Annotated in this window: 54 protein-coding genes (2 of these 54 running past the window's edge); 23 read left to right on the top strand and 31 right to left on the bottom strand. The window is 69.8% G+C overall.

Going from position 1 to position 55,445, the window contains the following annotated elements; translation table 11 throughout:
* The 10 genes in view from AC3A57_RS10270 to AC3A57_RS10225 are tightly spaced (at most 26 nt apart) and all read left to right on the top strand, a layout consistent with a single transcriptional unit that may run on beyond the window.
* Window positions 1-1,106: the final stretch of a lantibiotic dehydratase family protein gene (locus AC3A57_RS10270; protein WP_487578823.1), read on the top strand. 1,333 nt of this gene lie to the left of the window's left edge; 1,106 of the gene's 2,439 nt are visible here — the last part of the coding sequence; its start codon lies beyond the left edge, outside the window; it ends in the stop codon at window positions 1,104-1,106.
* Window positions 1,103-3,241 (top strand): tetratricopeptide repeat protein, encoded by a 2,139-nt coding sequence (locus AC3A57_RS10265; RefSeq protein ID WP_487578822.1) that lies wholly within the window; start codon window positions 1,103-1,105, stop codon window positions 3,239-3,241. Before AC3A57_RS10270 ends, AC3A57_RS10265 begins: the two co-directional genes overlap by 4 nt.
* Before the next feature lie 5 nt (window positions 3,242-3,246).
* Entirely contained in the window at window positions 3,247-3,735 is a 489-nt protein-coding gene (locus AC3A57_RS10260) for a VOC family protein (RefSeq protein WP_487578821.1), read from the top strand.
* Window positions 3,732-4,826 carry a 50S ribosomal protein L11 methyltransferase gene (locus AC3A57_RS10255; protein WP_487578820.1) on the top strand — a complete coding sequence of 365 codons (1,095 nt, stop codon included), beginning with the start codon at window positions 3,732-3,734 and terminating at the stop codon, window positions 4,824-4,826. The genes AC3A57_RS10260 and AC3A57_RS10255 overlap by 4 nt, the downstream gene beginning before the upstream one ends.
* Before the next feature lie 11 nt (window positions 4,827-4,837).
* On the top strand, window positions 4,838-5,806 hold the full coding sequence (locus tag AC3A57_RS10250) for an aldo/keto reductase (protein ID WP_487578819.1): 969 nt from the start codon (window positions 4,838-4,840) through the stop codon (window positions 5,804-5,806).
* A gap of 9 nt (window positions 5,807-5,815) precedes the next feature.
* Window positions 5,816-6,136, top strand: a complete 321-nt coding sequence (locus AC3A57_RS10245) for a hypothetical protein (protein ID WP_487578818.1) — start codon at window positions 5,816-5,818, stop codon at window positions 6,134-6,136.
* Window positions 6,133-7,290, top strand: coding sequence for an amidohydrolase family protein (locus tag AC3A57_RS10240; protein WP_487578817.1), 1,158 nt, complete (start codon window positions 6,133-6,135; stop codon window positions 7,288-7,290). Before AC3A57_RS10245 ends, AC3A57_RS10240 begins: the two co-directional genes overlap by 4 nt.
* Window positions 7,287-7,988, top strand: a complete 702-nt coding sequence (locus AC3A57_RS10235; protein WP_487578816.1) for an SDR family NAD(P)-dependent oxidoreductase — start codon at window positions 7,287-7,289, stop codon at window positions 7,986-7,988. Before AC3A57_RS10240 ends, AC3A57_RS10235 begins: the two co-directional genes overlap by 4 nt.
* Before the next feature lie 26 nt (window positions 7,989-8,014).
* Entirely contained in the window at window positions 8,015-8,701 is a 687-nt protein-coding gene (locus AC3A57_RS10230) for an SDR family NAD(P)-dependent oxidoreductase (protein ID WP_487578815.1), read from the top strand.
* The gene (locus AC3A57_RS10225) at window positions 8,698-9,495 is read left to right on the top strand and encodes a 7-cyano-7-deazaguanine synthase (RefSeq protein WP_487578814.1); all 798 of its coding nucleotides are present in this window, start codon (window positions 8,698-8,700) and stop codon (window positions 9,493-9,495) included. The genes AC3A57_RS10230 and AC3A57_RS10225 overlap by 4 nt, the downstream gene beginning before the upstream one ends.
* On the opposite strand, the gene AC3A57_RS10220 is transcribed toward AC3A57_RS10225, so the two are convergent.
* Window positions 9,445-10,686 (bottom strand): MFS transporter, encoded by a 1,242-nt coding sequence (locus AC3A57_RS10220; RefSeq protein ID WP_487578813.1) that lies wholly within the window; start codon window positions 10,684-10,686, stop codon window positions 9,445-9,447. The two genes, AC3A57_RS10225 and AC3A57_RS10220, sit on opposite strands and share 51 nt — an antisense overlap.
* A 78-nt stretch (window positions 10,687-10,764) precedes the next feature.
* Window positions 10,765-11,148 carry a hypothetical protein gene (locus AC3A57_RS10215; RefSeq protein ID WP_487578812.1) on the bottom strand — a complete coding sequence of 128 codons (384 nt, stop codon included), beginning with the start codon at window positions 11,146-11,148 and terminating at the stop codon, window positions 10,765-10,767.
* Between the two features lie 856 nt (window positions 11,149-12,004).
* Here AC3A57_RS10215 and trxC point away from each other — a divergent pair.
* The 3 genes from trxC to AC3A57_RS10200 all read left to right on the top strand — a co-directional run bounded on the left by trxC (window position 12,005) and on the right by AC3A57_RS10200 (window position 13,502).
* On the top strand, window positions 12,005-12,457 hold the full coding sequence (gene trxC, locus AC3A57_RS10210) for a thioredoxin TrxC (RefSeq protein WP_487578811.1): 453 nt from the start codon (window positions 12,005-12,007) through the stop codon (window positions 12,455-12,457).
* A 158-nt stretch (window positions 12,458-12,615) separates the two neighbouring features.
* The gene (locus tag AC3A57_RS10205; RefSeq protein ID WP_487578810.1) at window positions 12,616-12,867 is read left to right on the top strand and encodes a DUF6868 family protein; all 252 of its coding nucleotides are present in this window, start codon (window positions 12,616-12,618) and stop codon (window positions 12,865-12,867) included.
* Between the two features lie 125 nt (window positions 12,868-12,992).
* Entirely contained in the window at window positions 12,993-13,502 is a 510-nt protein-coding gene (locus AC3A57_RS10200) for a CDP-archaeol synthase (protein WP_487578809.1), read from the top strand.
* Window positions 13,503-13,599: 97 nt separating this feature from the next.
* Here the strand turns inward: AC3A57_RS10200 and AC3A57_RS10195 are convergent, their stop codons facing one another.
* Window positions 13,600-14,154 (bottom strand): N-acetyltransferase family protein, encoded by a 555-nt coding sequence (locus AC3A57_RS10195; protein ID WP_487578808.1) that lies wholly within the window; start codon window positions 14,152-14,154, stop codon window positions 13,600-13,602.
* A gap of 193 nt (window positions 14,155-14,347) precedes the next feature.
* Here AC3A57_RS10195 and AC3A57_RS10190 point away from each other — a divergent pair, with 193 nt between their 5' ends.
* Window positions 14,348-14,788 carry an Hsp20/alpha crystallin family protein gene (locus tag AC3A57_RS10190; RefSeq protein WP_487578807.1) on the top strand — a complete coding sequence of 147 codons (441 nt, stop codon included), beginning with the start codon at window positions 14,348-14,350 and terminating at the stop codon, window positions 14,786-14,788.
* Between the two features lie 120 nt (window positions 14,789-14,908).
* Here AC3A57_RS10190 and AC3A57_RS10185 read toward each other — a convergent pair whose 3' ends face one another.
* Together AC3A57_RS10185 and AC3A57_RS10180 are read right to left on the bottom strand one after the other, a co-directional pair.
* Window positions 14,909-15,307, bottom strand: coding sequence for a hypothetical protein (locus tag AC3A57_RS10185; protein ID WP_487578806.1), 399 nt, complete (start codon window positions 15,305-15,307; stop codon window positions 14,909-14,911).
* Between the two features lie 102 nt (window positions 15,308-15,409).
* Window positions 15,410-15,721: a hypothetical protein gene (locus AC3A57_RS10180; RefSeq protein ID WP_487578805.1), complete on the bottom strand. Its 312-nt coding sequence runs from the start codon at window positions 15,719-15,721 to the stop codon at window positions 15,410-15,412.
* A gap of 190 nt (window positions 15,722-15,911) precedes the next feature.
* Between AC3A57_RS10180 and AC3A57_RS10175 the strand changes: the two genes are divergently transcribed.
* On the top strand, window positions 15,912-17,498 hold the full coding sequence (locus AC3A57_RS10175) for an alkaline phosphatase D family protein (RefSeq protein ID WP_487578804.1): 1,587 nt from the start codon (window positions 15,912-15,914) through the stop codon (window positions 17,496-17,498).
* 49 nt (window positions 17,499-17,547) lie between these two features.
* On the opposite strand, the gene AC3A57_RS10170 is transcribed toward AC3A57_RS10175, so the two are convergent.
* Window positions 17,548-18,048, bottom strand: a complete 501-nt coding sequence (locus tag AC3A57_RS10170) for a pyridoxamine 5'-phosphate oxidase family protein (protein ID WP_487578803.1) — start codon at window positions 18,046-18,048, stop codon at window positions 17,548-17,550.
* Window positions 18,049-18,097: 49 nt separating this feature from the next.
* Window positions 18,098-18,439 (bottom strand): cupin domain-containing protein, encoded by a 342-nt coding sequence (locus AC3A57_RS10165; RefSeq protein WP_487578802.1) that lies wholly within the window; start codon window positions 18,437-18,439, stop codon window positions 18,098-18,100.
* Window positions 18,440-18,587: 148 nt separating this feature from the next.
* On the opposite strand from AC3A57_RS10165, the gene AC3A57_RS10160 reads away from it, so the two are divergent.
* Entirely contained in the window at window positions 18,588-19,343 is a 756-nt protein-coding gene (locus AC3A57_RS10160; RefSeq protein WP_487578801.1) for a DUF72 domain-containing protein, read from the top strand.
* Between the two features lie 12 nt (window positions 19,344-19,355).
* Here the strand turns inward: AC3A57_RS10160 and AC3A57_RS10155 are convergent, their stop codons facing one another.
* The 9 genes from AC3A57_RS10155 to AC3A57_RS10115 all read right to left on the bottom strand — a co-directional run bounded on the left by AC3A57_RS10155 (window position 19,356) and on the right by AC3A57_RS10115 (window position 30,559).
* Entirely contained in the window at window positions 19,356-20,948 is a 1,593-nt protein-coding gene (locus tag AC3A57_RS10155; protein ID WP_487578800.1) for an ATP-dependent DNA ligase, read from the bottom strand.
* Complete coding sequence (locus tag AC3A57_RS10150) at window positions 20,945-21,958, bottom strand: ligase-associated DNA damage response exonuclease (RefSeq protein WP_487578799.1); 1,014 nt, start codon at window positions 21,956-21,958, stop codon at window positions 20,945-20,947. Before AC3A57_RS10150 ends, AC3A57_RS10155 begins: the two co-directional genes overlap by 4 nt.
* Window positions 21,959-22,040: 82 nt before the next feature.
* Entirely contained in the window at window positions 22,041-22,847 is an 807-nt protein-coding gene (locus tag AC3A57_RS10145; protein ID WP_487578798.1) for a 2,3-dihydro-2,3-dihydroxybenzoate dehydrogenase, read from the bottom strand.
* Complete coding sequence (locus AC3A57_RS10140) at window positions 22,844-23,671, bottom strand: siderophore-interacting protein (protein WP_487578797.1); 828 nt, start codon at window positions 23,669-23,671, stop codon at window positions 22,844-22,846. Before AC3A57_RS10140 ends, AC3A57_RS10145 begins: the two co-directional genes overlap by 4 nt.
* Window positions 23,668-24,981 (bottom strand): condensation domain-containing protein, encoded by a 1,314-nt coding sequence (locus AC3A57_RS10135; protein ID WP_487578796.1) that lies wholly within the window; start codon window positions 24,979-24,981, stop codon window positions 23,668-23,670. The genes AC3A57_RS10140 and AC3A57_RS10135 overlap by 4 nt, the downstream gene beginning before the upstream one ends.
* Window positions 24,981-25,859 (bottom strand): isochorismatase, encoded by an 879-nt coding sequence (locus AC3A57_RS10130; protein WP_487578795.1) that lies wholly within the window; start codon window positions 25,857-25,859, stop codon window positions 24,981-24,983. Before AC3A57_RS10130 ends, AC3A57_RS10135 begins: the two co-directional genes overlap by 1 nt.
* Entirely contained in the window at window positions 25,856-27,622 is a 1,767-nt protein-coding gene (locus tag AC3A57_RS10125) for a (2,3-dihydroxybenzoyl)adenylate synthase (protein ID WP_487578794.1), read from the bottom strand. The genes AC3A57_RS10130 and AC3A57_RS10125 overlap by 4 nt, the downstream gene beginning before the upstream one ends.
* Window positions 27,619-28,914 (bottom strand): isochorismate synthase, encoded by a 1,296-nt coding sequence (locus tag AC3A57_RS10120; RefSeq protein WP_487578793.1) that lies wholly within the window; start codon window positions 28,912-28,914, stop codon window positions 27,619-27,621. The genes AC3A57_RS10125 and AC3A57_RS10120 overlap by 4 nt, the downstream gene beginning before the upstream one ends.
* 298 nt (window positions 28,915-29,212) lie before the next feature.
* Window positions 29,213-30,559: a glycoside hydrolase family 16 protein gene (locus tag AC3A57_RS10115; RefSeq protein WP_487578792.1), complete on the bottom strand. Its 1,347-nt coding sequence runs from the start codon at window positions 30,557-30,559 to the stop codon at window positions 29,213-29,215.
* A 263-nt stretch (window positions 30,560-30,822) separates the two neighbouring features.
* Here AC3A57_RS10115 and AC3A57_RS10110 point away from each other — a divergent pair, with 263 nt between their 5' ends.
* The 7 genes from AC3A57_RS10110 to AC3A57_RS10080 all read left to right on the top strand — a co-directional run bounded on the left by AC3A57_RS10110 (window position 30,823) and on the right by AC3A57_RS10080 (window position 38,734).
* The gene (locus AC3A57_RS10110; RefSeq protein WP_487578791.1) at window positions 30,823-32,322 is read left to right on the top strand and encodes an MBL fold metallo-hydrolase; all 1,500 of its coding nucleotides are present in this window, start codon (window positions 30,823-30,825) and stop codon (window positions 32,320-32,322) included.
* 154 nt (window positions 32,323-32,476) lie between these two features.
* Window positions 32,477-32,893 carry a CopL family metal-binding regulatory protein gene (locus AC3A57_RS10105; RefSeq protein ID WP_487578790.1) on the top strand — a complete coding sequence of 139 codons (417 nt, stop codon included), beginning with the start codon at window positions 32,477-32,479 and terminating at the stop codon, window positions 32,891-32,893.
* 161 nt (window positions 32,894-33,054) lie between these two features.
* Window positions 33,055-34,878 carry a copper resistance system multicopper oxidase gene (locus tag AC3A57_RS10100; RefSeq protein WP_487578789.1) on the top strand — a complete coding sequence of 608 codons (1,824 nt, stop codon included), beginning with the start codon at window positions 33,055-33,057 and terminating at the stop codon, window positions 34,876-34,878.
* The gene (locus AC3A57_RS10095) at window positions 34,875-35,999 is read left to right on the top strand and encodes a copper resistance protein B (RefSeq protein ID WP_487578788.1); all 1,125 of its coding nucleotides are present in this window, start codon (window positions 34,875-34,877) and stop codon (window positions 35,997-35,999) included. The genes AC3A57_RS10100 and AC3A57_RS10095 overlap by 4 nt, the downstream gene beginning before the upstream one ends.
* A 10-nt stretch (window positions 36,000-36,009) precedes the next feature.
* Window positions 36,010-36,882: a c-type cytochrome gene (locus AC3A57_RS10090; RefSeq protein ID WP_487578787.1), complete on the top strand. Its 873-nt coding sequence runs from the start codon at window positions 36,010-36,012 to the stop codon at window positions 36,880-36,882.
* 140 nt (window positions 36,883-37,022) lie between these two features.
* Window positions 37,023-37,448, top strand: a complete 426-nt coding sequence (locus AC3A57_RS10085) for a hypothetical protein (protein WP_487578786.1) — start codon at window positions 37,023-37,025, stop codon at window positions 37,446-37,448.
* Window positions 37,449-37,528: 80 nt separating this feature from the next.
* Entirely contained in the window at window positions 37,529-38,734 is a 1,206-nt protein-coding gene (locus AC3A57_RS10080) for an NAD(P)/FAD-dependent oxidoreductase (RefSeq protein WP_487578846.1), read from the top strand.
* A 24-nt stretch (window positions 38,735-38,758) separates the two neighbouring features.
* Here the strand turns inward: AC3A57_RS10080 and AC3A57_RS10075 are convergent, their stop codons facing one another.
* The 15 genes from AC3A57_RS10075 to AC3A57_RS10005 all read right to left on the bottom strand — a co-directional run.
* Window positions 38,759-39,400, bottom strand: a complete 642-nt coding sequence (locus AC3A57_RS10075; protein ID WP_487578785.1) for a PQQ-binding-like beta-propeller repeat protein — start codon at window positions 39,398-39,400, stop codon at window positions 38,759-38,761.
* Between the two features lie 99 nt (window positions 39,401-39,499).
* The gene (locus AC3A57_RS10070) at window positions 39,500-40,384 is read right to left on the bottom strand and encodes a C2 family cysteine protease (protein ID WP_487578784.1); all 885 of its coding nucleotides are present in this window, start codon (window positions 40,382-40,384) and stop codon (window positions 39,500-39,502) included.
* A gap of 261 nt (window positions 40,385-40,645) precedes the next feature.
* Window positions 40,646-41,392 (bottom strand): YiaD family glycine zipper/OmpA-like lipoprotein, encoded by a 747-nt coding sequence (locus tag AC3A57_RS10065; RefSeq protein ID WP_487578783.1) that lies wholly within the window; start codon window positions 41,390-41,392, stop codon window positions 40,646-40,648.
* Window positions 41,393-41,517: 125 nt separating this feature from the next.
* Entirely contained in the window at window positions 41,518-42,999 is a 1,482-nt protein-coding gene (locus tag AC3A57_RS10060) for a WS/DGAT/MGAT family O-acyltransferase (protein WP_487578782.1), read from the bottom strand.
* Window positions 43,000-43,194: 195 nt separating this feature from the next.
* Window positions 43,195-44,649: a cryptochrome/photolyase family protein gene (locus AC3A57_RS10055; protein WP_487578781.1), complete on the bottom strand. Its 1,455-nt coding sequence runs from the start codon at window positions 44,647-44,649 to the stop codon at window positions 43,195-43,197.
* Window positions 44,650-44,888: 239 nt separating this feature from the next.
* Complete coding sequence (locus tag AC3A57_RS10050) at window positions 44,889-46,454, bottom strand: S8 family serine peptidase (protein ID WP_487578780.1); 1,566 nt, start codon at window positions 46,452-46,454, stop codon at window positions 44,889-44,891.
* Window positions 46,455-47,024: 570 nt separating this feature from the next.
* Entirely contained in the window at window positions 47,025-48,116 is a 1,092-nt protein-coding gene (gene alr, locus AC3A57_RS10045) for an alanine racemase (RefSeq protein WP_487578779.1), read from the bottom strand.
* Between the two features lie 594 nt (window positions 48,117-48,710).
* On the bottom strand, window positions 48,711-49,043 hold the full coding sequence (locus tag AC3A57_RS10040; protein WP_487578778.1) for a glycine zipper 2TM domain-containing protein: 333 nt from the start codon (window positions 49,041-49,043) through the stop codon (window positions 48,711-48,713).
* A 339-nt stretch (window positions 49,044-49,382) separates the two neighbouring features.
* The gene (locus tag AC3A57_RS10035) at window positions 49,383-49,823 is read right to left on the bottom strand and encodes a nuclear transport factor 2 family protein (RefSeq protein WP_487578777.1); all 441 of its coding nucleotides are present in this window, start codon (window positions 49,821-49,823) and stop codon (window positions 49,383-49,385) included.
* Window positions 49,824-49,964: 141 nt separating this feature from the next.
* Entirely contained in the window at window positions 49,965-51,377 is a 1,413-nt protein-coding gene (locus tag AC3A57_RS10030) for a replicative DNA helicase (RefSeq protein WP_064748255.1), read from the bottom strand.
* A gap of 364 nt (window positions 51,378-51,741) precedes the next feature.
* A complete protein-coding gene (rplI, locus tag AC3A57_RS10025; RefSeq protein ID WP_487578776.1) occupies window positions 51,742-52,194 on the bottom strand; it encodes a 50S ribosomal protein L9 in 453 nt (150 codons plus the stop codon).
* Window positions 52,195-52,360: 166 nt separating this feature from the next.
* A complete protein-coding gene (gene rpsR / locus AC3A57_RS10020) occupies window positions 52,361-52,591 on the bottom strand; it encodes a 30S ribosomal protein S18 (protein WP_031372470.1) in 231 nt (76 codons plus the stop codon).
* Window positions 52,592-52,602: 11 nt separating this feature from the next.
* Window positions 52,603-53,031, bottom strand: coding sequence for a 30S ribosomal protein S6 (gene rpsF / locus AC3A57_RS10015; RefSeq protein ID WP_064748257.1), 429 nt, complete (start codon window positions 53,029-53,031; stop codon window positions 52,603-52,605).
* Window positions 53,032-53,290: 259 nt separating this feature from the next.
* A complete protein-coding gene (locus AC3A57_RS10010) occupies window positions 53,291-55,093 on the bottom strand; it encodes a DUF885 domain-containing protein (protein ID WP_487578775.1) in 1,803 nt (600 codons plus the stop codon).
* A gap of 188 nt (window positions 55,094-55,281) precedes the next feature.
* Window positions 55,282-55,445: the final stretch of a HesB/IscA family protein gene (locus AC3A57_RS10005; protein ID WP_221672757.1), read on the bottom strand. Its footprint extends 175 nt past the window's final position; only the last 164 of its 339 coding nucleotides appear in the window; its start codon lies off the right edge, out of view — the gene reads right to left on this strand; it ends in the stop codon at window positions 55,282-55,284.

Here is a 55,445-nt window from a genome sequence, read left to right as displayed (position 1 = left end):
GCCGACAGTATCGGCGCCTGGCCGCGGTCGCATTCGCACGGATCGCCCAGAACGGGGCGGCACCGTTCTGCGACTTCGTCCGCCAACTGCAATACATGGCGCATCACCGCCAGATCGACCTGGGCGACCCGGTACGGGCCGAGTTCGAACGGGCCTGGTCGCAACGGGTGCACGACTGCGCCGCGCGCTCGGACGACGGGGTGGCCCGCCTGAGTCCCGAGGATCTGCGGCCGTTATGGTCGCTGGTTCCGCAATGCGAAGTGTCCGGCGCCCATGCCACGGTGGATCTGTTCATCGCCGCGCCGTCGGCGACCGACATCCTCGGCCCCGATTCGAGCGTGGTGATCGGCGAAGTCGGCGAAAACGTCATGCCGTGGGGGTCGCAGTACTACTTCGCCGACGACCGCGGCGAGATCGAACGGCGCGTCGCGGAGCGCATGCGCTCGATCGACGGCTACAAGAAGCTGGCGATGATCGTCCCGCCGCGCACTCACAAGGGATTTTTCAACGAAAGCTTCGGCCAGGCCGGCGTCCTGATCGGCGGCGCTGCGGCCAGCACCCAGCGTGCGTCCGAACTGCCGTTGCGCGAGCTGGTCGTGCGCGATATCGACGGCGACCTGGCCGTTTGCGGAGCCGATGGCGTTCCGCTCCAGTTGTTCCACCACCACGACGAGCTGGTGCACCTGTGGAGTTTCGCCGCGCCGCGCGTGCTTATCCCGCCGGTGGCTCCGGTCGCCGGCCGGGTGCCTCGGATCGAGATCGGGCGCGCCTGCCTGCAGCGCGCACAGTGGCATCTGTGCGCGGACGACCTGTTCCGCGGCGGCGAAACGCCCGCGCAGACGCTTAAGCGCTTGCACCTCCTGCGCTCGGCGCTGCGCGTGCCCGAACGCGTGTTCGCTCATGTGGCGACCGAGCCCAAGCCGTTCTACATCGATTTCGGCTCGGCCTCGGCGCTATCGACGGTGCGTTACCTGGCGCAGCGCGCCCCGAATATCCGCCTGGTCGAAATGCTGCCGCAAGCGGAGCGGATGTGGTCGCGGCGCGACGACGGCCCCCGCGCGATCGAGATGCGCGTGCTGATGACGAGAAAAGGAGGAGGGCTGTGACCCAGCTCAGTCAGTTTCCGCCCGCCGGCCCGCACGCGGCGAGCGCATCGCGGTTCGGCCTGGGCCGGCAATCGCAGGCTCGCGCGCAGTGGCTGACGCAGGCGGCCGTCGAGTTGGAAGGCCCCGGGACGCGGGTCTTGCGCGCCGACCTGGAGCACCTGTTCGGCACCGCGTACTCGGCTCTGTCGAAACTGTTCGCGCCGCTGATGCCGATAGCGCTGGCCGAAGCGCCGCAGTGGGTGCAGCGGTACGGACCGGAGTTGCTGCAACTGTGGCCTGCGCTTCGCGACCACGAACTGCTCGCCGCGGCGCCGACCCTGGACGCGATTTCGCTCGGCGGCACGAAGCGGCGCTTGCATCAGGATTCGGAGCAACTGTTCCGCATCAGCCACGGATTCGCCTCGTTCCTGCGCAAGCTTCTGGCCGAAGCGCCGAGCCTCAAGGGGCAACGGCTGGCGCTGGTCTGCGAGAATCTCGACGCGGCCGACCGGCTCAGTCTGGCGGCGCTGACGCACCTGCTGCATCGCTTGCCGACACGGATTTCCCTGTTGGCCAGCGCCGAGAGCGACTGGCTGCAGAACTGCGCGGATCCGGGCCGGCCTTGGGTGTGGAACCTGTCCGGCCAGGACGATTCCGAGCACGTCGGCGCCGCCTACCGCGAGCACGCCTCGATTCTGCAGCGCTTGTTCGCCCTGGGAACGACCGAGGCGGTCGCTTGCCCGCCCGGAGACGAAATGCCGGACGACGCGGGCGACGCACTGTTCGGCCGCGGCCCCGATGGCGTTCCTACGGAGGCCGACCGGCGTCGGCGCCGGCGTCGCTACGCGGCCCTGCCGGCCGAGGCTCGGGGCGCACTGCACGCCGCGGCATTGGCCGCAGAGCCGGCCGAGGCGGGCGCTGCCGAGGTGATGCTGGCGCCCTTGGCCTACCATGCGCTCAACGCCGGCGAGCATGCGCGCGGATTGGCCGACAGCTTGCGCCTGATCGACGCGGGCTTCGGCTTCTCGATGAACTTCGAGCTGATGCTGTTGTGCGGCGAGGAGGCCTTGCGCGCCTGCCCGGAGCCGGGCGCCTACGATGTGGCCATTCGCCTGTCGCGTTCGCTTGCCTGCCAGTACCTGGGCGACGTGGAGGGCAGCGTGCAGCAGTTGATCGGTGCGCACGAGGACTGCCGCTCCAGCTTGCTCCGCGCGCAGATCTGCTTCTACGTCGGACTGACGCTGGCGAAGAAATGCGCAGATATCGAGTCCGGACTGGCCTGGCTCGGCCGCGGCGCCGGCGACATCGCGCCGCTGCGCGAGCAGGGCTGGCAGCCGGCCCTGGAATTCGGCTGGCTCTGCAACGCCACGGCCTTCTGCTTGTGGAAGAAAGGCCAGAGCGAGCAAGCGGCGGCCCTGGTGTCGCAGGCGCTGGACACGATCCGCCCGTACGCAGTTCCCCAGATCGTCAACCTGCGCATCAACCTGGTCAACAATTTCAGCGTGCTGTTCGAGAGCGGCGGCGATTTCGCCGCATCGCTGCGCACCTGGGAGAGCCTGGAGTCGCTCAATGCGCTGATCGACGGCGGACGCTTCTCCAAGTCCTACCACTACCGGCGCGGCTGGCTGCTGCTGCAGTCCGGCGACATCGCCGCAGCCGAGGCGGCCTACGCCGCGTCCTACGCCATCGCCGAGGAGGTGAACGACGCCTTCCACATGGACATCATCTCGCGCGCGCTGGGCTATGTCTGTGTCCTGCAGGACAAGCACGACGAAGCGATGGCCTGGTACGAGCTCAACGTACGCCTGCGCGAGGAGCTGGGCGACTACGCCAACGCCGCGCGCTCGATGGCGACCTGTTCGTTGCTGGCCGAATCGGCCGGCCAGCTCGAAAGCGCCCGCGCGCGGGGTAACGATGCGCTCGAGTTGACGCGCACCCACGGCCGCGATGCGCTGGCGCTGCAGATCGCCGCGCAGTTGGAGCTGATCGGCGCACGCAGCCCCGCGCAAGCCCGCGCGGCCGGGCTGGAGAACAAAGCGCTGGGTTTCGACCGGCCGAAGATGAAACTCACCACGCCGTTCGCGATCGGCCACATGGTCGGAGTCGCGGCGAACTCGACCATGCACCACAGCTTGTCGCCGAGCGGGGCGGCCTGAGAGCCATGCTGTTTTCCCACTTCGGCATTACCGTATCCGACCTTCAGGCGGCCGAGGACTTCTATTGCCGTCAGTTCGACATGCGCGCCTGCATCCGCGAAGTCTCCACCGCGAACGGCTGGCGCACGCTGGAAGCGGACTTGTCCCCGGCCGCTGCCGCGGCCCGGGGGCTGGACGTCGGCATGGTCGTGCTGAAGGGCGAAGGCTTCGCTCTGTCGCTGATGAAGGAAAGCGAGCATCGCTCGGTCCTGCTCGAGCATGCCGCCTTTGTCGTGGACGAGCCGCGTTTCAGCGTCCTGCGCCGGCGCGCCGGCGAAGGCGGCTGCCAGCTGCTGCAGAACACCCCGCGACGATTCGTATTCGTCGACCCTTTCGGCATGGTCTGGGAAATCATGGACCGCGACCTGCTCTATAGCGCCCGCCAGATGGGCCACGGATGGATCGACGCGGACGGCAACGAACACGCCAGCGTCAGCGAACTGGAGCTGCAATGACCAATCTGAGCTATCAACCGCACCACCTCTTGCTGCGCGATGCCGAGCGCACCCGACGCTTCAAGCAGGCGATCGAAGCCACGGTCCGGCCTGGCGACACGGTCGTCGATCTGGGCGCGGGCACCGGCGTGCTTTCGCTGTTCGCCGCCAAAGCCGGCGCGGCGCGCGTGATCTCGCTGGAGTTGGACGCCAACCTGTGCGAGATGATCCGCAACCTGGCCGCCGACAACGGCGTCGGCGACATCGTCCAGGTCGTGCAGGGCCGCTCGCAGGACTTCCATCTCGACGGCCAGGCGGATGTGATCATCTGCGATGCGATGGGCTTCTTCGGCGTGTCCGAGGAAATGGACGCTTTCTTCGACTTGCGCCAGCGACTGCTGGCGCCGCACGGCCTGACCGTGCCGGCGCAGGTCGAGCTCTACGCGGCGCCGGTGCACGCCCTGGCCGCTTACGAATGGCTGGACATCAACACCGCCGACAACTACGGCCTGGACCTGAAGGAGGCGCGTCGCGCTTCGTTGAGCGGGGTGTATGCGGTACATATCGAGCCGCAGGACTTGCTGGCGGTGCCGCAGCGCGTGGACATCCTGAACCCGGCCGAGCGCAGCGACAGCACCACGGCGTTCTCGGCAAGCTTCGTAGCCGCGCGGCCGGGCATCTTGCACGGCCTGGCCGGCTGGTATCGCGCCGAACTGGCGCAGGGCGTGGTGCTCAGCAGCGGCCCCTTTACACAGCGGGTCATGGGGCGTAGCCGGCTGTTCCTGTCGCCGGATCCGCAGCCGGTCGCGGCCGGCGACACGATCGCGATCGAAGTACGGTCCAGCCCGACGATTTCGTTCTGGAGCCAGCGCGTAGGCGACGGCGCCTCGCTGCGGCAGTCGTCGCTGGCCGGCCATCCGGCCTGGCGCCACCTGAGCTTCGCCGACAGCGATTGGCCTGCGGGGCTGGAGGACTACTGTTTCGCCAAGGCCGCCAGCGCCGCGAGCCACGCCGCCGACTGGCTCGGCGATATGGACGACCGCCGGCTCAGTGCGATCTTGTCCGCAACCGTTGCCGCCCAGAACGGCGGCGTGTTCACCGGGCTCAAGTAAGGGCGCCGACCGTGGAATACACACGCCTTGGCGAAAGCGGCCTGATCGTCTCCAGGTTCGGCCTGGGCACGATGACGTTCGGCTGGCAGGTGGCGGAGGAGCAAGCGCGCCGGATGGTGCATGCCGCACTGGACGCGGGCGTGACCTGGTTCGACACCGCCGACGTGTACGGCGGCGAGCACGGCAATAGCGAGGAAATACTCGCTGACGCCTTGTCCGGCCGCCGCGACGAAGTGGTGGTGGCGACCAAGCTCGGACGCCAGAGCCGCCCCCTGGTGCACGGCCGCGGCAGTTCGCGCTCGCACATCCGCTGGTCGCTGCAGCGCAGTCTCAAGCGCTTGCGCACCGATTACGTCGACCTGATGTGGATCCACGAGTTCGATCCGCTCACGCCGCTCGAAGAAACCCTTCGCACCCTCGACGACCTGGTCGGCGACGGCGCGATCCGCTATCTCGGCGTATCCAATTTCGCCGCCTTTCAGCTCGCCATGGCTTGCGCGGCCGGCGACCGCCGCGACTACGCGCGCCCGATCGCGTCGCAGTTCCGCTACAACCCATTGGCGCGCGAGGCGGAAACCGAGATGCTGCCGGCTTGCCGAGCGCTCGGCGTAGGCGGCATCGCCTACAACCCGCTCGCCGGCGGCTTGCTCGCCGACGCGCCGCCGGATCAACGCGGACCCGCCTCGCGCCTCAGCCACAACGAGCGCTATCGTTCCCTCTATCTCAACCCGCGAAATCTGCGCTTGCGCGCTGCGCTGGCGGCGGCCGCCGCCGACGCCGGCGCCGCGTTGCACGAGTGGGCTCTGCGCTGGCCGCTGGGCGGCAAGGGTTGCGATGCGGTCCTGCTCGGCGCCACTTCGCACGAACAACTGGCCGCGTCGCTGACCACGCCGGCCACCCCATTGCCGGCCGAAGCCAGAGCCAGGATCGACGACATCCTGCGCGACACGGCCGCGGACCCGCAGTCCCACGACCCGTAGGAGAACAGCATGCACAGCGAAACGACCGGGAACGCCAAGCGCTTGGCTCTGATCCGCATCCCTTTGTCCGAAGAGCAGATCGCGTTCATCAAGGAACGGACCGGCTCCGAGGTGAGCGAGGCGATCGTCGCCGGAATGGTCGAGGCGGCCGACCCGCTGCAGAACGAATTGGTCGGCGAAGAGGCCGATGCCTTGGCGGCCGAGATTTGGGAAAAGAACCAGCAGTTCGTAAGCAATATGGAGAAGGCGCCTCAGACCCTGGCGGCGTTTCAAGCCCGGATCGGGCATGTGCTGGAACGCTCCGTGCCCAATTTCGCGTATTTCCGATGAACGTCGAACTTGCGAGCGCGGCGGAGGCGCCCGTCGCACTTGCCGCCGACGTGCGTCTGATCGATCTCGACAGCCATGTGATCGAGCCGTGGGATCTGTGGAGCGAAGGCATCCGCGGGCCGTTCCGCGCCGCCGCGCCTCGAAGGGTGCTCGACAGCTGGGGCGCGCCCCGGCTGATGGTCGAATCGCGGCTGTTCCCGACTCCGGAAGGGGTAGGGCGGTCGCCACGGCGGGTGTTGTCGGCCGAGCAGCAAGCCAAGTACCAGCGCAGCATCGCGATCAGCCAGGATCCGCGCGCCCGCGTTGAAATGATGGACCAGCAAGGCATGGACCAGGCGGTGCTGATGCCGAGCCAAGGCTTGGTCATCGGCGCCGTGCGCGAGGCGGAACTCGCCGTGGCGATCGCCCGCGCCTACAACGATTGGCTCGCGCAGTACTGCAGCCAGGCGCCGGATCGCCTGCTCGGCTCGGTGCTGGTCCCGCTGCAGTCGCCGCGCGAGGCGGTCGCCGAAATCCGCCGCGCCCACGAGCGACTGGGCCTGCGCTCGATCGTGCTCAAGCCCAATCCGGTCAACGGCCGGAACCTCAACGACCCGGCCTACTATCCGATCTACGAGCTCTGCCAGGACCTGGACATCCCGGTATTCGTGCACGAGGGCTGCGGGTATGCGCCCGGCGCCACGCTCGGCATCGACCGTTTCGAGAACGGGCTGATCAGCCATTTGCTCAGCCATCCCTTCGAGCAGATGACGGCGATGGTGGCCTTCATCGTCGGCGGCGTGCTCGAGCGTTTCCCGCGCCTGCGCGTCGGCTTCCTGGAGGCCGGCTGCGGCTGGGTGCCGTACTGGCTGGAACGCATGGACGAGCACGTCGAGAAGCTGAGCTGGGAAGCACCGTGGCTGAGCATGCCGCCGCAGCGTTACTTCGCCCGCCAATGCGTGGTCGCCTGCGAACCCGACGAGCGCATCGCTCAGGAACTGCTCGCGCACGAGGCCTGCAATGTCGGCTTCGGCACGGACTTCCCCCATTCCGATCAGCTCGAGCTCGACTCTCCGCGCGAGGCGCACTGCTTCGCCGGACTGAACGAAGCGCAAAGCCGGAGAATCGGGCGCGGCGCGGCGGAATGGCTGCTCGGCGGGGCAGCACGCGCATGACCCAGCCCTTGGCCCTGGTCACGGGCGCCGGGCGCGGCATCGGCCGGGCCATCGCATTGGCGCTGGCCCAGCGCGGCCACCACGTCGTGCTGGCCGGCCGCTCGGAGCCGGCGCTGCAGGCCGTGGCCGAGGAAATCGCCGCGCTGGGCTCCGGTCGCGCCACCGCGCACCGCGTCGATCTCAGCATCGCCGCCGAGGCCGACGCCCTCATACCCGACATCGCCGCTCGCCACGGCGCCCTGCACGCGCTGATCAACAACGCCGGCGACCGCGGCCGCGCCGCCCACTTCGCCGACTACGAAGCCGCCGAATGGGATCGCGTTCTGGATGTGAATCTGCGCGCGCCCGCGGCCTTGTGTCTGCATGCCTCGCGGTTGATGCGCGCCCAGCGCCACGGCCATATCGTCAACGTGCTGACCTCAGCCTGCCTCGGCAGCTATGAGACGTATGCCGCCTACACCGCAGCCAAGAAAGGGCTGGAGGGGCTGACCCGGGTGCTGGCCAAGGAACTGCGCAGCGCCAACGTCCGCGTTACCGCCCTGTTCCCGGGCGGCACCGATTCCAAGAATGTCTACGGCCCCGACACGCCTTACCTCCGGCCGCAGGACGTGGCCGACGTCGTATGCGCCATCCTGGCCTCCGAACGCGCCGTGCTGCAGGAAGTGGTGGTGCGCACCCTGGACGATCCCCGCCAATGAAGCCAGCGACTCCCGCCGAAACCACGGTGCTCATCACCGGCGCCACCCGCGGCCTGGGCCTGGCCTGCGCCGAAGCGATGGCGCAACGCGGCTACCGCCTGGTGCTGTGCGGACGCGACCCGCAACGTTTGCAAGCCTGCGTGGACGCATTTCGGGCACGGGGCGCGGAGGTCGTCGGCCAGCGATTGGACGTCGCGTCCGACGCCGACGCCGAAGCGCTAGCCGAATCGATCGAGGGAGGCCGACTGCATGCGGACGTGCTCATCAACAACGCCGGCATCGTGCATCGACACGACGAGCAGATGACCCGCGCGTCGCTGTCGGCGTTCCAGGACACCTGCGCGGTGAACCTGTTCGGACCGGTGCGGATGATGCAACTGCTCGTGCCGGGCATGCGCGAACGCGGGTGGGGGAGGGTGGTGAACGTGTCCAGCGGCATGGGATCGATCACGGAGCTCAAGCCCAACCTCTCGGCCTATCGAACCGCCAAAGCCGCCCTCAATGTCGCCACCCGCCTGGCCGCGATGGAGTGCTTGGGCAGCGGCGTGCTGATCAATGCGGTTTGCCCGGGCTGGGTGCGCACCGATCTTGGCGGCGCCGATGCGCCGCGCTCCGCCCAGGAAGCCGCCCTCGGCCTGGTGTGGGCGGCCGAACTGCCGGACGGCGGTCCGACCGGCGGCTTCTTCCGCGACGGCGCGGCGGTGAGCTTTTGAACGGCGACGGCGGCTCATTGCTTTCGCCCGTATTGGATAGCGCCAGAAGCGGGACGCAGTCCGAAACGCGCCTGCTGGTGTGTCCATTCAGCGGCGGCGTCGAGTCGGCTGTGGCGGCAGTCCATTGTGCGAGCGACTCGCGCAATCGCGTGGTCCTGGCGACCATGCTCTACAACCAGGAGTCGGAACAGCAAGAGCGCGATCGGACCCGTCGTTTGGCGCAACTGCTGCGCGAACGCTACGACACCATCGTTGAGCACGCGATCCTGTCTTTGGGCGACGCCTTCGTCGAACGCCAAGGGCAAGGCCTGATCTGGCGGGGCGCCGCGGCGTGGTCCCCCGAACTGGAGGCGTGGTGCCCACGCTCGGCGTTGTTCCAGGACGAATGGATCGTGGGATCCCGCCTGGACGCGTTCGCGTTGCTGGCGATGGCCGGGGCGCGGGCCCGCATGCAGTCCGATCAAGCAGCCGGCGTGGTGCTCGGCATCAATCGCGAAGACCGGCTGCGCCTGCCGCAACTGGAGCAAGCACCATTGCGGCAGCGCCTGGCGCACTTGGCGGCCAGGCTCGAAGTAGGGGAGGTGGCCTTGGAAATGCCGTTCATCGACATGGACAAGAGCGAAATAATAGGCCTGGGCCTTCGCCTCGACGTGCCGTTGGAGCTGACCTGGTCGTGCTACTACGGCGGCGACCGGCCGTGCGACGCCTGCGAGCAATGCAGTTCGCGCACGCGGGCGTTCGCATCACTGGGCCTGGTCGACCCGCTGCGGAAGCTCCAGTCGCGAAGAGCATAGACAGGCCAGCAAGGCGAGCATGGCTAGCGCCGCCGCGCCGAAGAACGGCAACCCGATCGCTTCCGGCAATGCGGACCGCTGGGCGAAGCCGAACAAGTAGGCGAATATCGGCGGCCCCAACAGGCCGGCGGCGCTCGCGGGAATGCTCAAAGCGCCCTGCAGCGCACCCTGGCGGTCGGTGACATTGCTTAGCAGACTGCTCATCGATGGCATGAACAAACTGGTCGCGGCGACCAGCGAGGCAGACAGCAGCAGGCCGTGCAGCGATGTGGCCACGCCGTACATGGCGAATCCCAGGATGCCGACCGACAATCCCAACCAAGCGCAGCGGCGCTCGCCAAGACGCTCGACCAGAAGACGCGTGCCAAGCAGCTGGATCGCCATATAGATCAGGCCGGCGACGGCGATTACATAGCCGGCATCGGCAGCCTCCAGCCCCAGATTCAGGGTCATGTGCACGACCAACACGGTAGCCGGCGCGGCGCGAGTGATTTGGTACAGGAAGATGCACAGAAAGGCGTATGGATGCGCCCCGATCAGGGACGAAACCGTGCGAACGCCGCCACGCAGGCCATAGGCACGAGGCGCTATCGACGTCGGAGTCTTCGCACCCGCATCGTCGCGCAGCCGCAAGACGACGATTAGCGTAGCGAGCCCTGCGGCCAGGCCGGCAACGAGGAAAGCCAATGGCAGATGGTGCTGGCCGAGCCAGCCGCCGAGCAATGCGCCCAAGGCCAGCCCCAGGCCGGCCACGCCGCCGAGTCGCGCCAAGGCGGTCGCGCGCGCACTCGGATCGAGGTCGACGATCAAGTTGGCGCTGGCGATCGGCATGGTCGCCGACAGACCGGCGCCGAGCAGGCGCACGAGGACGATCGCGAACAGCTGGCCGCCCACGATCGCCAGCACCCAGTTGGTGACCGCAGCCAGGCCGAGCGAAAGCAACAGCAGCCGGCGCGAGCCGGACAGATCGCTCGTCCAGGCCAGCAAAGGCAGAGCCAGCAGCTGCAACAGGCCGGTAAGCGTGGACAGCAGGGCAATCGCCGCTACCGTGCGGCCGGGATCCTGATGAGAAGCCGCGGCGATCGCCAACGGCAGGGCCGGCGCCAGAATGCCGGCAGCAAAGGTGTCGAGAAAGATCAGGGAATAAACCGGGTGGGCGAACGCACTGCGTAGCTCGGTCGTTATCGGCATAACGTCTCAATAGGGTCGGTTCCCGACTCGAAAGCGGGGAGGGGACGGGACTCTTCGCAGAGCAGGCCCGCTCCTCGCTCAACAGGGGCCGTCGTTAGACCATTCGGCGCCCCGTTTGGTTAGGCGTTGCCCGTCGATGCACCGGGACGTGCCGCCATCGGAACGCTCCCGTCGCAGCTTTTCTAGCTCCGCATACAGTTCGGCCACATCGGACCGCAGGGCGTCGCGTTCGTCCCGCAAAGTATCGAACTGCTTTCGAATGCTTTCCCGCTCTTCCCGCACGCGGGAGGCCTGCAGGGCGCTTTGTTTTTCCTCTGCGGCCACCTGCTGCTTTGCGATGATGTAGGCGGTCGTCACTGCAGTTCCCACCAACCCGACCAGCATGAAGATGGTTAGGCCGGGGCTAAGCCAGCCCCACTTTGTGGCGTCATCGCTTCTGATGATGTTTCGTCTCTCTTCCATAAGAAGCCCCGGGCAATCCAAGGCTAGGATAAGAAAAAGCCCCCCGAATGGGGACCTCGTTAATTCGCGCCGATTCCAGCGCCTCCTTGACCCGTTGACGGCCTCGGGCGGCCTGCGCGGCTTCCCGACGCCGCCGGGCAGAGTTGACCCGGATCGCGGCCGCGCATCCGCCAGCCGGACCACGGGGCGGTGAGGTTAGCGCGGGGGCGCAGTCGTTCGGGCACTGCCGGCCTTCAGACCAGCGCCGGGACAAGTCGTCACGGTGGCCTCCTGTCGGTGTGAGTACCGTCAGGAGACCACGCAGGAGCCGCACCAGCCGCGACCACACGCCCGTCCACAATTTCGCATAATGCATATTATGTTATTACCTGGCGCATACGGGTCACCCAGGCCGGCACGATTCCCTCGCCGCGAACGCCGGGCCAAACCGGCTGATACGGTACGGTCTAGAACGGCCTTGGGATATGTGGATCGCCGGCACGCGCCCGCAATGAGATCCTGAGCGCTCAGGGCAGAAATCTCGAGCCGATCGCAGGATGTGGCCGGCGCCCCGTTCCGAATGGCCGGTCGCCGCCCGGCTGTGCCGGCCGATGGCCGCTGCCGCGGCGATATTTGCGTGACGCGTGACGAATCGTTGCCGCGATGCAGAATTGCGAGCGCTCGACCGAATTTCGCATAATGACGCCGAGCGCGCCGATGCCAGGGCACCCAAACCGCGCCCGCGGTCCATTCAGAGGCGCCGCGCTCGACGCTTCCTGTTGCTGCAGCCCCCTGCAAGGCGGCGTCAACGTCGACACACCCTGTACGATGCGCATAGCCACCGTCTGCTCGGCGACAAGAGCTTCAAGGCCTGCTCATGAGCGATATCGCAACGATCGCCTGTCCGCACTGCCATGCGCTGAATCGCGTGCCGCGAACGCGCCTGCACGACTCGCCCGGATGCGGACGCTGCCATCGCCGGCTGTTCGCCGGGCAGCCGCTGACGCTCGATGCAAGCAGTTTCGCCGTCCATGTCGGGCGCAGCGAGTTGCCTGTGCTGGTCGATTTTTGGGCCCCCTGGTGCGGTCCGTGCCGGACGATGGCGCCTCAGTTCGAGGCCGCTGCAGCGCAGCTCGAGCCCGTATTGCGTCTGGCCAAGGTCGACACCGAAGCGCAGCCGGGTCTTGGCGCGAGCCACTCGGTGCGTAGCATCCCTACCCTGGTCCTTTTCCGCCAAGGCAAGGAGCTCGCTCGCCGTTCGGGCGCCATGGCGGCCGGCGAAATCGTGCGCTGGGCCAGCGCGGAACTCGCCCGCGGCACGGCGCGATAGGGGGCGGCGGCGCTGGCCGCCCGCAGCACCCGCAAAACAGACCTCGTTCGTTGCCGCCGCATCGCGGCCGGCCAGCGCAGACCCCTGTCGGCGTTGACCCAGATCAACCGGACGCGTGAGCGAAACGGCATGATCGCCCCAGGACCGGAGGCGCATCGATGATGACACTCTCGCAATTGCAGTCCTTCCTGCTGCTTGGGGCCGCGATCAACTATGCGGTCTTGCTTCTCGGCTTTTTGACCTGGGTGCTGGCCGGCGATGCCCTGTGCCGCGTGCACGCGCGCTGGTTCGAACTGGATCGCCCGCAGATCCATCGAATGGCCTACCTGCTTTTCGGCGGATACAAGCTCGCCACGTGGTTGTTCTTCATTGTCCCCTGGCTTGCGTTGCGCCTGTTGTCCCAAGCTTGAGCGATCCGGCGGCCTGGCCGTCGGGATCGTCCCGCCCGGCCTGCCGCCGAGGCCGGCAGTGTTGCCGCGGATCGCCCCTGATCCGCGGCGGCGGCATGACCCTTCCGCCGCCGGAGGCCGTCGCCATGTCCGAACTCATCGATCGCTCACTCCAACTCCTGTACTTCATGGCTCCGGCCTACCTCGCCAACATGGCGCCGCCGTTCGTGCGCTACTGGCGTGGATGGAACCGGCCGATCCATGCGCACAGTCTGGGCGAGCACAAGACCGTCCTCGGCTTCGTCCTGGGCGTGCTGGTCGCAGTGTCCGCCGCGGCCGCGCAGAAAGCTCTCGACTTTCCCTCTTCGCTGGCGGACTACGCCCACTGGTTCTGGCTCGGCCTGGGCTTCGGCGTCGGCGCGATGACCGGGGACTGCGTGAAAAGCTACTTCAAGCGGCGTCGGAAAATCGCTCCAGGCGCGCCATGGATACCGTTCGACCAGTTGGACTTCGTGCTCGGGGCGCTGCTGCTGGTCGCTCCTTTCGCCGACCTGTCGATTTCCGACGCGGCCTTCATTCTGACGGTCTCGCTGCTCGGCGACGTTCTAGTCAACCGGATCGCCTATCGGCTGGGCATCAAAACCAGTCCGTGGTGAGCGGCCGCCGAGGCCGCGGCGCTCACGGATTGCGCGATGGCGCAGGATCTGCGCGGCGAATGCGACGAGTCGCCGACGATTCCGCGCCAGGCGCCCGCTACAGAGGCAGCTCGTAGATCACCTGACTGGCGTCATCGGGGTCGACCCGGATATCGAAGCCGAGATACCTGGCCAGATCCCGCATTTGCACGTTCTCGGCCGAATCGATCGAACTCATCCGCTCGATGCCGCGGGCGCGGGCAACCTCGATCAGATGACGCATCAGCAGTGTGCCCAAGCCCTTGTGCTGCCATGCGTCGGTTACCGTCACAGCGCACTCGCACTGCGTTGCGTCCCGATCGGTGCTGTATCGGCTGACGCCGACGATGCGATCGTGCCCGTCCTCTGCGACCACCGCGACGAAGGCGACTTCATGCACGTAATCGATCTCAGTGAAGCGTTCGAGCACAGCGTCGCTGGGGCGCTTTACCTGCCCGAGGAAGCGATAGCGCCTGGCCTGGTCGGACAGCCCTTCGATGAACGCGCGCTCTGCCTCCTTGTCCTGCGGCAGGATCGGCCGGATCAGTACATGGCTGCGATCGCGCAGCGTTTCCGACCAGCGCGGATACTCCGGCCCGGCGGAAGGAGTGAATACCAAAGGACCCTGACTCATGGCGGCTTTTCCCTGCGGTCGTGTCCGCCAAGCTAGATCGGACGCTTCGTCGGTCGCTTGATCCAGATCAAGCAACGGGCCGTACCCGGCCGCGGCGTTTGACCCGGATCAATCGCCGCTTGCCTCGCCGATACAGACTGACGCCGTCGCCGGCGACTCGCGTCGGCCGACAACGCCACTCAGGAGACGCGTCATGGCACTGCCTACTACTTGGAATCCGGTCGGCCCGCTCGCCCGGATCGATCCTTTTTTCGACGAATTGCTCAACGGCCTCGGCGTCCGTCCCGCGCTTGCGAAGGAATACGAGCGCGCGATGGAAATGCGCCTGGACGTGCGCGAAGACGAAGACCATTACAGCGCTTTTATCGATCTCCCCGGAGTCAAGAAGGCCGATATCGACGTGTCCGTCGAGGGCAGTCAGGTCACGGTACGGGCTGAGGTGAACCGGGACAAGTCGGACAAAAAGGGCAAGCAGATCCATAGCGAACGCTACACCGGCCAGGCCTGCCGTTCGTTCCGTCTGCCGCTCGAAATCGACGGCGAAAAAGCGACGGCCGCCTACGACGGCGGCGTGCTGAGCCTGTACTTGCCCAAGAAGAACGGCGCGTCCGGCAAGCGGATCTCGGTCGGCTGAGCGCGGCAGCGGCCGGTTGCGCAGCCGCAACGGCGCGCGCCCGGGTCGAGTCCGCGATCACCGCCGAGAACGCGACGGCATCGGGTCGGTCCCGGCGGCGGCACGAACGCATCCGCGCGGCTAAAGATCCCGGCAGCGCTGATAACGCCCCTCGCGATCGCGCAATTGCTCCCAGCCGTTGTCGAGCCGCTTCATGCCGAGCTGGCCGAGGCAGGCCAGGCCGTACTGGCGCGCTGTCGCGGAGCCGTGCGCCGGCAGGCCGATCACGCTCGGCGACGGGTGCGGCCGGCCGAGGCCGCGCGCCAGCACCATCGAGGCGTTGTAGTCGGTGCTCTCGCAGACCTGGCGCAGCCAGGGTTGCGCCGGGTGGCGTTCGGTCAGGCGCTTGCAGTCCACCGGCTGATAGCTGGCCGCGACGCTGCGCGCCGGCGCCGGCGGGCGCGGTTTCGGCTTAGAGACATGCAATTGCGCCACCGCCAGCGTCGGCCACAAGGCCACGATCAGGATCGAAGTCCGCATCCCTGCCCCCTCAGGCATCGCAATCGAACTATGGGTCCATTGCAGTTCTGACGCCGAGCCGCCGTTGCGGCGGCGAACCGGGTCAGCCTGTCGCCGCCGGCCTCATCGGCATTCGGCCTTGCCCGGCTGGATCCGGAATTTTTGCGGTCCCGGCATGGTCGACTTCTCGTAGATCACCTTGACCAGCACCGAGCAGGCCTGCGACGACACCCGATAGCCGCCCTGTGCGCGCTCGATGCGTTCGATCGGCGCCTGCTTCAATGCTTCGGCCACTTCCTTGCTGCCGGTTACGGCCTGGATTTCGCGGCTGCTTTGCCAGAACGGCGGCAGCGCGGCCCAGGCCGGTACGGCCGCGGCCGACAATGCGGTGGCGATCGCGATGCGATGGATGCGATGAACGGCCCTGCTGCGCATGCCCTACTCCGCCGGACGTCGTTGCGCGCCCTGTGCGCCGATCCTACCGCGCTTGCGCACTATCGCGTCGTCGTCGCGCGCTCCAAGATGAGCACCCGGTCGCATTCGGTCTCGCGCGGCGCAACGAGGCTGCCATATCGGACCGATACGGTGGCGCTTCCCCCCTGCTCTCGCGTGCCGAGCCGCCGCCATGCACGATCGCGACGATACCGCCCTGCCCCGCCGCCGCTTTCTCGGCCAAAGCGCCGCCGCCCTGAGCCTGGGCGCCGCCCGCCTGGCCCTGCCCGCGCTCGCCGCACCGGCGGCCATCGCCTCGGAGACGGCGCGCCCGCGCCTGGATTACGGCATCCAGTTCGGCGATGTCGGCGCTCACGGCACGACGGTCTGGGCGCGCAGCGACCGCACCTCGCGGATGTGGATCGAGGTCGATCGCGACGAGCGCTTCCGCCGCCCGCTGCGCCTGTGCGGGCCTTGGGCCACGCCCGCCAGCGACTTCACCGCGCGCCTGGATCTGCCGCTGCGGCCGGACGGCCAGCCGCGCCATGTCCGGGTCGCGTTCGAGGATGCCGACAGCGGCCTGCGCAGCGCCTGGAGCCAGGGCCGCCTGCGCGCGGCGCCGGACGGCTCGCGGCCGGTGCGCTTCGTCTGGGGCGGCGACGTCGCCGGCCAAGGCTGGGGCATCAACCCCGAGTTCGGCGGCATGCGCATCTTCGAAGCCATGCGCCTGCGCGACCCGGATTTCTTCCTGCATTCCGGCGACAGCGTTTACGCCGACGGCCCGATCGCCGCCGAGCAGGCCGCCGAGGGCGGCCGGATCTGGCGCAACCTGGTCGCCGAGGGGGTGCACAAGGTCGCCGAGACCCTGGACGAGTATCGCGGCCGCTATCGCTACAACCTGCGCGACGCGCACCTGCGCCGGTTCGCCGCGCAGGTGCCGCAGCTATGGCAATGGGACGACCATGAGGTGGTCAACAACTGGTCGCCGGGCAAGGACCTGCAGGCCGACCCGCGCTATGCGGTGAAGGACATCGGCCTGCTGGTGCGGCGGGCGCGCCAGGCCTTTCTCGAGTACTCGCCGCAGCGCCGGTTGCGCGACGCCGCGGCGACGCGGATCGACCGGGTCGTGCATTACGGCCCACTGCTGGACGTGTTCATGCTCGACATGCGCAGCTATCGCGGCGCCAACACCCATAACCTGCAGGCCGCGGCCGATGCCGATACCGCCTTCCTCGGCCGCCGCCAGCTGCGCGAGCTGATCCATAACCTGCGCCGTTCGCGCGCGACCTGGAAGATCGTCGCCGCCGACATGCCGCTGGGCCTGCAAGTGCCCGACGGCACCGACGCCGCCGGACGCAAGCGGTGGGAAGCGGTCGCCAACGCCGACCCGGGCCTGCCGCGCGGGCGCGAGCTGGAGTTCGCCGAACTGCTGCGGGCGATCCGCGACGTGCCCAACGTGGTCTGGCTGACCGCCGACGTGCACTACTGCGCCGCGCATTACTACGACCCGAATCGCGCAGCCTTCCAGGATTTCGCCCCGTTCTGGGAATTCGTCGCCGGGCCGCTCAATGCCGGCGCGTTCGGGCCCAATGCGCTGGATGCGACCTTCGGCCCGCAGGTCGTGTTCCAGAAGGCGCCGCCGCACGCCAACGCCTCGCCGCTGGCCGGCTATCAGTTCTTCGGCGAGGTCAACATCGATCCGCTGACGCGCGAGTTGCGGGTGGACTTGCGCGATCTCGACGGGCATAGCGTGTATGCCAAGAACTTGGCGGCGGTTTGATCGCCGCGGCGGCGAAAGGGGGCCAGCGCCCTGAAGCAACTTTCGGCGATCAGTGCTTGAGGTCGAGCTTGGCGGTCTTGTCGCGATAGCTGCGCTTGGGGTCGGCGCCGAGCAGCAGCTTGACCCCGGCCAGCAGGCTGTTCTCGTTGAGCCAGACTTCGGCCCGGTCCGGGTCCAGTCGCAGCAGGGCGAGCTTGGGGTCGTCCTTGCCGCCTTCGTACCAGGCGGCGATGAAGGGGTTCCACAGGCGTTCGATCACCGCCCGGTCGAGCTGGGAGCGCAACTGACCGGTCACAGTCGCGAACACTTCGTGGTCTTTCGAAGTCAAGGTCATCGTCGCGGCCGCCGTGCCGCCGCCCAAGGCCTGGACCAGGCCGTTGTCGGTCGCGGTGAAGAACCAGATCGGCCCGTGCTCGTGCTCGTAAAGCGCGGTCATCGGCCGCGGCAGACCCGGACCTTCGCCGCTGTCTTCCAGGCCCAGCATCACGGTACGGTCGGACTGCAGCGCCTTCCAGAATTTCTGTTCCAGCTCTTGCGGGGTGTGGGACATGAGGGTTCTCCTAGGATCGGGGGCGAATCGCGACGCCGCGCGCTCGGCCTCAGCGCTTGCCGGCCGGCAACGGCTCTTCGTCCTGGCCGTAGGCCGGTGGCGTATAGAAATTGACGGTCTTGAGCGGGCTGCGGCCGGTGTTGCGGATCTCGTGGCGCTCGCCGCGCTCGATCGCCAGCAGGCTGCCGGCGCGCAGCTTCTGCCGCACGCCCTCGACGATCGCCAGGCCGGTGCCGGACACCACGTACAGCCACTGGTCGGCGCCGCGATGGCGGTTGTCCGGCCCGCCTTCGCTGTCGTCCGGAGCGATCACCATCTCGGCGGCCTGGGCGCGGCGCAGGGTGAACGCGACCCGGAAGCCTTTGCCGAAGCGAAAGTGCTTGTGCTGCATGGCGACTCTCCGAAGGGACGGGCACAGCCTCGCGGTTGCCGCGTTAAGCGCGCACAGCGACGGCGTGAAGAAATCCGGATTCACGCCGCGGCGACGACGCGGCGCCAAGCATCGAACGCGATTCCGCAATCTTGGCCAGCATTCGAGCATGCGCCGATCCGACGCCCCACCCCATCGCCCGCGCATCGGTTGCGCGGGCTGGTCCTTGCCGGCCGCGGCCAAGCCGCGCTTCGGCCCCGGCGATAGCGTGCTGCAGCGCTACGCGACCCGGTTCGACGCGGTCGAAATCAACTCCTCGTTCTATCGCCCGCACCGGCGCTCGACCTACCAGCGCTGGGCCGCCAGCGTGCCCGAACGGTTTCGCTTCAGCGTCAAGCTGCCGCGCCGGATCAGCCACGACGCCGGCCTGCGCGGGGTCGGCGCGCTGCTGGACGAGTTCGTCGATCAGGTCGAGGGCCTGGGCGACAAGCTCGGCGTCCTGCTGCTGCAGTTGCCGCCGCGGCTGGCCTTCGATGCGGCGGTCGCGGCGCGCTTCTTCGCCATGCTCGGCCGGCGCAGCGCGACGCCGGTGGTCTGCGAACCGCGCCACCGCAGTTGGTTCGAGCCGGCAGCGCAGGCATTACTGCAACGCCAAGGCATCGGCCGCGCCGGCGTGGATCCGCAGATCCCCGTCGTTGCGGCGGCGGCGCCGAGCCAAACCGGACCGGTGCGTTATTGGCGCTGGCACGGTTCGCCGCGGGTCTACTACAGCGCCTACGGGCCGCAACGCCTGCGCGCCATGGCGCGGGCGGCCTGCGCTGGCGGCGGCGACGCGCAGACTTGGTGCATCTTCGACAACACCGCGGCCGGGCACGCGGTCGAGGATGCGCTCGCGTTCCAGGCGCTGTGCGCGGCTCCGGACTGAACTACAACGGCTTCAGCGCGCCAGCGCGCGCAAGGTCTCCAACCGATCGGCCTCGGTCGCGGGCTTGTCGTGGCGCCAGCGCAGGATCCGCGGGAAGCGCACCGCCACCCCCGATTTGTGCCGGCCGGAACGGTTGACCGCTTCGAAACCGAGTTCGAAGACGTGCTGCGGCACCACCGAACGCACCGGGCCGAACCGCTCCAGGGTGTGGGCGCGGATCCAGCGGTCCAGGGCCAGGATCTCGGCGTCGTCCAGGCCCGAATAGGCCTTGGCCACCGGCACCAGCGCGCCCTGGTCCCACAGGGCGAAGGTGTAGTCGGTGTATAGGCTGCTGCGACGGCCGTGGCCGGATTGGGCATAGACCAGGACCGCGTCGATGCTGAGCGGGTCGATCTTCCACTTCCACCAGTCGCCACGGCGGCGCCCGCGCTGATACGCCGACTCTCGGCGCTTGAGCATCAGCCCCTCGACGCCTCGTTCGCGCGCCTGTTCGCGGCGCGACGCCGCCTGTTCCCAACTGTCGGCCGAGACCTGCGGCGACAAGGCGATGCGCGGCTCGCCGGCCTGCTGCAGAAGCTCGGCCAACGCGGCGCGACGCTGCGCCAGCGGCCGCCCGCGCCAGTCTTCGCCTTCGAGCTCCAGCAGATCGTAGGCCAGCACCCGCGCCGGCGCCTCGGCCAGGGTCTTGGCGCCTGGTTTGCGGCGCTGGATCCGGGGCTGCAGCGCGGCGAACGGCAGCGGCCGGTCCTCGCCCTCGCGCCAAGCCAGCAGTTCGCCGTCGATCACGCAGTCGCGGCGCAGCCGTTGCGCCGCCGCTTCGATCTCGGGAAAGCGGCCGTCCAGGCGCTCCTCGCCGCGCGACCACAGTACCGCCTCGCCGCGCCGGCGCAGCAATTGCAGGCGGATCCCGTCCCATTTCCATTCCAGCAGCCAGTCCTCGACCGGGCCCAGGCGTTCGACCGGCGCCTCCAGCGGCGAAGCGAGAAAGAACGGATACGGCTGCTGCCGGTCTTCCGCCCGCGCCTGCGGTTCGAGCAGGCCGGCGACGAACTGCGGCGAAGGCGTCCAGGCGCCGAGCATGCGCTGGGCGATCAGGGCGATGTCGACCTGCGACCACTCTGCCAGCGCCTGCTGCACGAGTTTCTGCGACACGCCGACCCGCAGCGCGCCGGTCAACAGCTTGTTGAACACGAAACGCTGCGCGAACGGCAACGAGCGCCAGCCGGCGACCACCGCCTCGCGCCGCGACGCCGGGTCGGCGCCGGCGCACGGCGCCAGGCGCTGTTCGATCCACACGTGCAACGGCAGGTCTTCGGCGCCTTGCTGCGGGTCGTCGAGCAGCAGGGTCAAGGTCTCGGCGAGGTCGCCGACCTGGTCGTAACTCTCGTCGACCAGCCACACCGGAAGTGCCGCTTCGGCGGCGATCCATTCGCGCAACTCGCGGGTGTTGGCGATGCGCGCCAGCTTGGCGCCGGACAACAGCCACAAGGCCCAGGCCAGGTCCGGTGCCGGCGCCTGTTCGAAGTAGGCGCGCAGGGCGGCGCGCTTGTCGCCGGTCGCGGTGCTGCGGTCGAGCTGCTGGTACAGGGCGGCCAGGCGCTTCATGTCGCCAGGCTTTCGTGCTCGGCGGTGCGCCAGGCCTCGGTGCGCAGGCCGCGTTCGGCCAGGCTGCGCAGCAGCGCATCGCTGCGCCCGTGCACGGCGACCACCCGGCCGGCGCCGCTGTCCTCGACGCTGCGCAGCAACGCCGGCCAGTCGGCATGGTCGGAGACGACGAAACCGCGGTCGATGTTGCGCCGGCGGCGGTTGCCGCGCACCCGCATCCAGCCCGAAGCGAAGCCGGTCTGCAGCCGACGGAAGCGGCGCAGCCAGGCCGAGCCGGCCGCCGACGGCGGCGCCAGCACCAGCTCGCCGGCGTAGTCGTCGCGTCCGCCCTGCTCGGCCACGTGCGCGGTCTCGACCATGGCGATGCCGGCCTGGCGGTAGACCTCGACCCCGGCGGCGATCGCGCCGTGCAGCCAGACCGGACGCGGATCCACTCGGGCCAGTTCGGCGAGCAGGCGCTGCGCCTTGCCCAGCGCATAGCAGAACAGCACCGCGGCCTCGCCGCGGGCGGCGCAGTCGCGACGCCACTGGACGATTTCCGCCACGGATTCGGCGGTGTCCGGCCAACGGTACACCGGCAGGGCGAAGGTCGATTCGGTGACGAAGACCTCGCAGCGCACCGGCTCGAACGGCGCGCAGGTAGGGTCGGGCTGGCGCTTGTAATCGCCGGACACCACCCAGACCCGGCCGCCGGCCTCGACCCGCACCTGCGCCGAACCGAGCACGTGCCCGGCCGGATGCAGCGATACCCGCGCATCGCCGAGCGCGAAGACCTCGCCGTAGTCGTAGCTGCGGTAGTTCTGTTCGCCCAGGCGCCAACGCAGGATCGGCAGGCCCTGGCGACTGCCGTGGTACTCGCCCATGCCGGCGCGTGCGTGATCGCCGTGGCCGTGGGTGATCACCGCGCGGCGCACCGGACGCCATGGGTCGATGTGGAAGTCGCCTTGCGGGCAGTACAGCCCTTCAGGGCGGACCACGATCAGGTCGTCGCGGGCGGCATCGGCGTTCATGCGGGGAGCCTAGCGCGGCGTCTTGGCGCCGCGCTTCACGCCGTCTAGACCGCGGTGCGGCATCCGCCGCGACCGCACGGGCTCAGGCGTCCAGCGTCGCGCCGCCGTCGATGCGCAGATCGTGCAGGGTGATGTGCCGGGCGCGATCGGACAGCAGGAAGCAGATCGCTTCGGCGATGTCGTCGGGGTCGGCGATGCGGCGCAACGGAATACCGAGCCGGTAGCGCGCCGGCACGCCGTCGAGGATCTCGCGCCGCGCGCTTTCGTCGCCGGCGAAGGCGCGTTGCATCGCGGTGTCGGTCGAGCCCGGCGAAACGATGTTGCAGCGGATCCCGTGCGGCGCCAGTTCCAGCGCCAGGCAGCGCAGATACTGGTGCGCGGCGGCCTTGGACGCGGCATAGGCGGACATGCCGACCCGCGGCGCAGCGGCGGCATTGGAGCCGACCGCGACGATGCTGCCGCGGCCGCGTTCGCGCATGCGCCGGGCGACCGCGCGGGTGGTCGCGAACACCGCCCGCGCATTGACCGCCATGCACGCGTCCCAGTCCTCGAAGTCGAGATCGAGGCTGGCGCCGACGCGCAGGATGCCGGCGACATGGGCCAGGTGCCCGATCGGGCCGCGTTCGCGTTCGATCGCCGCCACCGCGGCCTCGACCGCGCCGGCATCGGTCAGATCCAAGGCGGTCGCGGCGACCTCGGCGCCGGCCTCGCGCAAGGCGCCGGCGGTGGCCGCCAACGCATCGCCATCGCGATCGATCAGCGCCAACCGCGCGCCCTGCCCCGCCAGCCGCTGTGCGGTGGCGGCGCCGATGCCCTGCGCGGCGCCGGTGACCACGACCAGTCGCCCGGCGAACTCGCCTTCGCTGCGGATCGCCGCGACAGCGCTCATGCCGCCGCCTCGTCGAACGCATCCATGATCCGATGCCGTTCCTCGTGATAGCGGTCCTCGTCCCAACTCTCTTTCCAGTACGGCACCGCGTACATCATCGAGCGCGGCACCTCGCGCTCGCGGGCGAGGAAATCGCGGATCGCCACCACTTGCGCGGTTTCGCCGGCCAGGGTCACCGACAAGGTCTGCGCCTGCGGCCACGGCATCGCCCGCAAGGCGTCCAGCAGCAACCGGCTCGGCGCGGCCGGCGCGCCGTCGCGCGAGAACCAGCGCGCATGCAGGCGCGGGTGCGGCGGCAGGTCGAGGATCTCGCCGGCATCGGGCACTTCCAGCAGCGCGTCGACCCGCGCCTGTGCCGGCAACTGCGCGATCACCGCGCACATCAGCGCATAGCTGCTCGGGTCGCCGACCAGCAGGAAACGCTCGGCCTGCGGCTGGAACAACGGCGGGCCGCCCGGGCCGGCCAGGCCGAGCGGATCGCCGGGGCGTGCGGTCGCCGCCCAGCGCGAGGCCGGGCCGTCGTCGCCGTGCAGGACGATGTCGACCTCGAGTTCGTTGGCCTGCGCGTCCAGGCGCGCCACGGTGTAGGTGCGCACGTGCGGCCGCGGCGCGTCCGCCGGCCATACCGGCCCGCGCTCGCCCAGGTTCGGCAGCGCCGGCGCTTCGCCGGCGACCGCGGGGAACAGCAGCTTGATGTGGGCGCCCTCGCTGCCGAGCGGAAACCCGGCCAGCTCGGCGCCGGCCAGGGTGATCCGGCGCATCTGCGGGCTGCGCTGGACGATGCGCGCGACCCGCAGCAGGCGCGGCCGCGACGGCGCGCTCATGCGGCCTCCGCGGCGGCGAGGCCGCTGAGCGAGGCCAGGCTGGCCGAGGGCGTGGCGATCGCCGCATCGAGCAAGCCGAGCAGTGCCGCCCGGTGCGCTTCCAGCACCTGGAGCGGATAGGCCTGCGGATTGGCCTCCAGATCCAGGCGCAGTCCGTCCGGCAAGGGCGAAACGGTGATGTCGAGGTCTTCGACCGCCCCCACCGATACCGGATGGGCGCGACTGCGCAGGCCTGCGAAGACGAAACCGCGGTCGAACGGCATCAGGTTCAGCACCGGCCCATACAGTTGCGCGTGGCTGTCGGCCAGGCCTAGATCGCCGCGCAGCCATTCGTAGTTGTAGCGCTGGTGCGGACGCACCGCGCGCAGTTCGGCGGCGACCTCGCGCACCAGGGTGTCGAAGCCCTGCGCCGGGTCCAACGCGATCCGCAGCGGCACCACGTTCATCGCCATGCACGGTACGCCCAATGCGGCGCTGCCGAGCCGGTTCATCACCAGCAGGCCGAGAACGATCTCGCGCGCGCCGCTGCGCGCATGCATCCAGGCCGCGATCGCCGCGACCAGCCAGCTGGCCCAGTCCGCGCCGGCGGCCCGCGCCGCGCCTTGCCAGGACTGGTACTGCGCCGCCGGCATCAGGCTGCGCAGCGAATGCGCGCGGTCGTCGGGCGCGCACTTGCGCCCCAAGGTGACCGGTTCGCCGGCGCCGGCGTAGCGCTCGAGCCAGAACGCGCGATCCTGCGCGCAGCGCGGCGACTGCCGATACGCGGCGTCCTCGGCCACCACCGGCGCCAGCGACCAGTCCCGCGCCGGCGCCGCCGCACGCCCGCCGACCGCGGCGCTGTACAGCTCGGCGACGCGGTGGATCAGCAGCAGGTAGGCGAAGCCGTCCAGGGCGATGTGGTGCACGCGCAGATACCACAGGTGCCGCTGCGGACCGAGCCGGATCAGCGCGCTGGCGAACAAGGGGCCCTGGCGCAGATCGGCGCGCCGCGCCAAGTCGCCGCGCATCCACTCGCGCGCTTCGCTCCAGGGGGCGACGGCGGTCGAACAATCGATCAGCGGCCAATCCACCCCGCGTGCGGGATCCAGGCGCTGAGACAGCCCGTCTTCATCCTCGCGATAGCGCATGTGCAGGGCGTCGCAGGCGCGCAAGGCGTCCAGGACCGCCGCGCGCAATGCCTCGATATCGAGTTCGCCCTCCAGTTCGACCGCTTCGGCGGTCCACAACGACGGACTGCCCGGATCGAGCTGCTGCGCCGCCCACATGCCGTATTGCGGCCCGGTCAGGGCCAAGGACTCCGGCGCGCTCATCAGGCGGCCCGGCGCGAGTCGATCAGCTGCCACCAGTCGGCGACGCTGGCGCGCTCGGCCAGTTCGACCAGGCCGATCCGTTCGCCGCCGGCCGACCAGCGTTCCAGTAGGCTCATCAGCCGGATCGAATCCAGGCCGATCTCGAACGGGTTGTCCTCGGCGCCGACCTGGTCCAGCGGCACTTCGATGATCTGCGCCAGTTCGCTGCGCAACTGCGCCAGGCTGCGCGGCAAGCCCAGACCTGCGCCCAGGGCGGCCTCGCAGGCGGCGCGGCCGATCACCACGCCGCAGCGGCGCGAGACGTAGTCCAGCGCCATCGCATGCTCCTGGGCGGAGAAATCGGCGACCGCATCGCCGACCAGGAACGGTTGGATGTCGTGCATGAAGGCGTCGGCGACGGTCATCATGCAGCCGATGTGGGCGTAGATGCCGCACACGATCAGTTGGTCGCGCCCCTGCCCGCGCATGCGCTCGCGCAGGTCGCTGGAAACGAAGGCGCTGTAGCGCCACTTGGCCAGCACGGTGTCCTGCGGCCGCGGCGCGATCTGGCTCGCGACCGCGGCCAGTTCCGGCTTGGCGGTGATGCCCGGCCCCCACCAGGACTGCAGCAGGCCGCGCTGGCCGGCGCTCTGCTCGCCGGGCTGGGCGGTGTAGACCACCGGCACGCCGGCGCCGTCGCAGGCTTCGCGCAGGGCGCGGATGTTGCCAAGCAGTTCCGGCACCGGCGCCTGGCCGCGGTCGTAGAAGGCAAGGAAATAGTCCTGCATGTCGTGGATCAGCAGCACCGCCCGCGCCGGGTCCGGACGCCAGTCGACGCGATTGGCGGGCAGGCGTTCGGCGCCCGGCATGGGGTAGCTGGCGATGGTGGGGATGGTCATGTCGGGTCCGCGGTCGCTGAAATGGAAGTCGCTGGGGTGGGCGCCGTCGAAACGGACGCTATCGAAATGGGCGCCGTTGAAATGGAGCAGGCGGCCGACGCCGCGGTGGAGGCGGTGGCGTCGGCGGGCTCGAAGCGCGCGCGCAGGGCTTTCTTGTCGATCTTGCCGACCGCGGTGCGCGGCAGTTGCGCCAACACTTCGATCCGGTCGGGCACCTTGTAGGCGGCGACGCCGCGCTCGCGCACGAAGCGCTGCAGCTCGCGCGGCGCCGGCGCCGGCTCGCGCAGCACCACGAAGGCGCAGCTCTTCTCGCCCAGCCAGCGGTCCGGCATCGCCACCAGGGCGGCGTCGAACACCGCCGGATGGGCGAGCAAATGGCTTTCGACCTCTTCCGCGGCGATTTTCTCGCCGCCGCGGTTGACCAGGTCCTTGGCCCGGCCTTCGACCACCAGGTGGCCGCTGGGCAGGCGCCGTACCCGGTCGCCGGTGCGGTAGAAACCGTCGGCGGTGAAGGCGCGTGCGTTGTGCGCTTCGGCCCGGTAGTAGCCGCGGATGGTGTAGGGGCCGCGGGTCAGCAGGTGCCCGACCTCGCCCTCGGCCACTTCGACGTCTTCGTCGTCGACGATGCGGATCTCGTCGTCCTCGCTGATCGGGCGCCCCTGGCTGGTCAACGCCAGCTCGGCCGGATCGTCGTCGCGGGTGTAGTTGACCAGCCCCTCGGCCATGCCGAACACCTGCTGCAGGCGACAGCCGAAGGCCTCCGGCACGCGCCGGGCGACGTCGCCGGCGAGGTGCGCGCCGCCGATCTGGATCGTGTTCAGGCTGGACAGGTCGTAGCGCCGGCGTGCGCCCGACTCCAGCCAGGCCAGCGCCAGCGCCGGCACCACCGCGGTGAGCGTCACCCGTTCGCGCTGGATCAGTCCGAAACAGGCCTCGGCCTCGGGTCGCCGCGCCAATACCACGCAGCCGCCGGCGTCGAACACCCCCAAGGCGCCGGGCGAACTCATCGGGAAGTTGTGCGCCGCCGGCAGCGCGCACAAGTAGACGCAGCGCTCGTCGAGGCCGCAGATCCGGGCGCTGGCGCGGACGCTGTACAGATAATCGTCGTGGGTGCGCGGGATCAGCTTGGGCACGCCGGTGCTGCCGCCGGACAGCTGCAGGAAAGCGACCTCGCCCGCGTCCGGGCCGTCGTCAGGCTCCCCGGCCGGCGGCGGCGCGTCGTACAGAGCATCGAATGCGTGGAACTCCTGCGCCTCGCCGACCACGATCGCCTGTTGCAGGCAGGCGTGCTCGGCCTGCAGTTCGCGCAGCAGGTTGCGATAGTCGAAGCCGCCGTCGCGGTCGGCGACGATGGCGGCGCGGGCCTGGGCGTGGCCGACGAAGTAGCCGATCTCGGCGCGCCGGTGCGCCGGCAAGGCGAACACCGGCAGCGCGCCGATCCGGAACAACGCGTAGCAGGCGACGTAATGTTCGGCCAGGTTCGGCAGCTGCAGCACCACCCGGTCGCGCGCCACGACGCCGATCCGGCGCAAGCCGGCGGCGAAAGAGCGCACGCGGCGGTCGAATTCGGCGTAGGTCCAGCGGCGCTCGCCGCAGACCAGGGCGATCCGCTGCGGATGCTGCGCCGCCACCTGCGCCAGCCGCGTGTACAGGCCGATCCCGGCCCAGTAGCCGCGCTCGCGATAACGCCGGGCGAAGTCCGCCGGCCAGGGCACGAAGCCGTCCAGATGAGCGTCCTCCTGCGCCTGCCCCGCTACGCTCATGCTTCGCCCTCCCCCGCCGCCGCTTCCACGGCGTGCGCCAGGCCCATCGCGCCGAGCATGGTGCCGAGCTTGGCGCTGGTTTCGGTCAGCTCGGCCTCGGGTTCGGAGCCGGCGACGATGCCGGCGCCGGCGAACACGGTCGCCTGCTGTTCCTCGACCAGGGCGCAGCGGATCGTCACCGCCCATTCGCCGTCGCCGTCGGCATCGCACCAGCCGACCAGGCCGGTGAACAGGCCTCGGTCGTAGCCCTCCAGTTCGCGGATCGCGTCGCGCGCGAGCTGGGTCGGCGCGCCGCACACCGCCGGGGTCGGATGCAAGGCCAGGGCCAGGCGCAGCGAACTGGTGGCCGGATCGTTCAGCACGCCGTCGACGCGGGTCGACAGATGCCACATGGTCGGCGTCGCCAGCAACGACGGCGTCGCCGGCACCTGCAACTCGCGGCAATACGGAGCCAGGCTCGCGGCCACCGCCTCGATCACCAAGGCATGCTCGTGCAGGTCCTTGGCCGATTCGAGCAGGCCGCGGGCGCGGCGCGCATCCTCGTCGGGATCGGCGACGCGCGGGATCGAGCCGGCCAACGGATTGGAGACGATGCGCGCACCGCGCTTGGCCAGCAGCAGCTCCGGGCTGGAGCCGATCAGGCAGGCCGGCGCAGCCTGCACCGCGGCCAGGTCCATGGCGAAGGTGTAGGCGGAGGGCGCACGCGCCAGCAGTTGCGACAACAGTTGCGGGACATCGACCCGCGCGTCGATGCGCAGGCTGCGCGACATCACTACCTTGCGCAGTCCGCCGTCGCGGATCTGCGCCAGCGAGCGTTCGACGTTGCGCTTGAACTGGGCCGGCGCCGGCACCGGTTCGATCGCCGGCCTGGGCCGTTCGTTGCCGGGCACCGCACTCAACGCCGCGCCGCGATGGCGTGCGCGGCCGGCGGCGAACACCGCCTGGCTCGGCAGCCACAGGCGCGCGCCCTGGCCGCGGTCGAACGGCACCGCGCCGAGCAGCGGCAGCCGGCCGTGTTCGAGCGCGGTCTGCGCGAGCAAGCGCTCGGCCGCGCCGGCCAGGCCGTCGTCGATCGCCCGGGTCAGCGGCGCCAACAGCCCGCGCGCATGCCATTGCTGATGCGAGGAAGAGAACAGCGAGTCGTGCGGCTGATAGCCCGACAACAGCGGCGACGCGGCGCCGGCGATCGCGAGCGCTGCGACGGCGGCGGTGTCGTTGCCGGTGTCTTGGCGCGCCAGTCCATTGGCGTCGCCGATCATGGCGCGCCCCCGCACGTGTCGGCGACAGGGCATGGCGCGCGATGCTGCGACAGCGCGCACGAACGAAGACGGGCTGGCGCGTCGATCGCGCCGCGAGTGGATTTCACGGAAGCACCTGCAAGCTCTGGGGGAGGGTCGAGCTTGCGGGCGTGGGCGCCGGCTGGCTGAGGGACGGGCGATGTGGCGCCGTCCAATGGGCAATAAAGTAAGCGCAGCCGGCGAGCTTGGCAAGGCGATAACGCCGGCGATGCGCGCCGGATAATGTGCTGCGCCGCACGGTCCGGATCGACCGTGCGGCGTCGCATCGCGATCGTGCGCCGCTGCGCTGCGATCAGTAGTCCTGGTAGTAAACGTTGTCGATGAAGACATCGACGTTCGATCCGGGCGGATCGGCGGCGAGCATGAACATCTGCTTCAGCGCATGCAGGTCGAGGTCGTGGAAGGCGCTGAACGGGATGCTGACTTCGTGCCAGTTTCCGTCGCGGACCAGGCCGTATTGCGGGCCGCCGGGGGCGAACACGATCCAGCTGTCGCCGAAGGAACTGTTGAGGCCGATCTTGAAACTGTTGCCGGCGGTGGTGCGCATATGGAACTTGAGCCGGCCGTTGCCGAAGCGGCTCATGTTGCGATAGCCGGTATACACGCCGAGCCCGTACCAGGCGCCGGCGTTGGCGCGGAAGGCCATCGACTGGCTGCCCTCGTACGCCGGCGCGGCGATCGGAGTCAGGTTGTTCCACAGGTACAACTCGGCGTCGCTGCCGTAGTTCAGGCGCGCGTTAATGTCGCCGCGCTCGGTGTAGACGCCGAACTTGCCGGCCGGCGCGTTGGCGCCGGTGTACAGCTCGCTGCCCGGGTTCTGGTACAGGCGGATGTAGTCGATCTCCATCTTGCCGGGCAGCGGCGCGCTGATCCCGGCGTTGGAATAGATGCCGGTGTAGCTGCCGCCGACGGCCAGGTTCAGCAGCAGGAAATGCTGCTGGTGGAACTCGTGCAGCGAGGCGCCCTCGATATCGGAAATCGCGAACTCGAAGTATGGCTGGCCGTCGATGGAAACGCGGATGAACTGCGGGTCCCAGGTCATGCGATAGACGTGAAAGCCGCCGGCCAAATCGCTGGGGCTGTCGTAGTCGCGGCCGTAATCGGCCTGCGAGCCCTGGTAGTCCCAATGCACCGCCGCACCGACCCGGCGATTGGCCAGCCCGGCGCCGATCGCCGCGGCCGATCCCATTTCCACCAGGTCGATCTCGCCGCGCGCCGGCCAGTTGCCGACCGTACCGAGCATCCAGTACGCCGGCCACAGGCCGTTGCGCAGGTCCGGCACCTTGATCCGCGCCTCCAGGGTGCCGTACTTGAAGTGCAGCCGGCCCTCGGTCTTGAGCCGCGCCGAGGTGAACGCGCGGCTGCCGAAGGCCTCGCGCCGGGCTTCGATCACCAGCCGTCCGTTCTCGATCCGCGCGTTCTCCGGCCGGCTGGTGTAGTACTGCAGTTCGCTGTTGCCCCACCCGCACAGGCCGATCTGGCAGCCGTCGCCGACGTCGTAGGTCCAGCGGTTGCGGTCGATCGACGGACCGTTGAATTCGTCCCGCCAGACCAGGGTCTGGGCGGCGGCGGGCGTTGCCGCGGCCAGGCCGAACAGCGATGCGAGCAAGGCGGTCGTTGCCAAGCGCGAGAGATTCATGAGCCTGTCTCCTGCAAACGATGTGGGGAGGCGCCCGCGTGCGCGGGCCGCTCGAATGTCCTCTCGATGACAGCGCTGTCAACGAAATCGGCCGCGACCGCCGAGCGGATGATCCGGTTTCCAGGCCGGGTTCACGGTTCGAGTGTGGCGCGGATGCGGCTGCGCCGCGCCGCGTGTTGCAGGACAGCAGCGGTTCGCGTCGCGCCGGGCTGGCGGAACCGCCGCCGGCGGAGATAATCCGGGCTTTCCCCGCCGGATTCCGCATGCCTCTCTCGCATCTGCTGTCGCGCGCGCTCTTGCCCGCCGCCCTGCTCTGCGCCGCTCTGCCCGGCCGCGCCCTGGAGCTGCCGCGCCGCTGGATCCACGGCGCCGCCGGCGAGCCCGCCCTGCAGGTGCAGGCAGCCGCGCCGGGCCTGTGGATCCTGCGCCAGTCCAAGGCCTCCAACTTCGAGGCGCCGTTCCTGTATCTGCTCGCCGGCGAGGATCGCGCGCTACTGCTCGACAGCGGCGCCGAGCCCGCCGCCGGCACCGCGCTGCCGCTGCGCGCCACCGTCGACGAGCTGCTCGCGCAATGGCAGCGCGAACGCGGCCGCAGCGGGCTCTTGCCGCTGGTGGTCGCGCATACCCACTCGCATCGCGACCACATGTACGGCGACGCCGTGTTCCGCGATCGTCCGCACACCCAGGTGGTCGGCCGGCCGGCCGAGGAAGTCGCTGCGTTCTTCGGCCTGGCGCGCTGGCCCGCCGGCTTCGAGTTGGGCGGCCGCGAACTGCGCGTGCTGCCGCTGCCGGGCCACGACCCGGCGCATATCGCCGTCTACGATCCGGTCACGCGCAGTCTGTTCAGCGGCGATAGCCTGTATCCGGGTCTGCTGACCGTGCGCGATCTGCGCGCTTACCGCGCCAGTGCCGCACGCCTGGCCGCGTTCGCCCGGCGACGGCCGGTAGCGCAGGTGCTGGGCGCGCACATTGAGATGAGCGCGCGCCCCGGCGAACTGTACCCGCTGGGCAGCACCGTGCAGCCCGACGAACACGGCCTGGCCCTGGACGGCGCGATCTTGCCGCGCTGGCGGGCCGAGGTCGACGCGCTGGGCGACTTTCTGCACCAGGACACGCACCCGCACTACGCTTTCGCGCGCGTGCCCCAGGCGGGCGAATTCGCCGACCCGCCCAACGTTCACGGCATGCTGGTGGCCGGCGTCGACACGGTCTATCTGTCGCATCTGCCGATGCCGCACTCGCCGCACCACTACCAGCTGATCTTCCAGGCGCAATTGCCAGCGCGGGCGCTGACGCGCTATCGCGAAGACGCCGCCGGGCATCCGCAGCACTACTACACCCTGGTGCCGAGCGAGCGCTGGGTGCTGCCGGACACGATCAAGCCCGGGGCGAGCTTCCGCGCCGACCTCTACCGCGGCCATTTCGAGCGCGGCGGCACGCCGATCGCGCGCGACCTGCAGGTCGGCGTGGGCCGGATCGTGCATTTCCGCCGCTTCGAACCCGGGCGCAAGCCCGATGCCGCGGCCTGGATCGCTTTCGGCGGCGGTCGCGAACGTTTTCTTGCCCATCGCATCGAAGCCGCGCCGGACATGGACCAGATCGTCCGCATCGACGGCTCCGCGACCGGCGCCGCGCTCGACGAAGGCCGCCCGTTGCGCCGGCCGCGGGCCCGCGGCCTGGGCGAATTGCGCGTCGGCGACCGCGTCGGCCGGGCCCGGGTCGAGCGTGTGCTGTACACCGAATACGGCGATCTGGCGCGATGACGCGCCGGCCCGCGGCTTGACCTTCCCACGTGGGAAGGTTGCATGCTGCGCGACGCGGGCGGGCGATTCGGCTTGAAACCCAAGTCGGCCTGCACCATCCTGTGCCCCGCACTCCTGTCGGCGCCCCATGACCTTGTCTTCGCTACTGCTGCGCGTGCTGCTGATCGTCGCCCTGAGCCTGAACGGCTACGCGGCGGCGGCCATGTCCGTGAGCGGAGCCCATGCGATGCACGGCGGGCGCGGATCCGATCGCGTCGCTGCACCCGTCGCGGCCGTCGCCGACGCCTCGGCCGCAGCCGAGGCGCAGACCAGTTGCCATGGCCACGAGGACGGCGCCGCGCCGACGCCGACGGCCGTCCCTGAACCGACCGCGCCGGACGGCGCGCCCGCCGGCGACGACGATTGCTGCGGACAAGCCTTGTGCCAATGCGATTGCCTGCAGGCCGCGGCGATCGTCCGCATCGCCCTGCCCTTGCGTGCGCCGCTGGCGGCCGCGGCTCCGGCCCGGCCGGCGGAAACCGGCGCGCCGAACGCCGAATCCAATCGCCTGATCCGGCCTCCCATCGCCTGAGTCCTGCGTCGCGGAGCCCAGTCCAGGCTCCGCCACCCGCAGCGCTGCACGCCACAGGCGTGCGGCCTGCCGCGCCCGTCCGTGGCCGCAGCCGCGCTGCGCTTGCCCGGACCCGAACGCTTCGCGACACTGCTCGCGACGCTTCCCGTAAGGAAGGTCTGATGAACCGATACTCCCGTTTCGGCGGCAACGACACTGCGCGTCCGCCCGACGCCGGCCGCCGACGCTTCGTCGCCGGCCTGGCCGTCGGCGGCCTGGTCGCCGGCAGCGGCCTGTGGCGCAACGCCGCCGCCGCACCGCTGGCGACCGCGCCGCAGGTGCTCAGCGGCACCGAATTCGACCTCTCGATCGGCGCCGCGCCGGTCGATTTCACCGGTCGCGTGCGCCAGGCGATCACCGTCAACGGCAGCCTGCCGGCGCCGCTGCTGCGCTGGCGCGAAGGCGATACCGTAACCCTGCGCGTGGCCAACCGCCTGCGCGAGGGCATGACCTCGATCCACTGGCACGGCCTGATCCTGCCGGCCAACATGGACGGCGTGCCGGGGCTGAGCTTCGACGGCATCCGCCCGGGCGAGAGCTACGTCTACCGCTTCAAGGTCGGCCAGTCCGGCACCTACTGGTACCATAGCCATTCGCTGTTCCAGGAACAGGCCGGCCTGTACGGCGCGATCGTGATCGACCCGCGCGAACCGGCGCCGTTCCGCTACGACCGCGAGCACGTGCTGCTGCTGTCGGACTGGACCGACCTGGATCCGGCGGCGCTGTTCCGCCGGCTCAAGAAGATGTCGAGCTACGACAACTACTACAAGCGCACGGTCGGCGATTTCATGCGCGACGCGCGCGAACGCGGCCTGCGCGAAACCCTGCGCGACCGCGGCGAATGGGGCCGGATGCGGATGACCCCGACCGACCTGTCCGACGTCAACGGCCATACCTACACCTACCTGCTCAACGGCCGCACCCCGGCCGGCAACTGGACCGGCCTGTTCCGGCCCGGCGAAAAGGTGCTGCTGCGCTTCGTCAACGGCTCGGCGATGACCTACTTCGACGTGCGCATCCCGGGGCTGAAGATGACCGTGGTCGCCGCCGACGGCCAGTACATCCATCCGGTCACGGTCGACGAGTTCCGCATCGCCGTGGCCGAGACCTTCGATGTCCTGGTCGAGCCCAGCGGCCAGGACGCCTACACGATTTTCTGCCAGGACAACGCCCGCACCGGCTACGTTCGCGGCACCCTGGCGGTGCGCGAGGGCCTGCAGGCCGAGGTGCCGCGCAACGACCCGCGCCCGCTGCTGACCATGGAGGACATGGGTCATGGCGGCATGGGCCACGGCGGCCACGACATGGGCGGAATGAAGGGCATGGAGGGCGGCTGCGGCGCCGCCATGGGCCATGGCGGCGGCATGAAGGGCATGGAAGGCGGTTGCGGCGCCAACATGGGCGGAGGCGATCATGCGAAGCACGGCGCCGCGGCGTCGCCGCAGGGCGATCCGCGCCTGATCGACATGCGCGCGATGAGCGTCGCGCCCAAGCTCGACGACCCCGGCATCGGCCTGCGCGGCAACGGCCGCAAGGTGCTGACCTACGCCGACATGCGCAGCCTGTTCGACGATCCCGACGGCCGCGAGCCGGGCCGCGAGATCGAGCTGCACCTGACCGGCCACATGGAGAAGTTCGCCTGGTCCTTCGACGGGCAGAAGTTCGAAGGCGCCGAGCCGATCCGCATGACCTACGGCGAACGCCTGCGGGTGGTGCTGGTCAACGACACCATGATGACCCACCCGATCCATCTGCACGGGCTGTGGAGCGACCTGGAGAACGAGCGCGGCGAATTCCATCTGCGCAAGCACACCATCGACATGCCGCCGGGGACGCGCCGCAGCTACCGCGTGCGCGCCGACGCGCTCGGCCGCTGGGCCTACCACTGCCACCTGCTTTACCACATGGAAGCCGGGATGATGCGCGAAGTGAGGGTCGAAGAATGAGCCGCCTTCGTCCGCATGTTTCCGCATTGAGCCTGGCGCTGTGCGCCGCGGGCCTGGCACCGGGCTTCGCCGCGGCGCAGTCGGCGCACGCCGGCCACGCGTCGCCGCCGGCGGCTGCGCCGGCGACCCGATCGGCCGAGGCCGATCATTCGCAGATGGATCACTCGAAGATGGGCCACGGCGAAGCCGCCCCTGCGCAGCGGGATCGCGCGCAGATCGAGCATGGCGAGGCCGGTCGCGCGACGATGGACCACTCGCAGATGAACCACGGCGAGGGCGACCGCTCGCAGACGGACCCTTCGAAGACGGGCCACGGCGAAGCCGACCATTCGCAGATGGATCATTCCAAGATGGGCCACGCCGAGGCCGATCGCCCACCCGCCGAACGCAAGGCCGCGGCCGCAAGCGAACCGCGCGAGCCGATTCCGGTGCCGACCGACGCCGACCGCGCCGCGGCGTTTCCGCCGCTGCAGCACCATATGCAGCACGCGCCGGCGGTGAATCACTACCTGGCGTTCAACCGGCTCGAGTCGGTCGAGGCCGAGCACGGCAGCGCCCAGGCCTGGGAAGCGCAGGGCTGGATCGGCACCGACACCGATCGGCTGTGGCTGCGCAGCGAGGGCGAGCGCGAGCACGGCGCCACCGAATCGGCCGATCTGGAGGTGCTGTACGGCCGGGCGATTTCGCCGTGGTGGGACGCGGTGGCCGGCCTCAAGCACGACTTCCGCCCCGAGTCCTCGCAGACCTGGGCCGCGTTCGGCGTGCAGGGGCTGTCGCCGTACAAATTCGAAGTCGCCGCGACCGCGTACATCGGCGAATCCGGACGCACCGCGCTCAACCTGGAGGCCGAGTACGAACTGCTGCTGACCAACCGGCTGATCCTGCAACCCTTGATCGAGGTCGACCTGAACGGCAAGGACGACGCCCGGCGCGGCGTCGGCCGCGGGCTGAGCACGGTCGAGGCCGGCTTGCGCCTGCGCTACGAGTTCGACCGCCACTTCGCGCCGTACATCGGCCTGAGCCGCGAACGCGCCTTCGGCGATACCGCCGACTACCGGCGCGCCGACGGCGAGGACGTGGACGACACCCGGTTCGTGGCCGGCATCCGGCTCTGGTTCTGACGAGGACGCCATGAACAACACGCTACGCAACACGCTGCGGCTCGGCGCCGCGGCGACGGTCGCGCTCGGCCTCGGCGCGGCCGCGACCTGGGCCGGACTGTACGACGTCGGCGCCGACGCGCCGCATTCGCGCCCGGTCTATGCCCTGCTCGACTACGCCCGCGAGCGTTCGATCGCGGTACGCGCGCGCGAACTGCAAGTGCCGGCGCTGGACGATCCCGAGCGCATCCGCCAGGGCGCCGGCAACTACGAGGCGATGTGCGCCGGTTGCCACCTCGCGCCCGGCCGCGATCCGACCGAACTGGCGCGCGGGCTGTATCCGGCGCCGCCGGACCTGAGCCGGCACGAGGTCGATCCGGCGCAGGCGTTCTGGACCGTCAAGCACGGCATCAAGGCCTCGGGCATGCCGGCCTGGGGCGCGAGCATGGACGATGCCCACCTGTGGAATCTGGTCGCGTTCCTGCGCCGGATGCCGGCGATGGACGCCGCGCAGTACCGCGACTGGGTCGAACGCAGCGACGGCCATTCGCACGGCGGCGGCGAGACCGCCGGCGTGGGGTCCGGCCACGCTGGCGCCGGGCACGCGCATCCGGCGCAGGCCGATTCAGCGGACGCCGGCACGGCGGGCCACGCCGCCATGACGCATCCCGCGGCGAAACCGGCCCGTCCGGCAACGGCCGGTTCCCCGCACGCCGCGCCGACGACGCCATCGCCGTCCTCGCCCGCCGATACCGGCGCCGCCAGCGGACACGGGCACGGACACGATGGACACGGCGACGACCATGCTCATCCGCCCAAGCCCGCCCCGGCGACGCCGGCGCAGTCCCCGAGCGATGTCGAAACCGCACCGGCCGCGCATGAATCGCACTCGCACCGGCACTGAACGGGCCTTCTGGTCCGTGTAACGTCCCGGCCGCGGCGATCCGGCATCGCCGCGGCCGACAGGGCGCCGACCTTGGGGGCCGCGCGGCCGACAGGCTATGATCCCGGCAGGACGATCCGGCCCGAGTCGAGGAGCACGCCATGTCGATCACCTCCAAGGCCCGCCGCGACGCCAAGAAGCGCAAACTCGCCAAGGCCCGCAGCGCGCCGCCGCCGGGCCCCGGCATCGAGCCGCACGCCGAACTGCGCGACCACGCCGGCCGCCTGCTCGGCGGCATCGTCCGCCGCGAAGGCGAATGGACCCTGGGCCTGGGCGGCCGCATCGTCGGCGGATCGGAGAGCGCCGCGCGCGTGCTGGCCCTGCTCGAACGCGCCGCCAGCCTGCACCGCCGCGAAGGCCGCGAGGTCAGCCTGGGCTGCTCGCCGGCGCTGCGCCGCGCCGCCGACAGCGAAGTCGCCCAACGCGGGATCAGCTTCGAGCAGTTCCGCGCCGAACTCGAACGCGAACTGGCGCTGGAAACCGACCCGGACCACGGCGGACTCGACGCGGCCGCCGTGCGCCACTGATTCCAGCCGCCGGCGATCACCCGGCGCTGACGCGGCAACGGTTTTGCTAGGCGCATGCCCTGCACGCGGCGGCGGCCATGATGGACCTCAAGAGCGGCACGCCGTACTGGGCGATCCGCAACGGCCTGATGCACGCGTTTCCGCCGCTGCGCCAGGATCTGCGCTGCGAGGTCGCGGTGATCGGCGGCGGCATCAGCGGCGCGCTGATCGCCGACGAACTGGCCGCGCACGGCATCGACGCGGCGCTGTTCGAGCAGCGCGACATAGGCTGGGGCAGCACCGCCGCCAGCACCGCCCTGCTCCAGTACGAAATCGACACGCCCCTGCTCGAGCTGTGCCGGCGCTACGGCGAAGACGCCGCGGCCGCCGCCTACCGCGCCTGCGCCGAAGCGATCCCGGCGCTGGAGTCGGTCGCGCGCGGGCTGCGCGACGTCGACTTCGCCCGCTGCGACAGCCTGTATTTCGCCAGCAAGCCGCGCCACCGCACCGCGCTGCGCGACGAGGCCGCCTTGCGCCTGCGCCACGGCCTGCAGCTGCGCTGGCTCGACGAGCGGGCGCTGGCCGCCGACTACGGCTTGCGCGCGCCGGGCGCGATACTCAGTACCTGCGCCGCACGGGTCGACCCGTATCGCATGACCCTGCGCCTGTTGGCCCGATTGCAGCGGCGCGGGGTCGGGGTCTACGACCGCACACAGTTGCAGTTGTTGCGCTCGACCTCGCGCTCGGTCGAGTTGCGCAGCCAGGACGGCTTGCGGGTGCGCGCCGGCCACGCGGTGGTCGCCGCCGGCTATGCCGGCCAGCGCTGGCTCCGGCGGCGCCTGGCCCGCAACCGCAGCAGCTACGCCTTCGTCACCGATCCGCTCGACGACGCAGCGCTTGGCCCACTGCGCGACACCCTGGTGTGGGAAACCGCGCGGCCCTACCTGTACCTGCGCGCCACCGGCGACGGCCGCCTGCTGGTCGGCGGCGCGGACGACGCGGTCGATCTGCCGGCGCGGCGCGATCGGCGCGTGCCGGGCAAGGCGCGCAAGCTGGTCGCCGCGGTCGCGCGGCGTTTTCCCGGGCTGTTGTTGCAACCGGCATTCGCCTGGGGCGGCACCTTCGCCGAAACCGACGACGGCCTGCCCTGGTTCGGCGCACATCCGCAGCACGGCCCGCGGGTACTGTTCGCGATGGCCTACGGCGGCAATGGCATCACCTACAGCATGATCGGTGCGGGCCTGCTGCGCGCGGCGATCGAACGCCGCAAGCATCCGCTGGCGCGGCTGTTCTCGTTCGATCGTTGAAGCGATGCGTCCGGGACGCGCCGTTCAGCGCACGGCGGCTTCGAACTCGGCGAAGGCCGGCCGGCCTTGCGCGGCCGCGTGCACGCGGGCCAGCCGGTAGCCGCGGCCATCGGCTTGGACGGTCGCGCCGAGCGCGATGCGCTGGCGCCGCACCTGGGCCGGCGGCGCCGAGGCCAAGGTGAACTCCGCCGGCCAGTGGATCCATTCCAGCGAACCGTCGGCCGCGTCCAGGGCCTGCACCGCGATCCGCGAGGCGCCGATGCGCGTGCCGCCGTCGCCGGCGAACACCGGAATCGATGCGGCGGCATCCACGCAGGGCGAGCCGGAATTCGGCCCCTTGAGCAACACGGTCGCGCGTTCGCGTTCGTGCGACGGCTCCAGGCGCACGACCTGGTAGCACTGCGTGCCGGCCACCAGCCACTGGCCGGACGCGTACTCGGCGGTCGCGGTCCATTCCCGACCCGGCTCGGGCATCAGCGCCAAACGCGCGCTCATGCGTCCGTCGTCGTGGCGCTCGACGCGCTCGATCGCCAGCGAATGGCCGTCGTCCAGGCGCACGACCGTGCCTTGGCGAATGACCCGGCCGCCGGCTTCGGCGGCGTCAGCGTGCGGCATGTGCATCGACAGGACCAGGATGGCGGGCAGCAGCCCTTGCGACAGCGTCATGGGATCGTCCGGACGGGCGCCGGCGGCGGCCTCCGCGCGTTCGAGCTTAGGCCAAGCCGCGCGCAGGCCACAAGCGCGGCGCGCGCAGCGTGACCGCGATCACTTGGTCGCCGACGACACGCCGTAGCTGAACGAATCCATCGCCTCGTCGAAGGGGATCTTCTTCACCCCTTCGGTGCCGTGCGGGTTGTACACCTCGACATAGCGCTGGCCGTTCTCTTCCTTGACCCCGACCACGGTGTAGACGTGCCAGTCGACCAGGCCGTGCTTGGTGGCCACGTCCTTGTTCACGCCCTTGAAGTCGTCGGGAGTGCCGAGCACCACCGCCTTGCCGCCGTCGAGGTCGCTCTTGAGGTCCTCGAAGCTGTAGTCGTCGGTGTCGATCTGATCGGCGTCGTGGCCGGTCAGCAGGCTCATGATCTCGGCCGAGTTGCCGCCGTGGTTGATCGCGTCGTAGCCGCCCTTGTACTGGGCGTAGGCCTTCTCGACGATCTTCGGCCAGATCTCGGCCTTCTCGCCGTTGCCGTTGACGAAGTCGCCCGAGCCGTTGGCCGACTTGTCGGAGAAGTTGCCGTCGACCTTGATCTCGACCTTCTTGTACTCGCCGCCGCCGAACAGGCCGGGGATGCCGAGGAAGCCGTTGTCCTTCTCGTAGAAGGTCACGGTGTAGGTGCCGTCGCCGTTGTCGCGCACCGCGTTCTTGACCAGTTCCGGGTTCTTGGCCGCGACCGCGCCGATCCCGGCGACCACGTAGCAGTCGTTGAGGCCGCCCTGGGCGATGTCGTCGTAGTCGACCGCATGGCCGTCGCCGGCGCCCTGCTCGAACACCTTGGTCTCGCCCTGGATCTGCTTGCAGTCGCCGCTGCCGTCGCAGGCGTTCTTCTTGTCGCCGCCGACGTTCTGGGCCTGGTCGCCGGGCAGGAGGGGATCGAGCGCCTGCAGGGCGCGCTGGCCGATATCGGTGACGGACGAGGTCCAGGACATGACGCGGCTCCGGAGGCGGGGAATGGGCCGGAGCATGCGCGGCGGCGCGGCGCCTGCCCAGCTAGGGCGTGCCCCATCTCGGGCCGTCCCCGAGCGCGCCACGGCGCCCTCGCCGCATGCCTCGCAGCGCGGTTCGCAACGCCAGCCGAGACGAGAACGGGCCGCTTGCGCGGCCCGTCGTCGTATCGTTGCTCGGCTGTCCTGCCGGTCCCGAGCGGCGGCGCTCAAGACCCCGGCGATCGAGGATCTACGAGCGGGCGCTTACGAACGCACCGGCACCAGGGTGATTTCGACCCGGCGGTTCTGCGCCCGGCCGGCCTCGGTGTCGTTGCTGGCGATCGGGCGGGTCTTGCCGGCGCCGGTGAGGATGAAGCGGTCGCGCATCAGCCCCTTGGACATCAGGTAATTGCCGACGCTGGCGGCGCGCTGCTCGGACAGGCGCTGGTTGACCGCATCGGTGCCGATGCTGTCGGTGTGGCCGGCGACCTCGACGATGGTCTGGTTGTACTCGGTCAGGGTGCTGGCGACGTTGTCGAGCACCGGATAGAACTGCGGGTCGAGGTTGGCGCTGTTGAAGGCGAAGGTGATGTTGCTCGGCATGTTCAGGGTGATGTTGTCGCCGTTGCGGACCACGTCGACGCCGGTGCCGGCCATGCGCTCGCGCAAAGCGCGTTCCTGGCGGTCCTGGTAGTTGCCGATCGCGCCGCCGGCCAGGCCGCCGACGCCGGCGCCGATCAGGGCGCGCTGGCGGCGTTCGGTGGCGTCGTCGCCGCTGAGCAGCCCCGCGGCCACGCCGGCCAGGGCGCCGATCAACGCGCCCTTCTGGGTCTTGCTCATCCCGCCCTGCTGCTGCGGCGGCGGGTTCTGGTTGGGATAGCCCTGGTTCGGATAGGGCTGTTGCTGTCCGCCGTAGTAGCCGCCTCCGCCGGTCGCGCAGCCGGCGAGCATCGCGGTCATGGTGGCGGCGGCCAGGGCGAGCTTGAGCGTCTTCGAGATCGGGGTTTTCATGGCGGTCCTCGGCGGTGGCGGTGTTGCGTGCGCGCCCAAACTAATCACGCCGCCGTCGCGGGCGGGTGACGAGCGCGCCCGCCGCTGCGCCGCGATTCAGCTTGCCGGGAGGCGCCGCGCGGCGCTCAGGCCGGGATCGGTTCCGGCATCAGCGCGTCGGCGCCGGCCGCATCCAGGGTCACGTCCCAGTTGCCCATCAGCGCCAGGTACAGCAGCTTCTCGAACTCGCTGCCGAAGCGCTGGATCACCGCGTCCGGGTCGGGGATCAGTTTGCCGTCGGCGATCAGGCCGAAGTGGACCTTGCCGTTGTAGCTGAGGATCGAGATGCCGATCCCGATCGAGCCGGTCTGCGGCACCCAGAACATCATCCCGTCGAGCCGGCAGCCGGCCAGGTACAGCGGCTGCTGCGGCCCGGGGACATTGGTCGCCACGGCGGTGGCCTTGCGGCTGAACAACTCCAGCGCCAGCCCCTGAACCTGCGAGGGCGCCATGCCCAGGGCGGCCAAAAGCCCAAATGCTACAATGGCTTGGCGAGAGTTCTTGAGATTATTCATGCACTCGGCGACGCGCTCGACGCGGCGGATCGGGTTGTCTTCGCCGACCGGCAGGTCGAGGAACACCAGGCCGAAGTGGTTGCCGAGCTTGCGCGCGTGCTCGAGCGGACGCAGGTTGACCGGCACCGTGGCGCGCAGGGTCAGGCCGTCGACCTGGTCGCCGCGTTCGATCATGTAGCTGCGCAGCGCGCCGGCCGCGGTCGCCATCAGCACATCGTTGACCGTGCAGTCGCAGGCGCGACCGACCGCCTTGACCTCTTCCAGGTCCAGCGGCTCGGCCCAGGCCACGCGCTTGCTGACCCCGAGCTTGCCGCGCAGCAGCGAGGGCGGATCGTCCGACAACGACAGCGCGTGCAGCAGTTCGCGCGCGATCTCGCCGCCCTCCTTGGCCAGCATCGCCGCCAGGGTCGGGTCGCGGTACATCTCCATGCCCTTCTCGACCACCTTGCTGCCGAGCTTCATGTAACGATCGACCGCGCCGACCCGACGGGCGACGTCGACGCCGTCCTGCTTGAGCCAGGCCTGGGCCAGGTCGCTGCCCTTGGCCGGCTGGGCGGTGGTGTCGGTCAGCGACAGCAGCACCTGGACCAGGGCGATGCCGTCGGCGTAGCTGTGGTGGATGCGCGCGACCAGGGCCGAGCCGCCGTTGTAGCGCTCGACCAGATGGAACTGCCACAAGGGCCGGCTGCCGTCGAGCGGGCTGGACGCGAGCTGGCTGACGAAGCGTTCCAGGGCGCGCTTGCCGCCACGCCCCGGCAGCGCGGTGTGCTGCACGTGCCAGTCGATGTCGAAGTCGTCGTCGGTCTGCCAGTAGGCGCCGGCGGCGGTGTCGACCGCCTTCTGCCGGAACCGGGTATAGGCCAGGAAGCGCTGTTTGACCACGCGCTTGAGTGCGTCGACCGACATCGGCTCGGCGAACATCAGTACGCCGGTGATCATCATCGGGTTGGTCGGCCGCTCCATCCGCAGCCAAGCCGTGTCGACCCGCGACATCGGTTCGCGCCGTGCGCGCTTGCGCGATTGCGTGGTCGATCCCGCCTCTGCCTTGGCCATGCGTCCTCCCCGGATGTCCGGCGAGTGAATCATGCGGTCGCGGGTGGGTCAACGTGACTTGGTGGAAGTCGGGACTGGGGACTGGGGACTCGGGACTCGGGACTCGCAAAGCGGGATCGCGGCTGATGCGACCGCCACCGCTGTCTTTGCACCTTCGCTTGCGAGCTCGAATCCCGAATCCCGAATCCCCGAGCTTTACGAGTCCCGAGTCCCGAGTCCCGAGTCCCGAATCGAACGATACGCCGACAACGCCGCATCGCGCCCCGCGGCCAGGTCGACCAGCGGCTGCGGCGGGTAGTCGGGGGCGACGCGACGCAGGCGGGCGGGGTCTTGCCAGGGGGCGAAGCGCAGTGGCAGCGGCAGCGGCGCCAGTTCCGGCAGCCAGCGCGCGATATAGGCGCCGTCGGGGTCGAATTTCTCGGCCTGGGTCACCGGGTTGAAGATGCGGAAGTACGGCGCGGCGTCGGCGCCGGTGCCGGCGACCCACTGCCAGCCCAGGGTGTTGTTGGCCAGGTCGGCATCGACCAGGGTGTCCCAGAACCAGCGCGCGCCGTGCCGCCAGTGGTAGCGCAGGTGCTTGGTCAGGTAGCTGGCGACGATCATGCGCACGCGGTTGTGCATCCAGCCCGTGGCCCACAGCTCGCGCAGGCCGGCATCGACGATCGGCACGCCGCTGCGGCCCTGTTGCCAGGCCTCCAGCTTCAGCGGCGACAGCCGCGCCCAGGCGAAATCGTTGAAGCGCGGATTGAAGTTCTGCTCCGGCGTGTCCGGAAAGTGATGCAGCAGGTGATGGGCGAACTCGCGCCAGCCCAGTTCGCGGATCGCCGCGTCGACATCGCCCGCGTTGCCGGCGTTGCGCTCGGCCTGCAGCGCCGCGACCGCGCGCCAGGGCGCGATCTCGCCGAAGTGCAGGTGCGGCGACAGGCGCGAGGTGCCGACCCGGTCGGGCCGGTCGCGTTGCTGCGCGTAACCGCGCAGGGCGCCGTCGACGAAGGTCTCCAGGGCCGCCAGCGCCCCGCCCTCGCCCGGCGTCCAGTCGGTCCAGAACGAGGCGTCCCAGCGCAGCGTCGGGGCCAGCTTGAGCGCCGCCAGCGGCACCCCGTCGGGGCCTTGGGCGACGGCCGGCAACGAGGCCGGCGGCTGCCAGCAACTCGTATCGCGCCAGTCCGCCAGCGCCGCGCGCCAGAACGGGGTGAACACCTTGAACGGTCCGTCCTGTTTGGTGCGCAAGGTCCACGGTTCGAACAGCAATGCGCTGTTGTGGCTTTCGGCCTGCACGCCCATCCGCCGCAGCGCCTGCTTGATGCGGGTGTCGCGGCGCTCCAGATACGGCTCGTAACGGCGGTTCCAGAACACCGCCCGCGCGTCCATCGCCAGGACCAGCGATTGCAGGGTCGCCAGGCTGGGGCCGAAGAAGTGGCGCAGGTGCGAACCGCGCTTGCGCAAGTCGGCGTCCAGCGCGGCCAGGGCGCGATGACGCCAGGCGTCGGAGGCCGCGCCCGGGCGCCAGTGGCCGTGCTCGTCGGGGGCGTGAATATAGACCGGCACCGGCGCATAGCCGGCCTCGAGCGCGGCGCGCAGGGCCGGATTGTCGGCCAGGCGCAGATCGTTGCGGAACCATACCAAGGCGACGGGCGGAGCGTCGGGCATGCGGCGGGCGCGGACTGGCGTCAGGGAGGGGCAGTATGCATGAGCGGGGAACGAGTGGAGAGGAGTGAGGAACGAGTGGAAGCCCGGGGGCGTTGTGTTGCGTCGGAACGAAACAGGGACGCAGGAGTACCCCCCCTGCGTCCCTGGCGCTTCCCCTGACTGTCGGAGCAAGGACGAGCGTCGCGAGCCCGCTCGTTCCTCACTCCTGCAAGGCGGCGCAGCCGCCGCCTCGTTTCTGCTTACTGCGACTGCAGCTCGGCGATCGCCGCCTGGGTCTGGACCAGGCCCCAGCCGGTGTTGTCGTCGCGGCCCGGCGCGTCCAGGTCGATCGCGGTCACCGCCAGCGCATCGCGCACCTGCTGCGCGGTCGCGGTCGGCTTGGCGCTCCAGGCCACCGCGGCCACGCCGGACACGTGCGGGGTCGCCATCGAGGTGCCGTCCATGTCGACGTAGGCGGTGTTGCTGGCCTGCGGCACGGTGTCGACGGTCGCGCTCTGGCCGGACAGGCCGGCGATGATCGCCTCGCCGTCGGCCTTGGCGATGCCGACCGCCGGGATGGTGCTGTGATTGGCCGCACCGGTCGCGGTGACGCCGAGGGTGGCATGCAGCGCGCCGTCGACGTTGTTGTAGATCACCACGCCGACGCCGCGCGCCTTCTGCACCGCCTGCACCTTCTCCAGGAAGCTGTTGGTGCCGCGCTGGCACAGCACGACCTTGCCGCGCCAGCTCGAACTGCCGGCGCTGCACAGGCCGCCGTTGACCCAGCCCGCGCTGGCGGTGGCCTGCTTGGAGCCGTCGACCGGGTTCATCGCGAAGCTGCTGTTGCCGACTTTGAGCGGGTCGTCGGCCAGCGGGAAGGTGCTGTGCACGGCCACGCCCGGCGCCGACAGCTCGACCTCGCTGTTGTACTGGGAGAAATCGGCCTTGGCGTTGTTCGAATCGACCGCAGCCACCGAGACCACGCTCGGATAGGACGCCGGATAGCTCAGGGTCGCGTTGCCGTCGTTGCCGGCCGCGGCGATGCTGAGGATGCCCTGGTCGGCGATGCTCTGGAACGCGTTGCGCTCGGTGGTCGAGCTGCCGGCGCCGCCCAGGCTCATGCTGATGATCTTGGCGCCGGCGCTGGCGCAGCGGTTGGCCGCGTCGACCAGGGTCGAGCTGTAGGTCCAGGAGCACTGGCCCTCGCCGGAATAGCCGTTGGTGCCGAACACCTTGACGATGTGCAGCGAGACCTTGCCCGGGCTGACGCCGACCACGCCGGTGGCGTTGTTGGCCGCGGCGATGGTGCCGGCGACGTGGGTGCCGTGACCGCAGGTGTCGTTGTTCCAGCCGGTCGGATAGCCGGTCATGCTGATGCCGGCGAAGTCCTCGTGGGCCGAGTTGATGCCCGAGTCGATCACGCAGACCTTGATCCCCGCGCCGGTCGCGGCGCCTGCGTCGATGGTGCCGTCGCGGTTGGCGTCCCAGACGTCGCGCGCCTGCACCTTGTCGATGCCGTAGGGCACCGACTGGGCCGAGGGATAGCGCGGCAGGTCGGGCTCGACCGAGGCGATGTTGGGATTGTTGCGCAGCGCCTGCTGGGCCTGCGGCGGCAGGGTCGCCACGAACGCGTTGAGCTTGTCGAACTGGTAGTGGATCGCGCCGCCGCCGGCCTGCAGCGCCTGGCGCACGCTGTCGCGCTGGGCCGACTGCTTGAACTTGACCCACACGCGGTTCGGATCCGGCCCCTGCGCGGCGGCCAGGTTCGATGCCGCCAGTACGGACAGACCCAGGCCCAGCGCACACACCAACTTGCGTTGCTTCATTCGTGACTCCCCGAGATGAAAGGCGGCCCGATCGCGCCGGGCCGGTAGCGATACGCCGCGGTCTGGGCCGCGACGCACTCCGACGCTAGCCGCATCGGACGCCGCACGGGAATGAGTGAAACCCCTCAGGAAATCTGTAAATTTGTGACTTAAATCACAAATTTACAATGATGAATTCGACGCTTCTGGCCGCTGTAGGGTGGACGTTGCGTTTACGCGTTTCTGTCTATTCGGCTAGGCAGGCCCAGCGGCGCGCCAGGCGACGCAGCCTGGCCCCGCAGCGGCCCGGCCAGGACCCAGCAGGCGGCGAGCGGCGGGGCAAGGCGTGCCCGGCGCCTCTCTGCATGCGGATCGATCGCGAACGACCGGCGCGACCAGCCGGTCGGGACCGTCGAGGTTGAGACCGTCCAGCCGGATAAACCCGGCTCGCGACCGGGCTCCGCCGCTGCCGGCTCACGACCCGCGCTTGCGCGCTGCGGACCGATGCGCAAACGGCAAGGCCTTCGACAGCCCGCGCCATGAGGCCGGGCCAAGCCCGCCCCCGTCGCCGCGCGCAGCCGAGCGCCGAGCTCAGCTCTCGACGAAGCGCACCCGGCGGGTGATCGAGCAGGTCAGCTCGTAGCCGATGGTGGCGCTGGCCTGCGCGATGCGTTCGACCGGCAGTTCCGGTCCCCACAACAGCACTGGGTCGCCGACCTTGGCCCCGGGCACGCCGCGCAGGTCGATGGTCATCAGGTCCATCGACACCCGGCCGATCACCTGGGTGTCGTGCCCGGCGACTCGCACCGGGGTGCCGGACGGCGCCGCGCGCGGGTAGCCGTCGCCGTAGCCGATCGCGGCCACGCCGATCCACATGTCTTCCGGGCATTCCCAGGTCGCGGCGTAGCCGATCCTTTCGCCCTTGCGCACCCGGTTGACCGCGATCAACCGGGTCGACAGGGTCATCGCCGGGCGCAGGCCGAAATCGGCGCCGGTGCGGCCTTCGACCACGCTGATCCCGTACAGCAAGCCGCCCGGGCGGATCCACTGCGCATGCGCATCCGGCCAGCCGAGCACCGCGGCCGAATTGGCCAGCGAGCGCGGCCCGTCCAGGCCTTCGGTCGCGGCGGCGAAGGCGCGCAGTTGGGCGCGGGTCTGGCCATGCCCGGCCTGGGCCGGGTCGAGCTCGTCGGAGCTGGCAAAATGGTTCATCAGCACGATCCCGTCGGCGACCGCCGCCGCCTCGCGCAGGCGCGCATGCGCCTGGCGCACCTGGTCGGGGGCGAAGCCGAGCCGGTGCATGCCGCTGTCGACCTTGAGCCAGCAGCGGATCGGCTCGCCGGGGCCGGCCTGCTCGAGCATCTCGATCTGGCTGGGATGGTGGACCACCGATTCGACTCCGAGCCGGCGCAATTGCGGCAGGTCGTCGGCCTCGTCGAAGCCCGACAGCAGCACGATCGGCTGCGACAGGCCGGCGGCGCGCAGCCGGTCGGCGTCGGACAGGGCCGCCACGCCGAAGGCGTCGGCGCCTTCCAGGGCGCGGGCGACGCGCTCCAGGCCATGGCCGTAGCCGTCGGCCTTGACCACCGCCATGACCCGGCTGTGGGGGGCGAGCGCCCGGGCCTGGGCGAGGTTATGACGCAAGGCGTCGGTGTGGATGCTTGCGCAAGTCGGTCGTGCCATGCGCCGCATTCTAGCGAGCGCCGCCGGCGCGCCGATGAGCTGAATGTGAAGTCGCTGCGCTTGTGCAGGACGGGCAAAGCCGGGGACGTCGGTTGCGGGGTGGGGGCGCGTGGCAGGAGCAAATCCCCCCTGCCCCCCTTTTTCAAAGGGGGAGAACAGCAGCAGCGCGGAGGGAATGACGGTAGCGCGGGGCAGTCGCGCGAAACATTGCTGCGCGGCGAATGCCCGCGCGGCGGATGCTCTTGTAGGAGCGGCGTAAGCCGCGACCGGCGGCCTGCGCGACTCCATCCATCGCACCGCCACGCCCATTGCCGCACACCAGGGGTGGGAGCGGCGTCCCACGGGATTTCCTCCGGTCACAAGCCGCGACCGCGAACCCGCGGGAAGCGACGAACGCTGCGGCGGGCCCATCCCCCTGCCCCACTTCTCCAACCGAACGACGGCGAGAACAAAAAGCCGCGCGGACAAACGCCCGCGCGGCTTCGATGTCGAGCCTGGAACGATCGGCAGGAGCGCGCGGCTTGGGCAAGCACGGAGCGACGAACCCGCTCCCGCTGCGCTAGCGCCTATGCGCCCGCTCGTGAGCGCTCAGGCTCAGTCGCAGCGACGCTCGATCACCGTCTCGGTCTTGTTCTGCTGGTGCTCCTGGATCTTGCGGCCCGCGAGCGCGCCGCCGACCGCACCGGCCGCCGTAGCCAGCTTCTTGCCGTTGCCGCCGCCGACCTGGTTGCCGAGCAGGCCGCCCGCGACCGCGCCGATCGCGGTGCCGGTGATCTTGTGCTGGTCCTTGATCTGCTTGGGACGCTGCACTTCGACGTCGTAGCAGCGCGGGGTCTTCTTGGACTTGCTCTGGGCGCCGGCGACGCCGGTCGCCGCGACGCAGGACATCAGCACGATCGCGAAGGTGGATTTCAGGTTGGAGTTCATGGACGCACCGATGGAAGGGAGGAAAGAATCGAGTGATACGATGCGCCGCGCTGCGTCACGAACACGTCAATCGCCGAGCGTTCGGCGGTGCGCGACGCGCAGCGGCGGCATCGCGCAGCAGGCTAGCGCGATGCAGCTGAACGGGCGATGCAGCGATGCGATGGCGATGCGCAAGGACGCGGCGCATTTGCGACAACGTGCGCGGCATCACTGATTGGCGGCGGCGCCCCGGGGCCGGCGCCGGGCCGAAGACGGCCCGGCCCACTCCAGCGAACACGTTATCCGCATCGGTTCCCGGCGCGGACCGCCGCGGGGCCGAGCCGGGCGGCGCGATCGCGCTCAGCGCGGCTTGCTGTGCCAGAGCGCGTTGACGATGATCCAGCGGCCGTCGAAACGGCCCATGTGGAAGTAGTCGACGAACCACGGCGTTTCCGCGCGCACCGCGGCGGCGTTGCCGGCCACGTCGAGCACCCGGCAGCTGCGGTTCCATTGCGCCTTGGGGGTCTTCAGCGCGCCCTGCTTGGTCAGCTCGACCAGCTCTTCCTTGGACATGCGGCGCAGCCCGAGGCGCTCGTACGGGGTATCGCCGATCACCGCGCGCTTGGCCAGGTCCGGGTGCAGGGCGCGCGCGACCCGTTGCGGATCGGCTTCGAGCTGACCGTCGAGGTAGTCGAAACAGGTCGCCTCGATCGCGGCGATCGTCGCCGGCTCGGGCGGCGCCGCCGGGGCGGTCGGCGCGGCGGCGCTTGCGGCCGCAAGCAGCAGGGAAAACATCGACATCCAGGCCTCCATGGGGCGCATGCGGACCTGGAACGGTCCGCCGGCGCCGAGCATAGCCGGGCGCCGCCGCGCGGCCAGTGCCTGTAGTCGGGGCGGCGGGACGAACGCCGGCTATCGCGGTGCGGACCCGCTCGCGCCGGCCTACTCGAACGAACCGATCGAATCGTGGCTGAGGTTGTCGAAGCGGGTGTATTCGCCGAAGAACTTGAGCTTGAGCGAGCCGGTCGGGCCGGAGCGCTGCTTGCCGATGATGACCTCGGCCAGGCCTTTGTCCGGCGAGGTTTCCTTGTTGTAGTAGTCGTCGCGGTAAATGAAGATGATGATGTCCGCGTCCTGCTCGATGGCGCCGGATTCGCGCAGGTCGGCCATCACCGGGCGCTTGTCGGCGCGCTGTTCCAGCGAGCGATTGAGCTGCGACAGCGCGATCACCGGCAGGTTGAGCTCCTTGGCCAGGTGCTTGAGCGAGCGCGAGATCTCGGAGATTTCGGTGGCGCGGTTTTCGCTGTTGCCCGGCACCGACATCAGCTGCAGGTAGTCGATCACGATCAGTCCCAGGTCGTGCTCGCGCTTGAGCCGGCGCGACTTGGCGCGCAGCACTTCCGGCGACAGGCCCGGGGTGTCGTCGATGAAGATCTTGACCTCGCGCAGCTGGCGGATCGCGCCGGTGACGCGGGCCCAGTCCTCGTCCTCGAGCTGGCCCGAGCGCAGGCGCTGGGCGTTGACCCGGCCGACCGAGGAAATCAGGCGCAGGGCCAGCTGGCTGGCCGACATTTCCATCGAGAACACCGCCACCGCCTTCTTGGTGCGGAAGGCGACGTGCTCGGCGATGTTGAGGGCGAAGGTGGTCTTGCCCATCGCCGGACGCGCGGCCAGGATCAGCAGGTCGGTGTTCTGCAGGCCGGCGGTCATCTCGTCGAATTCGGTGTAGCCGGTCGGCAGGCCGGTGACCGCGCCGCCGTTGGCGTAGCGGGTCTGCAGCACGTCGAAGGCTTCCGACAAGGCCTTGGTCACCGGGGTGAAGTCGGTGCGGCCGCGGGCGCCGGCTTCGGCGATCGCGAACACCTGCTGCTCGGCCTTGGCCAGGATCTCGCCGCTGTCGCGGCCGTCGGGCTGGAAGCCGTCGTTGACGATCTCGGTGCCGACCTCGATCAGCTTGCGCATCACCGCCTTGTCGCGAACGATCTCGGCGTAGGCGGCGATGTTGGCCGCCGAGGGCGTGGTGCTGGCCAGTTCGATCAGGTAGGCGCCGCCGGCGACCTGCTCGGACAGGCCTTGCGAGTCGAACCATTCGCCCAGGGTCACCGCGTCGAACGGCCGGCTGCGCTCGGCCAACTCGCGGATCGCGCGGTAGATCAGCTGGTGGTCGCGGCGGTAGAAGTCTTCCTCGACCAGTTGGTCGGCGATGCGGTCGTAGGCGTCCGGCGCCAGCATCAGGCCGCCGAGCACCGCCTGCTCGGCCTCGACCGACTGCGGCGGCACCCGCAACTGGTCGACGCGCTGTTCGGCGCGGGTCTCGAAACGCTTCTCGCCGCGGAAACCGGATCGTGCGCTCATCGGGAAGGCGTTCCTCTGCTCAGCATGGCGGCGGCCGGGTCGGCGACCGGACGAGCCGCACGGACTCGGAAGGGATTACGGGCGCACCGGCCGCGATCCCGCCGCGGCGCGTCGCCGGACGAAGAACGGGAAACCGGGCGCGCCTGGTGAAAACATGCCGCGTGAAGCGGCATCGTAGACGCGATGCGCCGGCGGGAGTTGCAGACAGCTCTGTAGCGGACCTGTGGCGAAGCTGTGGATAAGGCGTGGACAACTCGCCCTTCTATCGCCCGACCGGGTCGCCCAGGCTGAGACTCGCCCGCGCCTGCGCCGCAAAAACGAAAGGCGCCCAGAAGGCGCCCTTCGCATGCCGCGGTCGGACCGATCAGGCCGCTTCGGGAGCGACGGTGACCTTGACCGTGATTTCGACGTCGGCGTGCAGGTGCAGCAGCACGTCGTATTCGCCGGTGCGGCGGATCGGGCCTTCGCCCATGATCACTTCCGACTTCTCGACCGGGTGGCCGGCCTTGGTCAGCGCCTCGGCGATGTCGCGCGGGGTCACCGAACCGTACAGCTTGCCTTCGGTGGCGGCGTTGGCGTAGACGGTGATCTCGACGCCTTCCAGCTTGGCCTTGCGGCCTTCGGCGCCGTCCAGCAGCGACTTGGCCTTGGCTTCGTACTCGGCGCGGCGCGCTTCGAACTCGGCCAGGTTGGCGGCGGTGGCCGGCACGGCCTTGCCCTGCGGCACCAGGAAGTTGCGGCCGTAGCCCGGCTTGACGTTGACCTTGTCGCCAAGGTTGCCGAGGTTGGTGACCTTCTGCAGGAGGATCAGTTGCATGGGATTGCTCCGTATTCGTTAGCGGGCCTGTAGGCCCGCAGCAGGATTCGCTGTCCGAAGAAGCGAGGAGTGAGTGCGGAGAAGCGAGGAGCGAGCGAAAGCAAAAGGCTTCTCTCTTTTCTCACTCCTCCAGGCGGCGGAGCCGCCACTCGCTCCTGCAACGCCGTTAGGCGTTGTGGTTGTCGGTGTACGGGATCAGGGCCAGGAAGCGGGCGCGCTTGACGGCCGTGGCCAGCTGGCGCTGGTACTTCGACTTGGTGCCGGTGACGCGGCTCGGCACGATCTTGCCGGTCTCGGTCAGGTACTGGCGCAGGGTGTTGAGATCCTTGTAGTCGATCTCTTTGACGCCCTCGGCGGTGAACTTGCAGAACTTGCGGCGGCGGAAGAACTTGGACATGGGGGCGATCCTCAGGCGGCTTCGGCGTTGTCGTCGGCGTTGTCGGCGGTGCCGACAGCGTTGTCGCTGTCGTCGTCACGACGACGGCGCTCGCCGCGCTCGGGCTTGTCGCCCTTCTCGTCCTTGAACTTCATGATCAGCGACTGCTCGGTGTCGGCTTCGTCGCGCTTCATGACCAGGTGACGCAGGACGGCGTCGTTGAAACGGAAGCCGTCGACCAGCTCGTTGAGCACGGTCTGGGTGACTTCGATGTTGAGCAGGACGTAGTGGGCCTTGACCAGGTTCTCGATCGGGTAGGCCAGCTGGCGGCGGCCCCAGTCTTCGAGACGGTGGATCTTGCCCTCGCCGCCTTCGATCAGCGACTTGTAGCGCTCGATCATGGCCGGCACCTGCTCGCTCTGGTCCGGATGGACCAGGAACACGACTTCGTAATGACGCATGGTGTGATTCCTTGTGGATGAAGGACCGCCGACGGCGGCCCGGTTCAGCCCCCCAACGCCGCAACGGCGCGGTGGAGCAAGGTCCCCTGCCCGGCCTGAGGCCGCGCGGGAGCCGGAAAGTATGGCAGCCCGGGCCTTGCAGGGCAAATCGCCGCACTTCTAGCCTGCGCGGGCCGCCCCCGAGCGAATCCCAGCCCCCAGCCCCCAGCCCCCAGCCCCCAGCCCCGAGTCCCGAGTCCCGAGTCCCGAGTCCCGAGTCTCACTTCCGCCCGAGACCATCCTTCCTGCGCGCGATCCAGGCATCGATGTGCTTCTCCAGCACCGCCAGCGGCACCGAGCCGGTCGCCAGCACCTCGTCGTTGAACTCGCGCAGGTCGAAGCCCTCGCCCAGGGCCTGGCGCGAACGCTCGCGCAATTCGGAGATCTTCAGCTGGCCGATCTTGTAGGCCAGGGCCTGGCCCGGCCAGCCGATGTAGCGGTCGATCTCGTTGACCACGTCCTGCTCGGTCTTGGGCGCGTTGTCGAGGAAGAAGGCGATCGCCCGGTCGCGGCTCCAGCCCTTGCTGTGCATGCCGGTGTCGACCACCAGCCGCACCGCCCGCCACATGTCGTAGGCCAACTGGCCCATGCGGTCGTAGGGGTCGTCGTACAGGCCCATGTCGTAGCCCAGGCGCTCGGCGTACAGGCCCCAGCCCTCGCCGTAGGCGACGAAATAGCCGGTGCGGCGGAACATCGGCGCATCGGCCAGTTCCAGGCCGCTGGCGAACTGGAAGTGGTGGCCCGGCACCGCCTCGTGCAGCGACAGCGGAATCATTTCCCAGGTCGGCCGGGTCTCGGGCTTGTACAGGTTGACGTAATAGAACCCGGCGCGGGTGCCGTCGACCGCGCCCGGCAGGTAATAGGCCGTGGTCGTGTCGGGGGCGACGTTGTCGGGGATCGGGCGCACGCCGTAGGGCTGGCGCGGAATCTTCTTGGAGATCTTGACCAGCTCCGGATCGATCCGCTTGGACACCGCGCGATAGGCGGTCAGCAGCGCCTCCGGCGTCTTATGGAAGAACTTCGGGTCGCTGCGCAGGTGGGCGAAGAACTCGGCCAGGCTGCCCTTGAAGCCGACTTCGGCCTTGACCTTCTCCATCTCGGCGCGGATCCGCGCCACTTCCTTAAGCCCGATCTGGTGGATCTGCTCGGCGCTGAGGTCGGTGGTGGTGAAATCGGCGGCGAGGAAGTCGTAGTAAGCCTTGCCGTCGGGCAGCTCGCTGGCGGCGATGCCTTGGCGCGCGGCCGGCAGGTACTCCTTGTCGAAATAGGCGGCGAAGTCGCGGTAGGCCGGCACCACCCGCTCGCGGATCAGCTGCTGCGCTTCGCGCTGCAGGCCCTCGCGCTCGGCCGCCGGCACGCCTTCGGGGAAGCGCGCGAACGGCTTGTACAACGGGCTCTGGGCCGGGTCGTCGACGATCTGCTTGGCGATCTGCGCCGGCACCCGCTGCATCAGCACCTTCGGCGGCACGATGCCGGCCTTGACGCCCTCGCGCATCAGCGCCTGGTTCTGCTCGATCAGGGCCGGCAGGCCGCGCAGGCGCGCCAGCCAGTCGCGATAGTCCTTCACGGTCTGGAACGGTTGCGCTTCCAGGATGCCGTCGGCCAGTTGCACGCCGCCGCTCTGCCCGACCGGGATCAGGTACTCGCGGAAACGCTGCCGCTGCACCGACTTCTCCAGGTTCCAGGCGAACACGTCGTAATTGAGTTGGTCGGCCTCCGACAGGCGGCTGCGGTCGATCGCCTTCAGCCGCGCCAGGGCGGCGCGGTCGGCGGCCTGGCGGGCCTGGATCGCGGCCAGGCCGACATCGCTCCAGCGGTCGTTGTAGCGCTTGTCGCCGTTGAAGGTCGCGCCTTCCGGGTTCTCGCGCAGGCCGCGCTGCCATTCCTCGTCGAACAGGGCGTGCAGGGCTTGCGCGCTGGCGTTGCGTTGGACCGCGGCCGGCTCGGCCTGGGCGGAAGCGGCGGCGATGGGCAGGGCCAGGCCGGCCGCGATCGCGGCGGCGAGCAGAACGGGTCGAAGCATGGCGGGTTCCCCGGGAAACAGTCTCCGAGTCTAGCCCGCGGCGCCGGCGGCGCCTTATGGCGAAAGTTGGGCCGGGCGCCGAAACCTGGCGCGCCGAACGAAGCGCCTCGAAGCTGGCGCGCCGATTCGGACCGGCCCAACCAGGCGCGATGCCCTGCGGCGATCGCCGCCGGCCGCGCGCCCGCGCCTCAGGCCGCGTCGGCGGAGGTGGTGAAGCTTTCGCCGCAGCCGCACTCGGCGGTGGCGTTGGGGTTCTGGAACACGAACATCTCGCCCAGGCCCTGCTTGAGGAAGTCGATGCGGGTGCCGTCGACCAGCGGCAGGCTGATCGGGTCGACGTAGATGCGCACGC

The sequence above is a fragment of the Lysobacter sp. Soil_C_15 genome, assembly GCF_057657315.1.
Note: the sequence above shows the minus strand (reverse complement) of the source record. Positions and strands in the feature narration are given on the sequence as shown.

Bases quoted from the DNA above. Each gene is read 5' to 3' on its own strand.
- trxC (WP_487578811.1), top strand. From the start codon at position 12,005: ATGAGCGATATCGCAACGATCGCCTGTCCGCACTGCCATGCGCTGAAT.
- AC3A57_RS10185 (WP_487578806.1), bottom strand. From the start codon at position 15,307: ATGCGGACTTCGATCCTGATCGTGGCCTTGTGGCCGACGCTGGCGGTG.
- rpsR (WP_031372470.1), bottom strand. From the start codon at position 52,591: ATGTCCAAGTTCTTCCGCCGCCGCAAGTTCTGCAAGTTCACCGCCGAG.
- alr (WP_487578779.1), bottom strand. From the start codon at position 48,116: ATGGCACGACCGACTTGCGCAAGCATCCACACCGACGCCTTGCGTCAT.
- AC3A57_RS10075 (WP_487578785.1), bottom strand. From the start codon at position 39,400: ATGACGCTGTCGCAAGGGCTGCTGCCCGCCATCCTGGTCCTGTCGATG.
- AC3A57_RS10110 (WP_487578791.1), top strand. From the start codon at position 30,823: ATGCCTCTCTCGCATCTGCTGTCGCGCGCGCTCTTGCCCGCCGCCCTG.
- AC3A57_RS10055 (WP_487578781.1), bottom strand. From the start codon at position 44,649: ATGCCCGACGCTCCGCCCGTCGCCTTGGTATGGTTCCGCAACGATCTG.
- AC3A57_RS10245 (WP_487578818.1), top strand. From the start codon at position 5,816: ATGCACAGCGAAACGACCGGGAACGCCAAGCGCTTGGCTCTGATCCGC.
- AC3A57_RS10130 (WP_487578795.1), bottom strand. From the start codon at position 25,859: ATGACCATCCCCACCATCGCCAGCTACCCCATGCCGGGCGCCGAACGC.
- AC3A57_RS10150 (WP_487578799.1), bottom strand. From the start codon at position 21,958: ATGAACGCCGATGCCGCCCGCGACGACCTGATCGTGGTCCGCCCTGAA.
- AC3A57_RS10205 (WP_487578810.1), top strand. From the start codon at position 12,616: ATGATGACACTCTCGCAATTGCAGTCCTTCCTGCTGCTTGGGGCCGCG.
- AC3A57_RS10095 (WP_487578788.1), top strand. From the start codon at position 34,875: ATGAGCCGCCTTCGTCCGCATGTTTCCGCATTGAGCCTGGCGCTGTGC.
- AC3A57_RS10200 (WP_487578809.1), top strand. From the start codon at position 12,993: ATGTCCGAACTCATCGATCGCTCACTCCAACTCCTGTACTTCATGGCT.
- AC3A57_RS10190 (WP_487578807.1), top strand. From the start codon at position 14,348: ATGGCACTGCCTACTACTTGGAATCCGGTCGGCCCGCTCGCCCGGATC.
- AC3A57_RS10160 (WP_487578801.1), top strand. From the start codon at position 18,588: ATGCGCCGATCCGACGCCCCACCCCATCGCCCGCGCATCGGTTGCGCG.
- AC3A57_RS10255 (WP_487578820.1), top strand. From the start codon at position 3,732: ATGACCAATCTGAGCTATCAACCGCACCACCTCTTGCTGCGCGATGCC.
- AC3A57_RS10145 (WP_487578798.1), bottom strand. From the start codon at position 22,847: ATGAGCGCTGTCGCGGCGATCCGCAGCGAAGGCGAGTTCGCCGGGCGA.
- AC3A57_RS10100 (WP_487578789.1), top strand. From the start codon at position 33,055: ATGAACCGATACTCCCGTTTCGGCGGCAACGACACTGCGCGTCCGCCC.
- AC3A57_RS10080 (WP_487578846.1), top strand. From the start codon at position 37,529: ATGGACCTCAAGAGCGGCACGCCGTACTGGGCGATCCGCAACGGCCTG.
- AC3A57_RS10115 (WP_487578792.1), bottom strand. From the start codon at position 30,559: ATGAATCTCTCGCGCTTGGCAACGACCGCCTTGCTCGCATCGCTGTTC.
- AC3A57_RS10180 (WP_487578805.1), bottom strand. From the start codon at position 15,721: ATGCGCAGCAGGGCCGTTCATCGCATCCATCGCATCGCGATCGCCACC.
- AC3A57_RS10215 (WP_487578812.1), bottom strand. From the start codon at position 11,148: ATGGAAGAGAGACGAAACATCATCAGAAGCGATGACGCCACAAAGTGG.
- AC3A57_RS10050 (WP_487578780.1), bottom strand. From the start codon at position 46,454: ATGAAGCAACGCAAGTTGGTGTGTGCGCTGGGCCTGGGTCTGTCCGTA.
- AC3A57_RS10170 (WP_487578803.1), bottom strand. From the start codon at position 18,048: ATGTCCCACACCCCGCAAGAGCTGGAACAGAAATTCTGGAAGGCGCTG.
- AC3A57_RS10060 (WP_487578782.1), bottom strand. From the start codon at position 42,999: ATGGCCAAGGCAGAGGCGGGATCGACCACGCAATCGCGCAAGCGCGCA.
- AC3A57_RS10135 (WP_487578796.1), bottom strand. From the start codon at position 24,981: ATGAGCGCGCCGGAGTCCTTGGCCCTGACCGGGCCGCAATACGGCATG.
- AC3A57_RS10035 (WP_487578777.1), bottom strand. From the start codon at position 49,823: ATGTCGATGTTTTCCCTGCTGCTTGCGGCCGCAAGCGCCGCCGCGCCG.
- AC3A57_RS10240 (WP_487578817.1), top strand. From the start codon at position 6,133: ATGAACGTCGAACTTGCGAGCGCGGCGGAGGCGCCCGTCGCACTTGCC.
- AC3A57_RS10260 (WP_487578821.1), top strand. From the start codon at position 3,247: ATGCTGTTTTCCCACTTCGGCATTACCGTATCCGACCTTCAGGCGGCC.
- rplI (WP_487578776.1), bottom strand. From the start codon at position 52,194: ATGCAACTGATCCTCCTGCAGAAGGTCACCAACCTCGGCAACCTTGGC.
- AC3A57_RS10040 (WP_487578778.1), bottom strand. From the start codon at position 49,043: ATGAACTCCAACCTGAAATCCACCTTCGCGATCGTGCTGATGTCCTGC.
- AC3A57_RS10155 (WP_487578800.1), bottom strand. From the start codon at position 20,948: ATGAAGCGCCTGGCCGCCCTGTACCAGCAGCTCGACCGCAGCACCGCG.
- AC3A57_RS10165 (WP_487578802.1), bottom strand. From the start codon at position 18,439: ATGCAGCACAAGCACTTTCGCTTCGGCAAAGGCTTCCGGGTCGCGTTC.
- AC3A57_RS10140 (WP_487578797.1), bottom strand. From the start codon at position 23,671: ATGAGCGCGCCGTCGCGGCCGCGCCTGCTGCGGGTCGCGCGCATCGTC.
- AC3A57_RS10030 (WP_064748255.1), bottom strand. From the start codon at position 51,377: ATGAGCGCACGATCCGGTTTCCGCGGCGAGAAGCGTTTCGAGACCCGC.
- rpsF (WP_064748257.1), bottom strand. From the start codon at position 53,031: ATGCGTCATTACGAAGTCGTGTTCCTGGTCCATCCGGACCAGAGCGAG.
- AC3A57_RS10090 (WP_487578787.1), top strand. From the start codon at position 36,010: ATGAACAACACGCTACGCAACACGCTGCGGCTCGGCGCCGCGGCGACG.
- AC3A57_RS10085 (WP_487578786.1), top strand. From the start codon at position 37,023: ATGTCGATCACCTCCAAGGCCCGCCGCGACGCCAAGAAGCGCAAACTC.
- AC3A57_RS10220 (WP_487578813.1), bottom strand. From the start codon at position 10,686: ATGCCGATAACGACCGAGCTACGCAGTGCGTTCGCCCACCCGGTTTAT.
- AC3A57_RS10065 (WP_487578783.1), bottom strand. From the start codon at position 41,392: ATGAAAACCCCGATCTCGAAGACGCTCAAGCTCGCCCTGGCCGCCGCC.
- AC3A57_RS10010 (WP_487578775.1), bottom strand. From the start codon at position 55,093: ATGCTTCGACCCGTTCTGCTCGCCGCCGCGATCGCGGCCGGCCTGGCC.
- AC3A57_RS10195 (WP_487578808.1), bottom strand. From the start codon at position 14,154: ATGAGTCAGGGTCCTTTGGTATTCACTCCTTCCGCCGGGCCGGAGTAT.
- AC3A57_RS10120 (WP_487578793.1), bottom strand. From the start codon at position 28,914: ATGCCCTGTCGCCGACACGTGCGGGGGCGCGCCATGATCGGCGACGCC.
- AC3A57_RS10125 (WP_487578794.1), bottom strand. From the start codon at position 27,622: ATGAGCGTAGCGGGGCAGGCGCAGGAGGACGCTCATCTGGACGGCTTC.
- AC3A57_RS10235 (WP_487578816.1), top strand. From the start codon at position 7,287: ATGACCCAGCCCTTGGCCCTGGTCACGGGCGCCGGGCGCGGCATCGGC.
- AC3A57_RS10175 (WP_487578804.1), top strand. From the start codon at position 15,912: ATGCACGATCGCGACGATACCGCCCTGCCCCGCCGCCGCTTTCTCGGC.
- AC3A57_RS10070 (WP_487578784.1), bottom strand. From the start codon at position 40,384: ATGTCCTGGACCTCGTCCGTCACCGATATCGGCCAGCGCGCCCTGCAG.